Here is a 55,440-nt window from a genome sequence, read left to right as displayed (position 1 = left end):
TTCGCCGCGCCGAGACGGGCGGCGAGCTGGCTGAGCGTGGTGGGGCCGGCTCCGAGCGCGAACAGCAGCCGGTGCCGGAACGGGTGGGCCAGCGCCTTGAACTGGGCCGGCTCGCGGATCTCCAGCGGATCGTCGGTCACCGTCAAAGCGTCTAGTTTTCTTGACGCTTTTGTCAACCGGCTGCTCTACTTCTCACCTATCGCGAGAACGGGGAACCGATGGATCCAGAAGACGTCACCACCGTCGTCGAGCGTGCCGCCCGCCTGGTCGCCGACGAGTACGTCATTCCGGACGTCGCCGACCGGGTCGCCGGCCGCCTGCGCGAGCGACTGCGCGCCGGGGCGTACGCCATGGCCGGCGATCCCGCCACGCTCGGCGCGCTCGTCACCGCCGACCTCCAGTCGGCGAACGGCGACCTGCACCTGCGGCTCAAGCACCACGAGCAGCCGCTGTCCGACAAGGCGGACGACCCGGCCGGGGAGCAGTTCGCGCGCCTCTCCGCGCTCGGCATGGGCGGTGTGACCCGGGTGCAACGGCTGCCCGGCAACGTCGGGCTGCTGGAGATCCAGCCGTACGTGTTCCCGCCCGACCTGGCCGGCGACGCGCTGACCGCCGCGCTGCGGCTGCTCGCCGGCACCGACGCGCTCCTGCTCGACCTGCGGGGCACCGAGGGCGGCAGCCCGGACGGAGTGGCGCTGCTCTGCGGCTGGTTCTTCGCCGAGCCGACGCATCTGCACACCATGCACGAGCGCTCCGGCACCACCCGCCAGTTCTGGAGCGCCGCCTGGCTGCCGGTCCCCCGGTACGCCCCGGACAAGCCGGTCCACGTGCTCACCGGTCCGGCCACGTTCTCCGGCGGCGAGGAGCTGGCGTACGACCTTCAGCAGTTCGGCCGCGCCACAGTGGTCGGCGAGCCGACCCGGGGCGGCGCGCATCCCCGCATCGGGCACCGGCTGCACCCGCACCTGGAACTGACGGTGCCGGTGGCCCGGCCCGTGCACGCGGCGAGCGGCACGAACTGGGAGGGCTGCGGCGTCACCCCGGACGTGGAGACCCCGGCCGGCCGGGCGCACGACGTCGCGTACCGCAGGAGCCTGGAGGCGCTGCTGGCGGCGGACCCGGACCGGCCGACGGCGGACGAGGCGCGGACGGCTCTCGCCGCCCTGGGCTGAGCCGCGCGGGTCAGGACCAGTCCTCCGCCGGGGCCAGGTCCTGCGGCGCGGCGGCCGTGCCGGGCGGCCCGCCGTGCGTCCACGGCGTCTCCTCGGGCGCCGGGAACGCGCCGCCCGGCAGGAAGCCGTCGGACAGGCTGGTCAGGCAGAGCCGCTCGCCCACCTCCGGGACGCTGCCGGGCGGCGCGGTCAGCCCCCGGCCCATCCCGCCGGACAGTTCCAGCACCACCTCGGTCTTGCCGTCGCCACCGGGCGTCACGAACACGATCTTCGCCTTCTGCGCCGGGCGGGCCGGGGAGTACAGCGTCGCGCCCACCGGCATCGGCACCGGCTCGGTGGTGACCACCTGGATGCGGGGGCGCAGCACCGGCCGCCTGCCGGAGTCGTCCACCCGCGCCGGGTCGGCGAGCGTCACCTCGCCGACGAACGCCTCCCCGGACAGCCGGTGCTCGGCCATCACCAGCGGATCGTCGTAGGCGCGTTGCACCGCCCAGGCGGTCGACGCGCGTTCCAGTCGCTGCAACCGCAGCGCCGCCGCCACCGCGCCGTCACGGCGCGGCTGCGGGCCGCCCCCGGCGTCGACGTGCTCGGCGTGCGCGGTGAACGCGTCCCGGTCACCGGCCCACCGGCCGGTCACCCGGGCGCCGGCCGGCAGCGCCCGCAACAGCCCGACGCCGCGCCACATCAGCTCCCAGGTGGGCGCCAGCTGGTCGCGCAGCAGGCCGGCAAGCTCGTCGTACGCTGCCGCGCGGGCCGCCGGGTCGTCCTCGGCCCGGGTGTACGCCTCGATCGCCGGGGCCAGTCTGCGGTTGTCGAAGTCCGGGTCGGTGGCCGGACCGGCCGGCGGGCAGCAGGCCGGGTCCTCGGCGCGGGCCGCCGCCTCGGCGCCGGTCAGCCCGTCCGGCGGGTCGAGCCAGCCGAGCACCGCCGGCAGGTGCAGGTCCTCCACGGTGCTCTGCCCGGTCGCCCAGTGCAGCGTGAGCGCGTCCGTGAGCGCCAGCAGCGCCGACGAGCCGGGCTGCTCGGCGCGCTCGGCGAAGAACGTCAGCCAGCGGCCGAGCAGCGGCACCGACTGGTGCACCGGATAGTCGCCGTCGGTACGGCGGAACCGGGTGGAACGCCCGAACAGCCGCAGGAACGTGATCCCGGCCGGGTTCGGCACCAGCAGTTGCGGCGCGTCGGCGTAGCGGTGGCGGACGTCGCGGCCCCGGTCGACCGGCACCGCCTCGGTCAGGTCGCGGAACTCGTCCAGGTAGGGCAGCACGATCGCGGCCAGCTCGGCGGCGAACGCGAACCGCTGGTCCCGGTTGCGCGGCTGCGGCACCACCAGCAGCCGGGCCTCGTCGGGTGCGGCGCCGACCATCGCAGCGAGCGGGGCGTTCGCCTCACCGGCCAGCGCGAGCGGCACCAGCACCAGCGGCCGCTCGGACAGGTGCAGGTGGCGGACGGTGGCCACCGGCTGGGCCCGCCCGGTGGCGACCGCCTGCGCCCGGGCGAGCGCGCGAAGCGTACTCATGTGGGGTGTCCGGCGAGGGCGTCGGCGCGCAGGCGCGCGGCGGCCCGCAGCAGGGCGGCGGCCTCCGCCTGCTCCGGCTCGGGAGCGGCGACGCCCTCGGCGAGCGCCAGCACGTCGGCGACCTCTTCGACGCCGCCCAGCGCCTCGCGGACCGGCCGGCCCAGCGCGCCGGTCTGCCCGCGCGCCTCGTGCCGGCAGAAGTACGCCAGCTCGCAGGCGGCCAGGCAGTCGGGTGCGTAGCGCGCGGGCACCTGGTGCAGCGCGGCGGCGAGCGTGGCCGGATCGGCCGCCGGGTCCACTGTGAACCCGGCCGGTACGGCGGCGAGCAGCTCCTCGACCCCTGCCATCCGGGCCAGTTGGCGGCGCAGCACCAGCAGTTGCCGGCGCACGTCGAGCAGGCTGGCCACCGGCTTGTTGGCGAAATCGCGCGGGCAGACCAGCACCACCTCGTGCGACACCAGCTCCGGGTCGCGTCCCTCGGCGGCGAGCAGTTCGCGCAGCGCCAGCACATAGACGGCGGACTGGATCGCGGCGGCGGCGACCTTGCCCGGGTCGGCCTGCCCGTCGATCACCGGGAACGACTTGATCTCCACGACGTGGAACCGGCCGGCCAGCCGGGCGGCGACCAGGTCCGGTTCCAGGTGCACCCGGGTGCCGGCCACGTCCAGGCCGAGCAGCGGATGGTCGAACAGCGCCGGACCGTCCCCGCTCGCGGTCAGTGCCGCCCGGGACCGCTCCGGCCGGTCGTCGTCGGCGCCGAGGTCGGTCCAGGTCGCCTCGGCCGGGACCGGTACGCCGAGGCGCTCCGCGACCAGGCGCAGCAACAGTGCTCCACCGTCGGCCTTGACCTGCGCCTCGAACGCGTTGCCCCGGGTGATCGCGAAGCGCGACTGCCCGAAGCGGGCCGGGAAGCCGAGCCGCTCGGCGAGCGCCGGCTTGTCCGCGCCGGCGCTGTCCAGCACCGCGCGGCGGGTGCAGCCGGGGTTGCCGGTCAGCGCGGCGATGGTACGGGCGTTGTGCCGCCGGGGCGGCCCACCACCCCGGATCTGCGCCAGCCGCTCCTCCACCCGATGAAGTGTAGGGACGGGCCCCTTGCCGGCACCGGGAGCCACCCGGTCAGCGGCCGGCGGAGCGGTTCCAGGGCGAGCGGGGCGACTGCGCGCCCGCCACCGGACGACGCCGGCGGCGGTGCCGGCGACCGGGGGTGCAGGGCGGACGCGCGGCGGTGTGCACCGGCGGGGTGACCGGCTGCCGGCCGATCAGCCAGCAGAGGAAACGGGTCACGTCAGCCGACCGGGAGGCGCTGGGCCTCGGCGCGGGAGATGTCGTACTCGGCGCCGCAGAACGTGCACTGCTGCGCGTACCGGGTGCGCACCGGGATCAGCGGCACGAAGAAGAGACTGAACTTGGTGGACCGGCGCGTGATCACCTGGGCGGCCTGATTGCCGCAGTTGCGGCAGACCGCGGTGACGACGCCGGACCGGACGACCTTGGTACGCAGCCCGAAGATGAAGAACATCGTCGCGCATTACCCAGCCGGGGTCCGTGTTAAAAGGGGGCCCCTCCTCTACCGGAGACGTGGAGAAGGGGCCTTCCTCACACCCTCAGGGGAGCCAGACCGGCTGCCAGTCCGGCACCTCGTGGAAGCGGCGCAGCTCGGCCCATCCGGCCATGTTGCCGCTCCAGGCCGCGTACGGCGGGTTGCCCTCGTCGAAGCCGGACTGCACGAACGTCAGCTTCGTCCTGCCGTCGGACTCCGCCAGCTCCCAGGAGGTCACGCCGACCGGTCCCCAGTCGATGGACAGCGCCCGCCCGGGCGTCACGTCGAACACCTTCGCGGCGTCACCGGCCTCGAGGCCGCCCATCGCGTACCGGCCGCCCTCCCAGGGCTCGACACCGACCGGGTAGCCGAACCAGGCGGTGACCTGCTCGGAGTCGGTGAGCGACGTCCACACCTTGTCCAGCGGAGCGTCGATGACCATCTCGCCGCGCAGGTCGGCGGAGGTGAAGTCGGTACGCGGCAGCAGCGGTCGCCCCTCAAGGTGGTCGTTGAGGTTGGCGATCGCCAGCGCCCAGTACGTCTGGAGCACGCCCCGGATGCTGCTGCCGCTCATCGCCTCCGCGTAGTCGAAGTGGCTCTGCCGCAGCGTGAGTATGGTGCCGTCGCCGTCGGGCTCCAGCTCGAACTCGGTGGTGGTCTCCACCCCGTCGAGCGTCCACGCGAAGCGCAGCGTCCGGTCGTCGACGTGCAGCAGCCGCTGGTGTGGCGCATCGCCCTCGGGTGTGTAGCGGCCCCAGAACTCGTACCGCCGGGGCAGCTCGACCTCGGCGTGCTCGGCCAGCCAGACGCGCAGCTCGGCGGGGTCGGTCAGGGCCCGGCGGACGGTCGCCACTCCGGCGGCGAGGCGGGCCCGGATGGTCATCGGCTCAGTCATGCGTGTCGCCTTTCGGGTAGCAGGCCACGGCGAGCTTGAAGGCGTCTCCCTCGGCGCCGCCGTAGCGCGTGAACAGGTCCCGCAGCGTCGTCTGCAGGTCGTGCAGGAACTCCTGCCGCCGCTCGGCGGGCACCCGGATCTCGCCGGAGACGCCGATGGACGGCAGTTCGGGGGCGGTGCGGTCGAGCGCGGCGATGTCGGCCTGGACCTCTTCCATGAGGTCGAGCAGGTAGCCCAGGCTCAGCTCGTCGCGGGCGCGGCGGTTGCCGCCGATGCGGCCGACCAGGCGGAGCGAGAGCCAGTACGACCGGGCGGCGGCCTGGTAGATGCCCTCGGTGATGCCGCGCACCTGCCGCTGGGCCACCTGCTCGGCCAGCCCGGCCGCGACGAGTTGCTTGACGTGGTAGTAGACGCGCTGCGGCGTCTGCTCCAGCCGGGCTGCGACCTCGGTGCAGGTGCGGGGCTCGGCCAGTTGCCGCAGCACTTCGATGCGCTGTGGCTTGAGCAGGATCTCGGCCTGCTCGCGCTGTTCCAGGTACAGGACGTCTCTCATGGCAAAATCAGTTTGTACGTACAAAACTTCCTTGTCAATGACTCCGACGAAAGGCCGCGCCGTCCGCGCGGCCTTTCGTCGTACCTCGTGTCAGGGCGTCCAGTCCGGACGCAGCGGGTACCCGTTCACCCCATCCGGGCCGTTGTGCGTGGCCAGCACGTGGTGCAACTGGATGCCGTTGCGCTCGAACGCCAGCCGGGAGCCGGCCAGGTAGAGCCCCCACACCTTGGCGGTGCCCGGCCCCACCTCGCCGACGCAGAAGTCCCAGTGCTCGACCAGGTTCCGGCACCAGCCGGCGAGCGTCAGCGCGTAGTGCTGCCGCAGGTTCTCCTCGTGGTGCACCTCGAACCCGGCGTCGTGGATCTCGCTGATCAGCCGGCCCGGGCCGGCCAGCTCGCCGTCCGGGAAGACGTACCTGTCGATGAACGCGCCGGAACGGTGCGGCGCCCGGTTGTCGGCCCGGGTGATGCAGTGGTTGAGCAGCCGCCCGCCCGGCTTGAGCCGGGCGCGCAGCGCGCCGAAGTAGGCCGGGTAGTTGCGCACCCCGATGTGCTCGGTCAGCCCGATCGAGGAGATCGCGTCGAACTGCTCGCGCGGCGCGTCCCGGTAGTCCAGGTGACGCACCTCGGCCAGCTCGCTCAGCCCCTCCCGCTCGATCGCCGCCCGCGCCCAGTCGGCCTGCGCCTTCGACAGCGTCACGCCGAGCGCCTTGACGCCGTACTCGCGGGCCGCGTGCCGGACCATGGCGCCCCAGCCGCAGCCGACGTCCAGCAGCCGCATCCCCGGCTTGAGCGCCAGCTTGCCGGCGACCAGGTCGTACTTGGCCCGCTGCGCCTCTTCGAGGGTGTCGCCGGGGCTGCGGTAGACCGCGCAGGTGTACGTCATCGACGGCCCGAGCACCTTCTCGTAGAAGGCGTTCGACACGTCGTAGTGGTGGGAGATCACGCTGCTGTCCCGGGTACGCGAGTGGCGCAGGCCGGTCATCAGCCGCCGCCAGCGCGGCGCCGCCTCCTGCGGCGGGGGCGGCGGCGGGCGCAGCCGTTCCCAGCCCAGCCCTCGGACCAGCGCGAGCGCCTCGCTCATCGCCGGGATCCGCAGCGGCACCTCGTCCTTGAGCACCCGTAGCGCCTCGTACGGGTCGCCCGGGTGCACCCCCTCCAGCCCCAGGTAGCCGCTGACGTAGGCCCGGGCCATGCCCAGGTCGCCCGGCGCGGTGAGCAGGTAGGACAGGCCCCGCTCGGTGCGGATCGCCAGGGTGATCCCGGCGTCGGCCGGGCCCACCGCGCTGCCGTCGTAGCCGGTGACCCGGACGGGCAGGTCGCCGGTGGTGACCGCGCGGACCACGTCCGCGACTGTGGGTCCGGTACGCCGCCCACCCGCCGGCGGGCCGGCGGGGGCGCTCGCCGCCCCCGGTGTTCGGTCGGTCAGACTCATGCTCGGGATACCGCCTTCTCGTACAGTCCGGTGAGTCGGTGGTCCGGGTCGTAGCGGTCCTTCACGGCACGCCAGGTGTCCCCGCCGTAGAGCCGGTCGAACTCGCCCCGGTCGTAGTACGCGTCGGAGTAGAGCGACTTGTGGCCGCCCAACTCCGACACCATGCCCTCGATCTGGCGGTTGACGTCGCCGTCGGCGGCGCCCGCCGCGATGGGGACGCTTCCCCAGAAACCGATGTTCACATACGTTTCGCCCGGTTGGAGCGGATATAGCGGCCACGCCTTCGCCGACCCGGGGCCGGACGGGTCGCGCAGCCGCAGCGGGCACAGCCACACCGGCGTCATGCCCACGTTCGCCGCGAACCAGCGCAGGAACTCGGGTGTGTGGTCCAGCGGGACCTCCACGTCCTGCACCACCCGTTCGCGCGCCGGGCGCCCCCGCCACCTGTCGACCCGGGCGGCCACCTGGTGCCGGTGCTCCAACCGGACGAGCCGGTGGTAGACGTCACTGCGCCGGTAGCGCCGCGGCCACAGCCGCCGCACCACCGGGTGCTGCACCCCGAAAGCCGCCGAGCACCAGAACCAGTCGGTGTCCCAGCGCCAGAGATAGTCGTACGCGGTGAGCGTGTCCCGGGTGCGCCGGCGCAGGGAGCGGTAGTAAATCTCCTGGCCGGTGTAGTCGGACGGCGCACCCTCGGCCTCGTCGGTGAACGCGCCCAGCACGAGGTACGCCTCGCCGGGGCTGAACACCACCCCGTCCATGGCGTCGACCGGCTCACCGCCCCACGCGCCCTTGGCGACCACCTCGCCGATCGCGTCGACCAGCTCCTCCAGCCGGGTGAACCGGATGTTGCGCAGCGCCACGTGCCGGCGGATCGGTTGCAGCTCGATGCGCAGCCGGGTGGCGTAGCCGAGGCTGCCCAGCGAGTTGGGGAAGGCGCGGTGCAGGTCGGCGTGCTCGCCCCGGGGCCGAGTCGTGACGATCTCCCCCGCGCCGGTGAGCACGTCCATCTCCAGCACCGACTCGTGCGGCAGGCCATTGCGGAAGGAGGTGGACTCGATGCCCAGGCCGGTCACCGCGCCGCCCAGCGTGATGGTGCGCAACTGCGGCACGACGAGCGGCATCAGGCCGTGCGGCAGCGTCGCCTCGACCAGATCCTCGTACGTGCACATGCCCTGCACGTCGGCCGTGCGGGCCGCCGGGTCCACGGCGAGCACACCGGTCAGGCCGCTCACGTCGAGCCCTGGCGTCTGCGGCGCGGAGCGGGGCCGGAACAGATTCGAGGTCTGCTTGGCCAGCCGTACAGGCTCCCCGGCGGGCACCGCGGCGTAGGAGCGCCGTAGCGTGTCCACCGCCCGTTCATGATCACGGACAGCGTGCATGAGATCACCTTACGCGAGGGGTACGACAATTCGTGGGATGTCCACGGTGGTCACCGGGTACGCGCGGCACCATCACGCCGTTCGGCTCCACCACCGCCGGGCCGGTCGTCGCCGACGCCGCGCTGGCCGCGACTGTCGCCGACGTGACCGACGAGGAGCCCGCGCGCGCAGCGGTGGCCGGCGCGCGGCGACCGGCATAGCGTGGAGGACATGCCGAAAGCCGTCTGGAACGACCTCGTCGTCGCCGAGAGCGACGACACGGTGCTGGTCGAGGGCAACCACTACTTCCCCCGTACCGCGCTGCGCGAGGATCTGATCCGAGAGTCCGACACCCACACGGTCTGCCCGTGGAAGGGCACGGCCTCCTACTACACGCTGGAACACGGCGGGGCCACCAGCCCGGACGCCGTCTGGTACTACCCCGATCCCAAGCCGGAGGCGGAGATGGTCCGCGACCGGGTGGCGTTCTGGAAGGACGTCCGGGTCGTCGACTGAGTCACCGTGCCGCCGGGGCGACTGGCACCCGGCGGCCCTGGTGGGTCACTATGCCCCCATGGCCGACCCGCACTCCGACCCGTCCGGCACCGTCTACGGCGCCCGCCGCGCCCGTGGTGTCCGTGGCGTCCGGCTGCCCCAGGACCCGCTGATGCGGATCGCGCTGGGCGTCGGTGTGGCGGGCGTACTCCTCGGGGCCTTCTTCGCCACCGGCGTGCTCGGCGGCGGCAGCGGCGACCGGCCGGTGGTGCCGGCGGCGGCAGTGCCCACAGCGGAGCCGAGCGAGCCGAGCGCGGCACCGACGGCGGAGCCCACGCCCACACCGTCGTCGCCCTCGCCGAGCGCGGCACCGACCACCCCGGCCGCGCCGGTGGCCACGCCCAAGGTGCTGCGGGGCGTGCCGTCCGGGCGCTGCCTCGGCGTGACAGGTGACGAGGCCGAGGGCGCGCAGGCCGCGCTCGCCGACTGCACCGGCGGTCCGGAGCAGCAGTGGGTGGTCACGCCGGTCACGAACGACGCCTACCTGCTCGTCAACGCGGCGAGCAGCAAGTGCCTGGACGTCAACGAGGCGAGCACCGACGACGGCGCCGACATCCAGCAGTGGTCCTGCAACGGGCAGGCCAACCAGCAGTGGCGGTTGCAGCCGGCCGGGAACGGCGCGGCGCTGCTGGTCGCCGTGCACAGCGGCAAGTGCGCGCAGGTCGACGACGCGGGCACCGAGGCCGGCCGCGAGCTGGAGCAGGCGCCGTGCAGCGGCGCCGCCGAGCAGCAGTGGACGGCCGGCTGACCGGTCAGCCCCGGTAACTCCAGGCCCGCCGGGCCGGCACCGGCAGCGTGGGCGTCGGCTCCCCGGCGGCACGGCGGTGCAGCAGCAGCGACAGCCCGGCCGCGCCGATCGAGAGCGCGCCCGCCACGTACCAGGCCGCCGCGTAGTCGCCGAGCCGGTCCCGGACCAGGCCCGCGCCGGTGGCCGCGAGCGCGGCGCCGAACTGGTGCGCGGCGAACACCCAGCCGAACACCACGGCGCCGGACGCGCCGAACCACTCCCGGCACAGCGCCACGGTCGGCGGGACGGTCGCCACCCAGTCCAGCCCGTAGAAGACGATGAAGACCAGCATGCTCGGCCGGGCCGAGCCGGCGAACAGGCTCGGCAGCACCAGCAACGACGCCCCGCGCAACGCGTAGTAGGCGCCGAGCAGCAGCCGGGCGTCGACCCGGTCGGTGAGCCAGCCGGAGGCGATCGAGCCGGCGATGTCGAAGAGCCCGACCACGGCGAGCAGCCCGGCGGCGGTGGTCTCCGGCATGCCGTGGTCGTGCGCGGCCGGCACGAAGTGCGTACCGACCAGGCCGTTCGTGGTCGCCCCGCAGATCGCGAACCCGCCGGCGAGCAGCCAGAACGCCCGCGTCCGCGCGGCGGCGGCGAGCGCGCCGACGGCCCGCGCCGCCGCACCGCCCTCCGGCCGGGCCGGCGGCACGACCTCGGTCGCGCCATAGGCAGGCCGCCCCAGGTCCGCCGGATGCTCCCGCAACAACCACACCACAAGGGGTACGACCGCCAGCGCGGCCCCGGCCACGACGAGTGCCGCCGTGCGCCAGCCGTGGTCGCGAACCAGCACCGCCAGCAGCGGGAGGAAGACGAGCTGCCCGGCCGCACCGCCGGCGGTGAGCACACCCGTCACCAGGCCCCGGCGCCTGACGAACCAGCGCCCGGTCACCGTCGCCACGAACGCCAGCGCCATCGAGCCGGTGCCCAGCCCGACGAGCACGCCCCAGCAGAGCATGAGCTGCCAGCTCTCGGTCATCCCCACGGTCAGGCCGCTCCCGGCGGCCACCAGCAGCAGCGCACCGGCCACCACCCGGCGGATGCCGAACCGGTCCATCAGCGCGGCGGCGAACGGCGCGGTGAGGCCGTACAGGAGCAGGTTGACCGAGACGGCGGCGGAGATGGTCGCCAGCGGCCAGCCGAACTCGGCGTGCAGCGGATGCAGCAACACGCCGGGAGTGGCGCGGAAACCGGCCGCCCCGACGAGCGCCACGAAGGCGACGGCGGCGACGAGCCAGGCCGGGTGCAGGCGGGATCGGGTCACCAATCGAGTCTCGGGCCGGGCGGTTCCGCGGGACGAGTGGCCGGAAGGCCATCGTGCGCAATGATCGGGCCATGTCCGTACCGCACCGGATCGCCGTCCTCGCCCTCGACGGCGTGGTGGCGCTCGACCTCGGCACCCCGGCCCAGGTCTTCGGCGCCGCCCGCGCCGACGACAGCGCCCCGCTCTACGCGGTGGCGACCTGCACCCCGGGCGGGTTGCCGGTACGCAGCAGCGCCGGCTTCCAGGTCCTCCCCGACCACGGCCTTGAGCTGCTGGACAGCGCCGGCACCGTGATCGTCCCCGGCGTACACGGCGGTCCGTCGATGCTCGGCGGCACCGTTGCCGCCGAGGTGGCCGACGCGCTGCGGGCCGCGTACGACCGGGGCGCGCGCATCATGTCCATCTGCACCGGCGCGTTCGTGCTCGCCGCCGCCGGCCTGCTCGACGGCCGACCGGCCACCACGCACTGGGCGCACGCGTCACGCTTCCGCCGCCTGCACCCCGGCGTACGGCTCGACCCCGACGTGCTCTTCGTCGACGACGGCCGCGTGCTCACCTCGGCCGGCGTGGCCGCCGGCATCGACCTGTGCCTGCACGTCGTCCGCACCGACCACGGCAGCGCGGTGGCCAACCGGGCGGCCCGCCGCTGCGTGGTGCCGCCGTGGCGCGACGGCGGGCAGGCCCAGTACATCGAGCGGCCGGTCCCCCGCGGCACCGACAACGGCACCGCCGCGACCCGCGAGTGGGCCCGGCAGCGGCTGCACGAGCCGGTGGCGCTGCGCGAGATGGCGGCGCACGCGCGGATGAGCGTCCGCACGTTCACCCGGCACTTCCGTTCCGAGACCGGCCTCAGCCCTGCGCAGTGGCTGCTCCAGCAGCGCACCGAGCACGCCCGGGTGCTGCTGGAGACGACTGATCTCAGCGTCGACCGGATCGCCCGGGACGCGGGATTCGGCACCACCGCAGCGCTGCGCCAGCACTTTCACGCCCGGGTCGGCGTATCCCCCACCGCCTACCGCCGCACGTTCCGCCCGTCTTCCGCACCGCCTTCGCCCGCTTCCGACGATCGTGGAGTTGTGGCGCCTGGAGGGCCGGACGCGCCGGAGTTGTCCACTGCCACAACCGCATGATCGGCGGCCCGGTGGTCAGGCGAGGTGGGGCTGGCGACGCAGGGCGCGGAGCTGGGTGAGGTGCAGCGGCAGGTGCACGCGGAGGTGCAGGTCCAGCACTCTGCCCCACGGCAGCGAGTCGTCCACGTCCAGATCGAAGCCCTCGCGCAGCACCGTGTCCACAGGAGTCTCCGCCGCCGGGCCGAGCCGTTCGGCCAACGCGCACAGCTTCTGGCTCGTGGCCCGGAACAGCGCGGCCAGGCCGTCCAGCCCGCCGCACTCGGAGACCAGCGCGTCCAGCTGCGGCCGGTGAACGGTGTCCAGGTCGTAGTAGGCGAACGGCGAGCCGGCCAGCACCGCCTCGGTCGCCTCGCTCATCAGCTCGTCGTTGGCGGCGAGGTGCGCCACGATCTGCTCCGCGCTCAGATCCCCCTCCGGGGGAGGCCCGAACCCACCCGCGTCGATCTCCGCGAACAACTCGTCGTACGCCTGCCGCAGCGCAGGGGCGTCCACCTCGTCCATGCCCCGCATCCAACCCTCGCCGACACCGCGAGCACCCCGCCTACCACGGCTGGTTCACCCGGACGCGTGAAGGCCGGCACCCCGTTTTGATCAACACGCCGAAAGGGTCATCCCTGAAGGTGAGCGACGTACTTGCCGTCGCCGCGGCCCTCGGCGAGCAACTGGTGGACCGCGGGCACGTCCGCGAGCGAGCCGACCTCGGTTATCGCGATGTCCAGTCGGCCTTCGGCGAGCAGGTCAAGGACCCTGCGCAGGCCGGCGGCGGCGCGGTGCGGCGTCGTCGCCCACAGGCGGCTGATGCTGAAGCCGCCGATGGCGAGATTGCCGCCGATCAGCCGTCCGGCCGGTGGCAGCGCAGCCTGGTCCCCGCCGCCCGCGTTGCCGAACAGGACGAGCCGGCCGCCGGAAGCGGTGACTCCCAGATCAGTCTCGATCATGGCGGTACCCAACGGATCGAGCACGATGTCCACCCCGTCGCCCCCGGTCGCTGCCCGCACCGCCCTGGTCAGGTCCACACTCCGCGCCACCGCCACGTCATATCCGCGCTTGAGCGCCGAGGCGACCTTGTCGGGGCGGCCCACGGTGCCGATGCGCAGCCCTCCGCCGAGCGCCGGCACCAGCTGGGCGACGGCGCTTCCGACGCCTCCGCTGGCCGAATGCACCAGCACGGTGTCGCCCGGACGGAACCGGGCGGCGTCCTTCAGGAGGAGCAGCGCGGTCGTGAGCATGAGCGGGGCCGCCGCCGCAGCCGGCGACGAGACCTGGTCGGGCACCGGCACCACGAACTCGGCCCGCACCAGCGCCACGTCGGCGAGACCACCCCCCGCGGTGAACGCGGCCACCCGCTGACCCGCGGCGAGGCCCGTGACATCGGGACCGATCTCCCGGACCGCCCCGGACACCTCCAGGCCCGGCGCGTACGGCCAGGCGCCGACATAGCCGGCATCACCGCGGCGGGCCATCACGTCGAGGAAGTTGATCCCGGCATACGCCACGTCGATCGTCACCTCACCCGGCCCCGGCCGGGGCTCCTCGATCTCGCGCACCTCCGTACGGTCGACCCCTCGCGACGGCCCGATCATCACCAACGTGCGCATGGCAGCTCCTTCGACGTTCGTCGTATGACGAAGACCGTACTAGTTGTACGATGATTGTCGAATGAAAGGGGTGAGATGCCGAGATCGCAGCGCCGCCGCCCGACGCTCGTCCATCCGGAGCCGAACGAGTTCGACCTGCTGGACATCCTGCACGCACTGTCCGACCCGACCCGGATGACGATCGTGCAGACATTGCGCGCCACACCCGAGCGCGCCTGCGGCACCTTCCCCGTGGACGTCGCGCCCTCCACGCTCACCCACCACTTCCGGGTACTACGCGAGGCCGGAGTCATCCGCCAACGGGAGGACGGCAACCGCCGGTGGACCGCGCTGCGTGGCGAAGACCTTGAAACCCGCTTTCCCAGCCTCCTGGACGCGATCGTGACCGCCTACGAAAGCGGGCTCACGCCGCCCCGATGAGCGCAGTCAGAAGCAGCGAGACATTCACACCGTGTGCGCTCCGGCAATCGCGCACCAGCTCGTTACGTGTTCCAGTGAGGTCGGCGGCCTGCTACTGGGTCAGTGGCGGCCGTGGCGGGCGCGTAGGTAGTCGGAGACGACGTACTCGCCCAGGTCGTCCAGGTCCGGGGTGAACATCCGGCCACCCGAACGTCGCGCCACCGCGTCCACGAACCGGCGCAGTCCCGGGTCGTCACCCAGCATGAACAGGTTGAGCGTCGCGCCGTACCGGGTCAGCCGGTCCACCTCCCGGATCGTCGCCGAGATGGTCTCCGGCAGCGGCGGCCAGTGGAAGTACGCCTCACCGTCCTCCGGGTCCAGGTGCGCTGTGGGCTCGCCGTCGGTGACCACCAGCACCACCGGCTCGGCGCCCGGGTGGCGGCGCAGGTGCCGGCCGGCGATCCGCAGCGCGTGCTGGAGGTTGGTGCCCTGCTGCATGTCCGGTTCCACCGCCGCCAGCTCCTGCTGGGTCAGCGGCATCGCCTCCCGGCCGAAGCCGACGATCTGCAGCGCGTCCTGCGGGAACCGGGTCGCCATCAGGTGCGACAGGGCCAGCGCGGTCTGCTTCATCGGACCCCAGCGGCCCTGCGAGATCATCGAGTACGACAGGTCGACGCAGAGCACCACCGCCGCCGACGCCCGCCGTTCGGTCTCCACCACCTCGAAGTCCTCGACCGCGAGCGGCACCGGCACTCCGGGGCCGGCCCGTCGTACCGCGCGGGTGAGCGTGCGCACCACGTCCAACGGTTGCTCGTCCCCGTACTCCCAGGGGCGGGAGGACCCGCTGACCTCGCCTGCCGCACCGGCGGTGCGGAGGTCGTGCTGGCCGCGCGGGCCGGCGGTCAGGTCGGAGAAGACGCGCCGCAACGCGGTGCTCGCGAGCCGGCGCAGCGCCTTGGGGCTGAGTGTCAGCCCGTCCGCGTCGCGGGTGACCCAGCCCTGACGGCGCAGTTCGCGTTCCAGTTCCCGCAACCGGCGTACGTCGTCGGCGGCGTCGCGGCCCAGCGTGCGGGCGACCGCCTCCACGTCGATCTCGTCGAGCGTGGCGCCGGCCTGGTCCTGGTCGAGGGAGTCCAGCAGCTCGTCGAGTTCGGCGATCTCGTCGAGCGCGCCGGTGGCCTCGCCGTAGCCGAGCGGCTGGTCGCCGCGGACCCGCTCACCGCGCTGCCAGTTCAGGTCCGGCCGCAGCGACCGGAGGTGGGCGTCGAGTTGGGACAGCTCGCCGGACAGCCGGTCACCGAGCGACTGGCGCATCAGCCCGGCGAGTTCCTCGCGCTGCCGGTCCGACAGCGACCGCATCAGCCGCTCACCGGCCGCCGCCCGCCGGGCCAGCACGTCGATCAGCTCGTCGACGTCCCCGGGTCGTTCCGGGAAGAACTCGCCGTGCCGGCGCATGAACTCGGCGAACGCGTCGGTGGTGTCCTCGGAGCGGGCGTGCCGGGCGAGCAGGTCGTTGAGGTCGCGCATCATCTCGGCGAGCTGCCGCTGGACAGCCGGGTCGGCGGCGGCCCGCGCGGCGTCGCGCATCCCGGCGAAGCGCTGCTCCAGCACGTCGTCGCGCAACCCGTCGAGGATCCGCTGGTACGTCTGCCGCGCCTCGGCACTCGCCCAGTCGTACTCGGAGAGTGCCGACACCGCGCGGGCGGTGGAGCGGGGCAGGTTGTCGAGCATGGCCTCGGCGAACCGGGCGTCGTCGCCGTCGCGGCCGCGCAGCTCGTCGCGTTCGGCGGCGAGCGCCTGGTCGAGCAGGGCCCGGGCCCGGGTGACGGCGCCGTCCAGGTCGCCTCGGCGCAGCGCCTCCCGGCGCAGGCGGCGGGCGCGGGCGGCCAGGTCGTCCAGCCCGCCGCGCCCCTGAGGGCCGCGCCGCAGCAGCTCGCGCAGCGACTCGCGCAGGCTGCCGCCGGCCAGCACGTCCGAGCCGACCGCGTCCACCGCGGAGCGCACGTCGTACGGCGGGGCGAGCGGGTCGGGTCCGCCGCGCCACTGCCCGTACCGGAAGCGGTTCCCGCCGGCCACAGTCAGTCCCGGTCCCCGTAGACGGTGCGCCCGGAGTCGGTGACGTCCTTGCCGAGCCGGCGGGTCAGGTGCAGCCCTTCCAGCACGAACTCGATGCCGGCGGCGGCCTCCTCCGGGCTGGGCGCGTCGCCGAGCCCGAGGCGGTCGAGCACCTTGGCGAGCCCCGGTACGGTGCCGACCTGGCGCAGCAGCTCGGCCGAGGAGACCAGCTCGCCGGTCTCGACGGCGCCGCCCTCGGCGACGATCGCGGTGAACCCGGACAGGTCGAGCCCGGCCAGGCGGGCGCGGAACGTCTCGGCGGTGGCGGTACGCAGCAGGTGCGCGAGCACCTCGGTCTCGCGTCCCTCCTCGCCGCTCTCGAACTCGACCTTGCCGCGCAGCGTGGAGGTCACCGACACGGTGTCCCCGATCCGGGCCACCGGCGCCTCCGGACGCGACGCCGATCCGGCGCCGCCCGAAGCCGCAGCACCCGCACCGGCCGAAGCAGAGGCAGAGGCAGAGGCACCGGCCAGCAGACCGGAGCGGCGCAGCGCGGCGGCGGCCACGGTCTCCGCGGCGGCGATGGCGAACCGGGCGGACACGCCGGAACGCGGGTCCACCGACGGGGACTCCCGCACGTCGCGGGCGAACCGGGCCAGCACCTCCAGCACGTGCTCCGGCACGACGGCGACCAGGTCGGCCTCCTGCCGGATCAGCGCCAGCTCCAGGTCGAGGTCGAGCGGGTAGTGGGTACGGATCTCCGCCCCGAACCGGTCCTTGAGCGGGGTGATGATCCGGCCCCGGTTGGTGTAGTCCTCCGGGTTGGCGCTGGCCACCAGCAGCAGGTCCAGCGGCAGCCGCAGCTGGTAGCCGCGCACCTGGATGTCGCGCTCCTCCAGCACGTTGAGCAGCGCCACCTGGATGCGTTCGGCCAGGTCGGGCAGCTCGTTGACGGCGAAGACGCCCCGGTTGGTACGCGGCACGAGCCCGAAGTGGATGGTCTCCGGGTCGCCGAGTGTGCGCCCTTGGGCGAGGCGGATCGGGTCGACGTCGCCGATCAGGTCACCGACGCTGGTGTCCGGCGTGGCGAGCTTCTCGCCGTACCGCATCGAGCGGTGCAGCCAGCCGATCGCCAGGTCGTCGCCGGCCGAGTTGACGAGCGCCCGGGAGGCGGGGGTGAGCGGGTGCATCGGGTGCTCGTTGAGCACCGAGCCGGGGATCACCGGGGTCCACTCGTCCAGCAGCGCGCCGAGCGAGCGGATCAGCCGGGTCTTGCCCTGTCCGCGTTCGCCGAGCAGCACCATGTCGTGCCCGGCGAGCAGCGCGCGCTCGACCTCGGGCAGCACCGTGTCCTCGTAGCCCACGATGCCGGGGAAGCGATCCTCGCCGGAGCTCATCCGGGCGAGGAGGTTGTCTCGGAGTTCCTGTTTGACCGTGCGGTACTGGTGGCCGGTCGCGCGCAGCTCGCCGAGCGTGCTCGGCAGGTCGGCGGGCCGGACCGGGGAAACCTGATTGGGAGCGGTCACCCGATCCACGCTAGCGCGGTCCGGCTCCGGGTGCGCCTGTCGTCGTATCCACGACCACGAACGCACCCGGGGCGCGGCTCACTTCCCGAGGCGGGCGCGGATCATCCGGGGCATCGCGGCCAGCCCGGTCACCGGGCGGAACGCGTGCGCGGCGGCGACCAGGGCGGCGTACTCGTCGTCGGCGAGGTCGATCTCGGCGGCGGCCGCGTTGCGTTCCATCTGCTCGACCCCGGAGGCGCCCGGGATGGCCACCACGTTCGGGTGCCGCAGCACGTACGCGAGCGCGATCTGGCTCGGCGTGGCGTCGTGCGCGTCGGCGACCTCGCGCAGCGTGGCGATCAGCGCGGTGCCGCGTTCCAGGTTCTCCGGCAGGAAGTACGGGTTGGCCCGGCGTACCGCCCCGGCCGGCGGGTTCGCGGCGTCGTAGCGGCCGGACAGGAAGCCCTGTGCCAGCGGGGAGTACGCGATGACGATGCGGCCGGCCTGCTCCGCGTACGGGATGAGGTCTTCCTCGGGGCCGCGGTCGATCATGCTGTAGCGGACCTGGTTGCTCAGCACCCGGCGGCCCAGCGCGGCCTCGGCGAACCGCCAGCGGCGCAGCCCGTAGTTGCTGACGCCGACCTCGCCGACCAGCCCGACGTCCTGCAACGAGCGCATGCCGCGCATGGTGGTGGTGTCGGCGACCACCGGGTTGGCCTGATGCACCTGGTAGAGGTCGATGCCGTCGACGCCGAGCCGGGCGGCGGAGGCGACCGCGCGCTGCTGCACCACCGGGGCGACCGGCAGCAGCGGGAAGATCTTGCTGGCGACCACCACCTTTGCCCGGTCGTCGCCGAGCGCCGCGCCGAGGATGCGCTCGCTGCGGCCGAAGCCGTACAGCTCGGCGGTGTCGAACAGGGTCACGCCCAGGTCGAGCGCGCGCCGGACGATCTCGGCGGCCCGGCGTTCGTACTCGGGGCCGTAGCCCCACTCCTTGGAGCCGAACTGCCAGGTGCCGAGGCCGATCTTGGAGATGGGCTTGGGGGTGTCGAGCCGCACGTAACGCATGAGGCCGAAGGTACCCGCGCCGCTGCGGCCACACTCCCGCGGCGACAGAATGACCTCGTGACCTACCTCGCCAGCGACGACCGTTACCACAAGATGATCTACCGGCGCAGCGGCCGGAGCGGGCTGAAGCTGCCCGTCATCTCCCTCGGCCTGTGGCACAACTTCGGACCGGACCGGCCCTTCGAGCGGCAGCGCGACATCGTCCGCCGCGCCTTCGACCTCGGCATCACCCACTTCGACCTGGCGAACAACTACGGACCGCCGCCCGGCGCGGCGGAGGAGAACTTCGGCCGGCTCCTGGCCACCGACCTGAAGCCGTACCGGGACGAGCTGGTGATCTCCAGTAAGGCGGGCTACCTGATGTGGCCCGGCCCGTACGGCGAGTGGGGCTCGCGCAAGTACCTGATCTCGTCGCTGGACCAGTCGCTGCGCCGCCTCGGACTGGACTGCGTCGACATCTTCTACTCGCACCGGTTCGATCCGGACACGCCGCTGGAGGAGACGATGGGCGCGCTCGACGCGATCGTCCGCTCCGGCAAGGCGCTCTACGTCGGCATCTCCAACTACGACTCGGAGCAGACCGAGCGGGCCGCCGAGATCCTCCGCGACCTGGGCACGCCGCTGCTGATCAACCAGCCGTCGTACTCGATGATGAACCGCTGGACCGAGCGCGACGGGCTGCTGGACACGCTGGAGCGCGTCGGGGCCGGCTGCATCGCGTACAGCCCGCTCGCCCAGGGCCTGCTCACCGACCGTTACCTGGACGGCATCCCGGCCGACTCCCGGGTGCGCACGAGCGTCTTCCTGGACGAGAGCGACCTCGACGACCAGACGATGGGGACGGTCCGGGGTCTCGCCGCGGTGGCCGAGCGGCGCGGGCAGACCCTGGCTCAGCTCGCCCTGGCCTGGGCACTGCGCGACCCGCGCATGACCAGCCTCATCATCGGCGCGAGCAGCGTGACGCAACTGGAGGGCAACGTGGCGGCGCTGGACGACCTCGCCCTGGACGGTGACGACCTGGCCGAGATCAGGAAGGTGCTCGGCTGAGTCACCAGATCCGGCGCCGCCCGACGCGGTGGTTGCGGACCCCACACGGCTGCCCGGGCGGCGGCCCGCCGGCCCGGCTCAGCCGCATCCCGACCACTGCCGCCGCGAGCAGCGCGACGACGAGCGCCGCCGCGCCGACGAGCAACGGCCGGGACAGCGGCCCGTCGTCGGTCACCGCCGCGACCGGCACCGCCGACTCGTCGCCGGTCGCCGCTCCGGCGAGGGTACGCGGAGGCGAGGCGCTCGCCTTCGGCGCTGCCGGTGCCGCGTCCGGCTCACCGCGTGCCGGCCGGAAGATCACGTCCGAGCAGGAGTAGTACGTGTCCTGGGTGTCCGAGTTCTGCCAGATGACGTAGACGATGTGCCGGCCGGTGCGCCCGGCCGGGAGCCGTCCCCGCATCTCGTACGCGCCCGCCCGGATCGGCGGATCGGTTACCCGAAGGAACGGCTTCTCCTCCAGGTCCGCCCAGGTCAGCACGCCCCGGGGCGAGTACGAGCCGGTGGTGACGTAGTACCGGAACGTGCCCCGGTGCGGGATGGTGGTGCGGTAGCGGAACGTGTGCGACGCCCCGGCGGTCAACGTGGTGGCCGGCCAGTCGGCGCGCGGCAGGTCCAGTCCCCGGTACGCGGACAGCCCGCCGCTGCACAGCTCCCCGTCCGGGATGCGTTCCCGGTCCCGCCCATCGATCCGGGCCACCCGGATGTTGTCCCACTCGCGTACCGCCGCTCCGGCGGCTGTCGCGGCCCGGCAGGCGGGCGTCCGCCCCCGGCCACCCTCCGGCCCGCACGCGGCGGCCCGGCTCAGTGGGCTGGTCGGCGCACCGTGTGCCGCGGCCGGCGCGGCGGTCAGCGGCACCGTCGCGGCGACGGCGGCGAGCGCGGCGAGCGCGCGACGTGCGGCCATGTGATCGACCTCCCGCGCACTGGTACGGCCGCGAGCCGCCAAAGGTTCGATCCGCGCCGATCGGCCGGGGCGACGTGACCGAACGGACAACCGGGGCGGCGGGGCGCGTGTGGTGGGCCCTACAGTGACGAAACCCTGTGATCGAGGAGTCTCCCTTGCCCGAGCCGGAACCGTCCCCCGAGCCGACCCGCGCCACCCTGGCGGACGGTCCCGCGACGGGCGACGTCCCCGCCCTCGCGCAGCCGTACCTGCTGGTCCTGCCCACCGTGGAGGGCGCTCCCCCGCCGGTGCCCTGGCCGGGCGCCGAGGGGCAGCCCGGCTGGGCCATTCCGGTCAGCGTGCCGCCCGGCACCCAGGGGTACGCCTTGTTCGTCCCGCTGGTCCCGGCACCCGGCCAGCCGACGCCGGCCGTACCCGTCCAGGCGAGCGCGCCCGCCGCCGAGCGTTCCCCGACCGGCGCGACCGCTGCGGCGCTGGCCACGGCCGAGGGCGGTCCGACGGCGGCGGCCGAAACGCCGTCGGCCATTGGCGACGGCGAGCCTTCTCCGGCGGGCGCCGGCTCGTCGGCTTCAGCCACCGCGGAGGCGGCGGGTGCGGCCACTGCCGCCTCCGCTCAGGCCGGGACCGGCCCGCGCCCCGGCGACGGCGCTCCGCAGACCTCTGCCGACGGTCCGCGGACGCCTGTCGCCTCCCCGGGCGCACAACCCGCCTCCGGGCCGTGGGCCGCGCCGGGTGCGCAACGCGCTCCGGGGACGCCGCCTCCGCCCGGCGGTGGGCCGATGCCCGCGCCGCCGCACCCGGGGTGGGTCGGGCACCCGCAGGCGCCGGTCTGGGCACCGCGCCCGCCGGCGCCGCGGACCTCGTTCCTCGGCGCGTGGTGGCCCGGCCCGAAGGCGGCGACCGGGCGGGCCGTGCCGCTCGCGGTGCTGGCCGCCGCGATCGGCAGCGCGGTCTTCGTGCCGCTGGGCCGCGTCGGCGTCGGCTGGTTCCTGGGGTGGCTCACGCTCACACTCGCGGTGGGGCTGGCGGTCCGGTCCAGGACCACTGATCTGCCGCGCGCCGACAAGCTCATCCGGGCCGGGTGGGCGGTGGCCGCCCTGGCCCTGATCGCCGTACCGGCGTTTCGCAACGCCTGGTGGCAGGTGACGTTCTGTGTGCTCGGCGCGCTCGGCTGCGCCACGCTCGCGATCATCGGCGGCCGGCTGGTGCGCTCGATCCTGTTCGGCCTGGTGGCCACGCCGTTCGCGGCGTTGCGGGGCCTGCCCTGGGTACGCCGGCACGTCACCGCCTCGCCGCAGGAGGCGACGGTGCGCAAGGTGACCGTCTCGGTCGTCGCCACGGTCGTGGTGCTCCTGGTGTTCGGCAGCCTGCTCGCGTCGGCCGACGCGGCGTTCTCCGAGGCGCTCGGCTCGCTCGTTCCCGAGATCAACATCGGTACGGTGTTCGGCTGGCTGTTCCTGGCCGTGGTGGGCGGCCTGATCGCTGTCGCCGCGCTCTACACGCTCGCCGCACCGCCCGACCTGTCCACCATGGACCGTGCCGGTGAGCGCCGTCTCGGCCTGCTGGAGTGGGCCCCGGCCATCGGCGCGCTCACGCTGCTGTTCGCCGGGTTCGTGGTGGTGCAGTTCACCACGCTCTTCGGTGGGCAGCGGCACGTGCAGCGGGTCGCCGGTCTCAGCTACGCCGAGTACGCGCGCAGCGGCTTCTGGCAGCTGCTGTTCGTCACGCTGCTGACCGTGGTGGTACTGGGCGGGGTGAGCCGCTGGGCACGCCGGGAGCAGCCGGTCGAGCGGCTCCTGCTGCGCGTCCTGCTGGGGCTGATCAGCGCGCTGAGCGTGGTGATCGTGGCATCGGCGCTGTCCCGCATGTGGACGTACCAGAAGGTCTACAGCTTCACCGGCGAGCGGATCTTCGTGATGGCCTTCGAGATGCTGCTCGGCACGGTCTTCCTGATGATCCTCGCGGCGGGCGTGAAGTGGCGGGGCCGGTGGATTCCCGGCACCACGCTCGCGCTGGCGGTGGCGATGCTGCTCGGCCTGGCCGTGCTCAACCCCGAGGACTACGTCGCCCGCCGCAACACGCTGCGCTACGAGCAGACCGGCAAGATCGACGCGTGGTACCTGCGGGCGCTGTCCGCCGACGCCACGCCGGCGCTCGCCAAGCTCCCCGATCCGGTACGCCGGTGCACGCTGAGCTGGATCGCCGACGACCTCGCCGAGCCGGACCCCTGGTACGCCTGGAACCTGGGCCGCCAGCGCGCCCGGAAGGCGCTTGAGGAGGTCGGCCCGCAGGCGATCGGCGGCCAGAAGGACTGCCGCCGGGCCGACCAGTTCGACCTGCCGAAGACGCGGCGCCCCCGCTGACCTCGCCGGCCGGGCCGCGGATCACCGCGGCCCGGTCAGGCCGGGCCGCCGCCGAAGCCGATCTCGTTGCCGTCCGGGTCGTGGAAGATCACCTTGCGGACGCCGTTGTCGTAGGTCTCCCGCGTGGCCGGCTCCAGCCCGCGGGCGGCGATCGCCGCGACACGGGAGTCGAAGTCTTCGACGAAGATTGTCTGCATGGCGTGACCGGCGTGGCCGGGCCGCACCTCAATGTAGAGGCAGCGGTGCTCCGCCAGCTCCCACACCGCCTCGTGGTCGTTGGGCAGGAACTGCGGCGGGGCGCCGAGCAGTCGCTCGTACCAGGCCGTCGACACGGCGAGATCACTGATCGGGACGCCGGCGAACAGGTCGACAGTCATCCGGCCAATCTAGCCGCGTCGACGTGCCCGCGCGGGCTCACGCCGTACCGGCGCTTGAACGCCGTACTCAGGGCGAACGAGCTGCCGTAGCCGACCCGGCGGGCCACCGCTCCCACTGTGGCGCCGGGCTCGCGGAGCAGGTCGGCCGCGAGCGCCAGCCGCCAACCCGTCAGATACGACATGGGCGGCTCGCCGACCAGCGCGGTGAAGCGCCGGGCCAACGCCGCCCGCGACAGCCCCACCTCGGCGGCGAGCGACGCCACCGTCCACGGCCGGCCCGGCTCGTGGTGCAGCATCCGCAGCGCGCGGCCGACCACCGGATCGGCGTACGCCAGGTACCAGGCGGGCGCGGCGGCGCCCGGCCGGGCGAACCACTCCCGCAGCGCGGCGATGAGCAGCAGGTCGAGCAGGCGGTCGAGCACCGCCTCCTGGCCGGGGTCGTCCTTGACGATCTCGGCGGCCAGCAGCGGCACCAGCGGCGTGTCCCACGACTCGCGCCGGACCACCGCGAGCGGCGGCAGCGCGTCCAGCAGCCGCCTCCCGACAGTGCCCCGCACCGGGTACGTGCCGGTGAGCAGCACGGTCCGGCCGTCCGGCCCGTTGCCCCAGGTGCGTACGCCCCACCGCGTCATCGCGAACAGCTCGCGCCCGTCCGGCGTGGTGCAGCGCTGGCCCGGATGCACGACCACCTGCGGCGCCGTGGCCGGATCGTCAGCCACCGTGTACGGAGCAGGGCCGCGCACGATCGCCACATCACCGCCGGTCAGCCGAGCGGCGTCGCCCTCCTCCGGCACGATCCACGCGTCACCCCGCACCACGGCGACAAGCGTCAACGGCGCCTCGTCCCGGATCAGCATCGACCAGGGCGGGGTGAGGATCGAGCGCAGCAGGAAGGCGCCCCGCGCCCGGGGACCGTCGAGCAGACCGGAAACGGCGTCCACGAAGACGATTGAACACAGGACCGCGCGTCCTGACCATGTGCCGTCTCACCGCGCGGCGGTTCGATGAGGACATGCGACTCGTACAACAACTGACGCTGGTCGGCGCCACAGTCGGGGCCGGGCTGATGGCGGGCCTGTTCGCCGCGTTCGCGTACGCCGTGATGCCGGCGCTGCGCGGCGCGGACGACCGCACGTTCGTGGACGCCATGCAGCGCGTCAACGTCACCATCTTCAACGGCTGGTTCCTGTTGGCCTTCCTGGGTACGCCGGTGCTGGCCGCGCTCTCGGCGGTGCTGGCGTGGCGGGGTGCGGCCCGGCCGGCACTGCCGTGGATCGTCGCCGGGCTCGCCCTGTACCTGGTGATGTTCGTCGTCACCGTGGCGGTTAACGTGCCGTTGAACGACGCGCTCGCGGCGGCCGAAGCGGCCGATGTGGCTGCGGCACGCGAGCGCTTCGAGTCCGCCTGGGTCACCTGGAACGTGGTCCGGACGCTGGCGAGCACGGCCGGTTTCGGCGCGTTGTGCTGGGCGCTGGTGCTCGCGGGCCGGGTGGTCGGTTGAGTGGTTTCCAGCCGGTTGAGGGCGTTCCATCGGCCGGGTTGGCCGGGCTCGCCGCGGCTTCGGCAGGCGAGCCCCAGCCGACCGGGCCCGTCGCTATGGCTGCCGGTCTTCGATCAGCGGCAGGCAGTTGTCCCGGACCGCCCACAGGAGTGCAGCAACCCGAAGCCCTGGTCTCGGCAACCGCAGGCAATGGCGCGTCTGGCGGCCGGCGAGCGTGACGCGGCGGAGCCACCCTTCCAGGCCCAGCCCCGGGGATCGGGGCATCAGGACATCGGCGGGCGGGATCTCGGGGTGTCGTGGAGCGCGGAGAACTCCACGATCACCCCGGTGATCTCACCCGCCACGCGATCACCCTGAGCCGGGAGGACTAGCTCAGGGAAGCTTCTGAACAATCAGCCGCCGACCGCCGCCGACAAAGGCCACCTCTTTACCGTCGGGTGACACACTGGGCGATAACGCAGCACCCTCCCGGTGTCCGACGACGATCCCGCCGAACTCAACGCCACAACCGTCTGCTCCGTAGCACCGACAGCAGCCGGGCGGTCCAAGCCGGCCGCGGCAGCTTCCTTCTCCGACAAAGCCGGCAGGTCCGGCGTCACCTCCACCTCGGCACGCACCACCCCCGCCCGGTAGTCGTTGACCGTGGACAGCGGCTGCGCCTGGCGACACGCCTCCACCTCAGGCGACGTCAACGCGCACGCAGGCAGAGAAACCAACTGGAGGCGGGAATCCCAGTCCGCGCCGTAAGCATGCCGAAACGCCGAGTAGTCGAGCTCAAGTCCAACCCGACCCGCCTCACTTCGGCCATCCGCCCGCGCCACCTTCACCGCCAGCGGAAAACCAGCCCACCGCGCCGCAGCCCGATCCAACACCCGCACCGCCACCCGAGGCGGGACAGCCGCACCACCAGCCGCCTTCGCCGACGCCGCAGCGGGAGCGATGGCAACCGGCAGCCCGCCGACCTTCGCGCGGGCAGGAAGCCGCCGCGACCCATCAGCCGACAGCGGTAGATTCACCAGCGCTGCCCCTGCAGACGGCCACGACACCTGCGCCGGCTTGGACTTCTCCATCGCGGGCAGCGCAGCCTTCTTCGACTTCACCGCCGACACCGGCACCGAACGATCCCGCGCCACCCCATCCGCCGCAGGCTTCGGCGTTGGCTTCGCCTGCGCTGGCACAACCGGCAACAACGACAAGCCCACCGCCACCGCGGTCGGCAACGCTCCACGCCATACCAGCCAACCCAGCCGCGCGATCAACCGCGACGAAACCAACCCACCCACCACGCCCCCGAATCCACGAGCCAAGTGATCGAGGACGCTAAGATCACCACCCCTCCGCGTCAAGGCCCGAACACAACTGGTGAGGATGACGTGCCCAGAATCGGACAGATGCAGTTGTCGATCTCACCAAGGGTGAGCGAGAGAAAGACTCAGATCCGGCGCTACCGTTGTGGCTACGCCAAGGCCGCTGCCGTCCGTCATGGCGTAGCTGCGGCGTTGCGGGGAGAGCCAGATGCCGGTGTGCTGCTCGTCCTGCTGCAGACGCACGCAGAGACTGTGCGGGCCGCAGCCAGAGCCAAACCTGAGCGCTGAGCCAACTTCTCCGGCAGCGCGCAAAATCAGGTTGAAATACCCTTTTCCGGTGGAAGAATTAGGCGCAGAAACAACATTCCACGTATATCAGCTCAATAGGCACCTTCGCGGCGTGATCACGCCCCACATTTTCGCTCTTGCAAGCCTTTGGGCCACGGCCACATAAAACACCAGGTAGGACGCGGCCCGGACGCGGTTGTCGATCTTGCTGTCCGGGTGAGAGCGTGGGGCGCAACTGTGAGTAAATCTTTGACCAAGAGATCCAAAAAAAGCGACATCTCTCGATGAGAGATGTCGCCTGACCTGCACAAACACAAGGTGGAGCCGAGGGGACTCGAACCCCTGACCCCCACACTGCCAGTGTGGTGCGCTACCAGCTGCGCCACGGCCCCTTGCGGTCGTCCCGGTCGCCCGGGCACGGAGAGAACTATACACACGCCGTCCGGCATGGTCATCTCGCGGGGTCCCCCGCACCCGGGTCAGTTCAGCGCCACGTCCGGCGGGAAGTGGGCCACCGCCGCCATCATGCCGCCCTGCCGGCGCAGCACCATCGGCCAGAGATCATCCGGCCGGTCGACGAAGGCGTCGCCGGGCAGCGCGTCGAGCACGAACCAGGAGCCCTCCTCGATCTCGCGCTCCACCTGACCGGCACCCCAGCCGGAGTAGCCGGCGAACACCCGGATCCCGCCGATGGCCTCGCGCAGCTTCTCCGGGTCGGCCGAGAGGTCGATCGTGCCGACCGCGCCGGAGACGCGGTGGAAGCCCTTGACCGGCCGGACCGGGTGCCGCATCCGGGCCAGGCAGATGGCCGAGTCGGGCTGCACCGGGCCGCCCTCGAACAGCACGGCCGGGTCGCCGGCCAGGTCGCTCCAGTCGCCGAGCACGTCGGCCACCGAGACCTCGGTGGCCCGGTTCAGCACCACCCCGAGGGCGCCGCCGGGTTCGTGGGCGACGAGCAGCACGACCGTACGGTCGAAGTTCGGATCCTTGAGCCCTGGTGCCGCGACCAGCAGTCGTCCGGTCATCGTCTCCATGGCCCGGCCACCGATCGCCTGCCCCTCACCCTGCATGTCCGACACCCGTCAGCCGTGCGCCCGTACGGGCCCGCGGCCGTCGACCGTCCACCCTGTCAACGCCATGTCACGCACCATAGCCTGCGTCCGGCCCGCTGGTTAAGGTCTGACGGCGGGTGATCGCGACGGATCGAGGGAGGGCCGGATGGCGGCGCAGGCCGAACTGGCGGTGATCGGCGGGTCGGGTCTCTACGCCCTGCTCGACGGCGCGGAGCACGTGGTGGACACCCCGTACGGCGCACCGTCGGGCCCGATCACGGTCGCCGAGGTGGGCGGCCGGCGGGTGGCGTTCCTGCCCCGCCACGGGCGCGATCACAGGTACCCGCCGCACCTGATCCCGTACCGGGCGAACCTGTGGGCGCTGCGGTCGCTCGGCGTACGCCAGGTGCTGGCGCCCTGCGCGGTCGGCGGGCTGCGGCCGGAGCTGGGTCCGGGGACGTTCGTGGTGCCGGACCAGTTGATCGACCGCACCAGCGGGCGCGTGCAGACCTACTACGACCGGGGCGCGGTGCACGTGTCGTTCGCCGACCCGTACTGCCCGGCCGGGCGGCGCACGCTGCTGGACACGGCGGCCGGGCGCGGCGTGCCGGCGGTGGACGGCGGAACGGTGGTCGTGGTCGAGGGTCCGCGCTTCTCGACCCGGGCGGAGTCGCGCTGGTTCGCCTCGATGGGCGGCACGATCGTCAACATGACCGGCCACCCGGAGGCGGTCCTGGCCCGCGAGCTGGCGCTCTGCTACACGTCGATCGCGCTGGTCACGGACCTGGACGCGGGCGTCGAGGCGGGCGAGTCGGTCACCCACGAGGAGGTGTTCCGGGTCTTCGCGGAGAACACGGACCGGCTGCGTGGGCTGCTGCTGGACGCCGTCGCGGCACTGCCCGCCGAGCGGGACTGCCGGTGCGGGAGCGCGCTGGACGGGATCAAGCTGCCGTTCCCGCTACCCTGAGCACGGGAAGCGCCCGAAAAGTCGGCTTCGGCCCGATAGATTCGGCTGGTCGGGAGACTGGGCACCGGGCCGGCTCCGGCATCCGCGTGCGGAACGGAGGCGGCCGGCCATGGCGACGGTGCGGGAGGCGACCTACGACCTGCTGCGCGCGCTCGGCCTGACCACCGTCTTCGGCAACCCCGGCTCGACCGAGGAGCCGTTCCTCGCCGACTTCCCGGACGACTTCCACTACGTGCACGCGCTCCAGGAGGCGTCGGCGGTCGCCATGGCCGACGGCTACGCCCAGGGCACCGGCCGGCCCGCGCACGTCAACCTGCACACCGCGCCGGGCACCGGCAACGGCATGGGCAACCTGGTCACCGCCTGGCACAACCGGACCCCGCTGATCGTCAGCGCCGGCCAGCAGACCCGCGAGATGCTGCTGATCGAGCCGCGCCTGGCCAGCCCTCGGGCGGTCGAGCTGGCCCAGCCGTACGTCAAGTGGGCCCACGAGCCGGCCCGCGCGCAGGACATCCCGGCGGCCTTCATGCGGGCGTACGCCTCGGCGGTGCAGCCACCGGCCGGGCCGGTGTTCCTCTCGCTGCCGATGGACGACTGGGACCGTCCGGCCGACCCGCCGCCGCAGGTGCGTACCGTCGCCACCCGGATCGCGGCGGACCCGGACCGGCTGCGGGGCTTCGCCGACGTGCTGGCCGCCGCCCGCGCCCCGGCGCTGGTGCTCGGCGCGGCGGTGGACCGGTCGGACGCCTGGCCCGAGGCGGTGGCGCTGGCCGAGCACCTGGCCGCCCCGGTCTGGGCCGCCCCGGCGCCGGAGCGGGCGGTGTTCCCCGAGCGCCACCCGCACTTCCGGGGCGTGCTGCCGTACGCGATCGGGCCGCTGTCGGAGACGCTGCGCGGCCACGACGTGGTGCTCGTGGTGGGCGCCCCGGTGTTCCGCTACTACCCGTACGTGCCGGGCGACTACCTGCCCGGCGACACGCGGCTGCTGCACGTCACCGACGATCCGGACGAGGCGGCCCGCGCGCCGGTCGGGGAGAGCCTGCTCGGCGACGCCGGGTTGACCATGGCCGCGCTGCGCGAGCTGCTGCCGGCGGCCGGCCGGGCGGCACCGTCAGCGCGCCAGCGGCCGGCCCCGCCCGAGCCGGCCGACCCGCCGAGCGCCGACGCGCTGTTCGCCGCGCTGGCTGACGCGTGGCCGGCGGACGGGGTGCTGGTGCAGGAGTCGCCGTCCAACCTGGCCGCGCTGCGCCGCCGGCTGCCGATCGAGCGGCCGCGCTCGTACCTGACGATGGCCAGCGGCGGACTCGGGTTCGGCCTGCCGGCGGCGGTCGGCATGGCGCTCGCCGAACGCGACACCGGGCGTGGCCGCCCGGTGGTCGCGGTGGTCGGCGACGGCTCGTTCCACTACTCGGTGCAGACGCTGTGGACGGCGGCGCGGCTGCGGCTGCCGCTCGCCGTCGTGGTGCCGGTGAACCAGCAGTACGCGATCCTCAAGGCGTTCGCCGACCTGAAGCACACCCCGGGCGTGCCCGCGCTGGACCTGCCCGGGCTCGACGTGACGGCGGTGGCGCACGGCTACGGCTGCGCCGGTGAGGCGACCACGCTGGACGGGCTCGGTGCGGCGCTGGGCGCCGCGCTGGCCGCGGACCGGCCGACGGTGCTGCCGGTGGCGATCAGCACCGAGGTGCCGCGGATCCTGTGAGCCTCAGCCGGGCCGGACGGTCAGCGGGGCGCCGCTGCCGGCGTCGAGCACGACGCGCCCGCCCACCGGCGCGGTGAGCGTGACGCTGACCGGCTTCAGCATGAGCGCCAGGGTGCAGGGGCCCGTGGGCGGGACCACGGCACCGCCGATCACCACCGCGTCCGGGCGTTCCAGCACCAGCGGGGTGGGCGGACCGTCGCAGGCGCCGACGCCGAGCACGTAGTCGATGCGGTTGCCCTCGACCGCCCGTAGCTGCTGCGCGGACACCAGACCCGCCGGGAGCGGCTTACCGGGCACCGCGCCGCCGGGGGCCCGGCCGGTCACGCGAGGTGCGACAGCCACCCGCGCCACGGGTACGGCCAGCTCGTCCACAGTGAACAGCCAGGCGGGCACCTCGGCGCGGCCCCGGCTGGTCCACACCGGCGCGCTGCCCAGCCGCAGCTCGGTCACGGTGAGCGGGAGGCACGGGTTCGGCGCCGACGTGGAGACCGGGTCGTTCGGGCCCGGCCGGCCGGTCGGTGCCGGATCGGGTGCGGCCGGGCGCCCGTCGCAGGGCGGCGGGTCGCCCTGGTCCAGTTGCGCGTACGCGTCGGCGGCGCTGACCAGCGGCACCCGCAGCGTGCCGTCGGGGAACCGGATCGTGCCGTCCTTCGGCACGTCAGCCGGGATCGGGATCTGGTCTCGGAACCAGCCGGCCCCGAACGCCACCTTCGTCTCGTCGGTGAAGCCCGGGTCGCCGGCCAGCACTGTGGCGTCCTGGAGCGGCACGTACCCGTCGCGCCAGCCCGGCCCGGGCCGCCAGCCCGCTGCGACCTCCTGCGCCCGCTCGGTGAACGCGGACCGCTGGTCCGGGCCGGCCGACGGGGCCACCCCCGGATCGGCGCCGGGCGAGGCGCAGGCGGAGAGGGCCAGCAACGGGATCCCGAGCAGGGCGAGCACGCGACGCATACCGCTTGGACGCGTGCCCGTCCCGGCCGGTTCCCCGGGCTCGGTCCTCGTCGCCGACGGTGGCCGGCGCCCGCCCAAGGGCGCGCAGGTCGCCGGAGGCTGCCTCACCCTCGGCTGTCCCGATCGCATCGAGCGCCTCAGACGGCTGTGCGCCCCGGTCCGAGTGGACCGGGGCGCACAGGCCGTGTCGTGGAGGTGCCGGGAATCGAACCCGGGTCCTTCGCCGGTTTGTCAGGGCTTCTCCGAGCGCAGCTCGCTATGCCTCTACTCGGCCCCACCGCTCACGCGAGCAAGTTGGTGTGACGGGCCCAGTCGCTGATTAATCTCGCCGCACGGACCCCGCGACCGGGTCCGGTTGGCCAGCCTTCTAGCTGATGCCGGCTAACTGGGTCGAAGGCGCTCCCAGGCCGACAGACTTGCTACTCGCCTCAGGCGGCGAGAGCGAAGTCAGCGCGATTGTTCTTGGCGCTTATTGGTTTCCGACGACCGATTCTCGAGACGACGTCGGCTTCCTCGGCTCGCTTCCCCTGTCGCTGCGTACGAAGTCGAAACCAGTCACCCCCTCGTAGCGCTGCCCCTGTCGGCAGCACACCAAGCCTAACGCCTGGCGCAACCGGTTTCATCCCGAGGCCCACTTGACGCGGGATACCGGACGAACCGGACGTATCACTCAGCCATGCCCTTGCCTCGCCGGCCCACCGCCCGGGCGATCTCCCGGTCGGCGTCCCGCTTGGCGAGGTCCTGGCGCTTGTCGTACGACTTCTTACCCCGGGCCAGGCCGATCTCCACCTTGGCCCAGCCGTCGGAGAAGTAGACCTGCAACGGCACCAGCGTCAGGCCGCTCTCCTTGAGCTTGCCCAGCAGCCGGTCGATCTCCAGCCGGTTGAGCAGCAACTTGCGGGTGCGCCGGGGCTCGTGGTTGGTCCAGGTGCCCTGGGCGTACTCCGGGATGTGCATGGCGTGCAGGTAGATCTCGCCGTCGCGCTCCTGGGCGAACGCGTCCACGAGCGACGCCCGCCCGGCCCGCAGCGACTTCACCTCGGTGCCGGTGAGCGCCATGCCCGCCTCGTACGTGTCGAGGATGGCGTAGTCGTGGCGTGCCTTCTTGTTGGAGGCGACCACCTTGCGACCCTTTTCCCGTGGCATCGGCGCCACCCCCTTCCTGATCGACTCACCGGCCACCGGCCGGCGAGCGGAGATCATGCTACCGGAACCACAAGGGCCCTCCCGCGCCGTTTATTCCGGCGCGGGAGGGCCCTTGGCAGAGCCGTACGGGCGACTAGACCCGCAGGTAGAAGCGGAGCGTGACCCAGGCGGTGACCGCGCTGACCACGCCACCGACGGCTGCCATCAGCGGGAAGGTCAGGAAGATCTCGGACCAGGAGATCGGGGTGATCAGGCCCTCCAGGGAGGCCATCGAGCTGCCGGCCGCCACCACCTTCACCCCGATCAACGCGAGCAGGCCGAGGATGGAACCGAACAGACCGGCCACCACCGCCTCCAGCACGAACGGCGCCTGGATGAACCAGTTCGACGCGCCGACCAGCTTCATGACCGCCACCTCACGCCGCTTGCTGTACGCGGCGACCTGGATGGTGTTCGCGACGAGCAGCAGGGCGGCGATGGCCATCACGGTGGCGATCGCGAGCGCTCCGTTCTGGAAGCCGCTCAGCACGCCGAAGACCTTGTCGAGCAGCTTGCTCTGGTCGACGATCGTGTCGATGCCCTCGGTGGCCTTGTACTTGTCGTAGATCGCCTTGTACTGCTCCGGGTCGTTCAGCTTGACCCGGTACGACTCGGGAAGCTGATCCGGCTTGACGGCGCTGACCAGGTCCGGGGCGTCGGCGTACATCTGCTGGAAGCGCTCGTACGCCTGCTCCTTGTTGACGTACGTCGAGTCCTTGACCAGCGGGTCCTGACCGAGCTGCTGGCCCAGCGCGTCGACCTGTTCCTTGGTGGCATCGGTCTTCAGGAAGATCGAGACCTCGACGTTCTCGTAGTAGAGGTCCTTCATGTCGCCGACCTTCTGGTAAAGAAGGCCGCTGCCGCCCAGCATGAACAGCGACACCGCCAATGTGATGATCATGGCGATGGTCATCGTGACGTTGCGCCACAGCCCGACCAGTACTTCGGACAGGACGTACTTCATCCGCATCGGGATATCCTCCGGCTCTCCGGCGTGAGGTTTCGTCGTCAGGGTCTACGGAACGTCGTCCGGCTCAGCCGTAGACGCCGCGGGCCTGGTCGCGCACGATGCGGCCACTCTCGATCTCGATGACCCGGCGCCGCATCTGGTTCACGATGTTGGAGTCGTGCGTGACCATCACGACCGTCGTACCGGTGCGGTTGATCCGGTCCAGCAGGCGCATGATCTCGATCGAGGTGTCCGGGTCCAGGTTTCCGGTCGGCTCGTCCGCCAGCAGGATCAGCGGCCGGTTGACGAACGCCCGTGCCACCGCGACACGCTGCTGCTCACCACCGGACAGCTCGTGCGGGTAGCGGTGCTCCTTGCCGCCGAGACCGACCAGCTCCAGCACCTCCGGCACAACCCGGCGGGCGACCGCCTTCGTCTTACCGATCACCTCCAGCGCGAACGCCACGTTCTCGTACGCGGTGCGGTTCGGCAGCAACCGGAAGTCCTGGAAGACGCAGCCGATGGAACGCCGGAAGTGGGGTCGCTTCCAGGAACGCATCGAGGTGACGTCCTTGCCGTTGACGACGACCCGACCCTTGTTGGGTGTGACCTCGTGCAGCAGCAACTTGATGATGGTGGACTTGCCGGAGCCGGATGGACCGATGAAGAAGACGAACTCGCCCTTCTCGATCGAGACGGACACGTTGTCGAGCGAAGGCCGGGACGCCTTCGGGTACGTCTTCGTCACTTGCTCAAGCTGAATCACGGGTCGGTAGTCTACGCGGTGTAACCGCAGAGCCAAGCCCCACGCCCCGCCGAAGCGGTGCGCGTCATCGATTTACCCGGTCAACACGAGATCGATGACGCGCTGCGTCCGACCGTGATCACGCACCGTCAGCGGCGAGTTGTTGCTGCTGCTGCTTCCGCCAGCGGATTCCCGCCTCGATGAAGCTGTCCAGCTCACCGTCGAAGACCGAGGACGGATTGCCCGTCTCCTGCTCGGTACGCAGATCCTTCACCATCTGATACGGGTGCAGGACGTACGAGCGCATCTGGTCGCCCCAGGAGCTGGTGCTGCCGGTCTTCAGGCCGGCCAGCTTCGCCTCCTCCTCCTGCCGCTTGCGCTCCAGCAGCCGGGCCTGGAGCACTCGCATCGCGGAGGCCTTGTTCTGCAGCTGGGACTTCTCGTTCTGGCAGGTCACCACGATCCCGGTGGGGATGTGGGTCAGCCGCACCGCCGAGTCGGTGGTGTTGACGCTCTGCCCACCCGGCCCGGACGACCGGTAGACGTCCACCCGGACCTCGTTCTCCGGGATGTCGATGTGGTCGGTCTGCTCGGTGACCGGCAGGACCTCGACACCGGCGAAGCTGGTCTGCCGGCGGCCCTGGTTGTCGAACGGGCTGATCCGCACCAGCCGGTGCGTGCCGGACTCCACGCTCAGCGTGCCGTAGGCGTAGGGCACCTTCACCGTGAACGTGGCCGACTTCAGGCCCGCCTCCTCGGCGTAGGAGGTCTCGTAGACCTCAGTCGGGTAGCCGTGCCGCTCGGCCCAGCGCAGGTACATCCGCAGCAGCATCTCGGCGAAGTCGGCGGCGTCCACTCCACCGGCGCCGGCCCGGATCGCGACGAGCGCCTCCCGCGAGTCGTACTCGCCGGAGAGCAGCGTGCGGACCTCCATCTCCTGGATGGCCTTGGTCAGCCCGGCGATCTCCGACTCGACCTCGGTCAGCACGCCCGGGTCGGACTCGGCCTGGGCGAGCTCCAGCAGCACGCCGGCGTCGTCGAGCTGGGAGCGCAGGTCACCGAGCTTGGTGATCTCGCCGTTGACGTACGAGAGCTGCGACGTCACCTGCTGCGCCTTGGCCTGGTCGTCCCAGAGGTCGGGCGCGGAGGCCTCCTGCTCCAGCCGGGCCTTCTGCTCGCGCAGCTTGCCGAGGTCGAGCACGGCCTCGATGTTGCGCAGCGTGGAGTCGAGTTCCTTGAGCTGTTCGGCGTAATCGGCAGCGGTCACGACAGACAAGACTACCGGCGCGTGCGAGGAGTGAGCTTGCGAGCCCCGCAGTCACGCGCAGAAAGTCGGCGCTGCGCATGCGAGGAATGAGCTTGCGAGCCCCGCGTCACGTGCGAAAAGTCAGCCGCCCGGTGCCGCGAGTTTGCCGCAGGTGTCAGCCGACCGGTGCCGTCTTCAGCCAGGACAGCGCCGCCTTGTGGTAGGCGACGGCGAACTCCAACGCGCTGGCGTCGTAGCTGTCGCCTTCCTTCCTGGCGTTCTTGACCTGCTCGCGCACCGCCGCCAGCGCCTCGGTGTGGTACTCGTTCGCCGTGGCGTACAGGTTCTTGAGCTGGCTCGCCGAGTGCAGGCCGCCGAACGCGATCCGTAGCGCTATCGGGTTACGGATGGTGTCCTTGCCGGGATTCTCCGCCAGCCAGCGGGAGAATGTCCGTTTGCCGGCCGCCGTCAGCGCATACGGCTGGCTCATCCGCGGCCCGGGCTTGCCGAGTCGCACCAGACCCTTCTCGGCCAGGACCGGCAGCTCCCGGTAGACCTGACTGCGGGTCATCGACCAGTACGGCGCCAGACGGCGCTCAGCGGCGGCCATCAACTGGCCGCCAGTCATCGGTCCGTCGTGCAGCAGGCCGAGCAGGGCTGCTGCCGTCGGGTTGACTCCGGATTCCGCCATGCCCTCTAAGCTGCCACTTTGTCGGCTCTGGCGTCCAGGATTTGCTCATTTCGGCACCTGATGACCGGTCCGATGTGCACTGTCGGATGAGGAAGAGGGCCCGCCCCGGACGGAACGGGCCCTCTGAAGGCGTCTCAGCCCATGTGCGGGTAGGCGTGATCGGTCGCCGGGACGAACGTCTCCTTGATCGTCCGGGGCGACATCCAGCGGACCAGGTTGTGCCAGGAACCCGCCTTGTCGTTGGTGCCGCTGGCCCGGGCGCCGCCGAACGGCTGCTGCCCGACCACCGCGCCGGTCGGCTTGTCGTTGATGTAGAAGTTGCCCGCGGCGTACCGCATCTTCTCCGCCACCTGGTCGATCACCCGGCGGTCGGTCGCGAAGATCGAGCCGGTCAGCGCGTACGGCGCGATCGACTCGGCCTGGGCGACCACCTCGTCGAAGCGGGCGTCGTCGAAGACGTGCACGCCGAGGATCGGCCCGAAGTACTCGGTGGTGAACGTCTCGTGCGCGGCGTCGGAGCACTCGAAGAGCGTCGGGCGGACGAAGTAGCCGACCGAGTCGTCGGCGGTGCCGCCGGCGAGGATCCGGCAGGAGTCGTCGCCCTTGATCAGCTCCAGCGCTGCGGTGTGCCGGCCGAACGCCTTGTCGTCGATCACCGCGCCGCCGAAGTTGCTGAAGTCGGCCACGTCGCCGTAGGTCAGCGAGTCGGCGGTGGCGGCGAGGCGGTCGCGCAGCCCACCCTCCCAGATCGACCGCGGGACGTACGCCCGGGAGGCGGCCGAGCACTTCTGGCCCTGGTACTCGTAGGCGCCCCGGATCAGCGCGGTGTGCAGCGCGTCCACGTCGGCGCTGGTGTGCGCGACCACGAAGTCCTTGCCGCCGGTCTCGCCGACCAGCCGGGGGTAGCCCCGGTAGCGGGCGATGTTGTCGCCGACGGTCTTCCACAGGTGCTGGAACACCTTCGTCGAGCCGGTGAAGTGGATGCCGGCCAGGTCCGGGTCGGCCAGCACGACCTCGGAGACCTCCTCGCCGCGCCCGGTGACCATGTTGATCACACCGGGCGGCAGGCCGGCGGCCTCGAACAGGCGCATGGTGAAGTGCGCCGCGAACTGCTGCGTCGGGGACGGCTTCCAGACCACCGTGTTGCCGAGCATGGCCGGCGCGGACGGCAGGTTGCCGGCGATCGCGGTGAAGTTGAACGGGGTGATCGCGTAGACGAACCCCTCCAGCGGCCGGTGGTCGAGGCGGTTCCAGACCCCGGGCGAGGACAGCGGCTGCTCGGCCAGGAGCCGGCCGGCGAAGTGCACGTTGAACCGAAGGAAGTCGATCAGCTCGCAGGCCGAGTCGATCTCGGCCTGGACCGGAGTCTTGGACTGGCCGAGCATGGTGGCCGCGTTGAGCGTGTCCCGCCAGGGGCCGGCCAGCAGGTCGGCGGCGCGCAGGAAGATGGCGGCCCGCTCCTCGAACGGCAGCGCGCGCCACATCGGCGCGGCGTCCTTGGCGGCCTGGACCGCGGCGCGGGCGTCGTCGTGGGTGGCGTGCCCGGTGACGCCGAGGAGGTGCGCGTGCTTGTGCGGCTGCACCACGTCGATCGACGCGCCGCCGGCCATCCGCCGCTCACCGGCGATCGTCATCGGCAGCTCGATCCGCTCGGCGGCCAGATCGGCCAGCCTCCGCTGGAGACGCTCCCGGTCGGCGCTGCCGGGCTCGTAGGTGTGTACCGGCTCGTTGAGGGGCTCGGGTACGGAGAACACGGCGTCCATCACAGGCTCCTGGCGATCTCGACGGCGACGGCGAAACCGGACCCGCGGGCGCCGGCCGGCGGCCGGACGCCGGACACCGCGGGGTGAGGCGGCGGCGGGACCCGGCCCCGATTCTGTCACGAGATGCGCCCGCGGGCCGCGTCTCCCAGGCACACCGGACAACCCCGCTGTCTTCGGACCTTCGGCCGCCGCCCACCCGCGACCGATGAAACATCGGAGTACGGGATGACACGTCGTTGATCCTTCGGCGCGCTCTGTTCCGGCGCCTGCCACGCCCGGCCCGCCCGAGGAGCGGCGGCACACCGCGTACGCTGGATGACCGGTGACCTGCCCGGCCCGGCGCGGGAAGATCCGGCGACCGTCGAAGGGAAGACGATGAGCAACCAGCCCGGCATCCCCACGGCCGCCGAGACGGATCAGCCCGAGGCCGTCGAGCCGTCGGTCGGCGCGGCGAGCACGGACGAGGCCGTCGCGGCCGGGCGTCCGGAGTTCGCCCCGGGCGCCCTCGTGCTCGCCCTGGTCTCGACCGGATGGCTGGCCGCCATGCTCTGGTCCACCCGGGAGGCGATCCACTCGACAGCCGCCGGCGTCACCGCGATCAGCCTTTCCGCGTACGCGTTGCCGGGCGTCATCACCGCGGCGCTTGTCACCGGCGCCACCGTCGCCCTGCTCGCGACCAACCGGCTGGGCCGCGCCACGCTCCGTTTCCTGGCCGCCGTCGGCGCCGGCCTCCTGGTCGGGCTCGTCGCCGCCGTGGCGATCAACCTGACGTACGCGGACAACGCCACCACGAACACCATCGCCGGCACCACGGCGGCAGCCGCGATCATCGGCGGGGCGATGGCCGGCGCGCGCCAGGCCCGGGTGGTGGGGGCGATCACGCTCGCGACGCTCACCGCGCAGATCTTCGTGGTGCTGTTCAGCCGTGCCCGCGACCCCCTCTCCGACCTGTTCGGCGCCGGGGAGACGCAGCAGTCGGTGCTGGACGCCGCGAAGTGGGTCTCGCGTACCGAGTCGCTGCTCGCCGGGCTGCTCGCCGGCCTGGCCGCGTACCTCTATCTGACCTGGTCCCGCCGCCGGGCGGAGCGTCGCGACGGCGCGGCGTCGCCGCTGCGCTGGCCGGCGTACCTGGTTGCCGGCGCCGGCGCGGGCCTGCTCCTCCTGCTCACCGAGGTGATCATCCGGATCGGCGGGCGCGGGCTGCTCGACCTGGCCGCCGCGCTCAGCGAGGCCGACGAGGTGGCGCAGACCGCGCTGGGCACCTCGCGGGTGGACAACGGCATCTGGGTGCTCTTCGTGGGCGCGCTGACCACGCTCATCGTCTTCGGCCGCACGCTCGGCCCGCGGCCGGTGGACGACGACGAGGACGAGGACGAGCCGGCGGCCTGAACCGCCGTCAGCCGGCCGCGCGCAGCAGCAGGTCCAGTTCGGTCACGTCGTACCACTCCAGTTCGTGGTCCTCGGCGCTGTCGACGGTGAACTGCGCGTCCGGGTCGCCGGCCTGGGCCTCCACCACCATGTCGACGGCCGCGGCCACGTCCTCGACCGCGTCCGCGCCGTCCACGTGCAGCGCGGCGACCGACTTGACGGGCACCGGTCCGGCCGGCTGGACCACACTCGATCCCAGCTCGCCGCCGACCCGCCCGACCGCCCGGGCCGGCAGGTCGGCCGAGACCACCACCCGCCGCCGGGGCGCGGCGGGATCGTGCCGGAGCAGGAGCAGCGCTTCCTGGGCGGCGCGGGTGAACGCGACGTACTCCAGTTCCTCCTCGTCGCCCTCGGCGTACCACTCGCGCAGCTCCGGGGTCACGGCGTGCGCCGCCTCGGCGCTCAGCCCCTCCTCGCGCAGCCGGGCGAGCATGGGGACGGTCGCCGGCAGGTACACCCGGACAAGATCGTCGGTCACGGCTCACTCCCACACTCAGGCCGATCGTCGGCGGGCGCCGACTCCGGGCGCCGATCATGCCGTACGCCGAGACCGTCATACACCCGGCACCGGCGCGGGGTGAAGTCTCCCGCCGGTGTGTCTCCCGAACGGGCACCCGGCGGTGTCACCCGGTGATGGCAAACTGAAGCAAACGAAACCAACCCCGGGAGTCACCGTGGAATCGAGGTTCCTGCTGCTGTCCGACGTCGCCGCCGAGCTGAACGTCTCGGACTCGCAGGTCTACCACATGGTCCGCAGCGGCGAGCTGCCCGCGATCAAGATCGGTGGCCGGGGCCAGTGGCGGGTCGAGCGCGCCCGGCTGGAGGAATACATCGAGCGCAAGTACGCCGAGACCGCCGAGTGGGTACGCGGCAACCCGCTCGGCGAGCGCGACGAGGAGTGACCGCCCGCCGACCGTGCGCCATTGACGCCGGTCGTACGAGTCCGAGAAGATGAGAGCCTGTCGGAGGCAAACGGAAGCAAACGCAAGGATTCGAGATGGTCGACACCCGCCGTCCCCACGCACCCCGCCCGCCGGTCCGTCTCCGGCCCGCCCCGCCGCTCGATCCGCCGTGCACCGACGAGGAGCCGCTCTGGAGTCCCGCCGGTCAGCTCATGCTCGACCTGGCCGATCCGCGGCACCGTGCCGCCGCGCGCCCGCCCGGCCGCGCCCCTGACCCGGCACCAGCGTGGCCACGCTGGTCGGGCACACCCGCATCAGCCCTCGCCTCCGCCACGCCCGAGGGAACGCGGGCGGCGCACCGGTTCGTGCGCACCTTCCTGGAGATCGTGAACGGCTTCCGGCCACCCGGCCAGCTCCGGCCGCTCTGCGTGCCCGAGGCGGCCGGTCCGGTGTCGGTCGAGCTGACCCGCGCCGCCCGCCGGGTGACGCCGGTCCGCCGCCGTACCGCCCGGCCGGCGCTGCTGCTGCGGCGCCTGCGGGTCTGCGAGCCCCGCCCGGGCGCGGTCGAGGCCACCGCCGTGTTCGCCGGCGTCGGGGGCGCGAGCTGGGCGGTAGCGGTACGCCTGGAACGCCGCCGAGGCGCCTGGCTGTGCCTCGTCCTGGACGTCCTCTGAGCACTCGTTCTCTCGACGTCGTGGCGCCCCCCTCGACGCGCCGCGCCCTCACCTGCGCCGATCTTGCACTTGCCGCCCTCCGATACCGGCATGAATCGGTCACGACGGGGGCCACAAGTGCAAGATCGCGGAACAGGAAGGCGGGAGGGCGACGGGGACGGCGACGGGCCCCGGCCGGGAGGCCGGGGCCCGTCGGGGCGTTTCGGTCAGTTGCCGCCGTTGGGGGAGCCGTGGCAGCGCTTGTACTTGCGGCCCGAGCCACACGGGCAGGGCGCGTTACGAGACGGGCCCTCGCCGCCGTCGACCTGGCCCGGCGTTGCCCGCCGGGCGGTGCTCGCGGCGACCGCCTGGCCGCTCGCCCCGGCCGGCGCACGGCGCGGCGTGGTGGCGGCCGGGCGCTCCGAGGACTGCTGGCCGATGCCGAGCGCCGGAGCCTGCTGCTCGGGCCGCTCGATCACCGGGGCGCCCCGGCCGGCCTCGCCGTCCACCGACGGTGCGGAGTATTGCAGGCCCTGCTGCTGCGGCGCGCGGTTGAGACCCTTGGCCCGGATCTCCACCGGCTTCTCCAGCAGTGCCACCTCCTCAGCCTCCGGCTCCGCCTCCTCGACCTGCACCTCCAGGTTGTAGAGGAAGCCGACCGTCTCCTCCTTGATGCCGTCCATCATGGAGGCGAACATGTCGAAGCCCTCGCGCTGGTACTCGATGACCGGGTCGCGCTGGGCGTACGCCCGCAGGCTGATGCCCTCCTGGAGGTAGTCCATCTCGTAGAGGTGCTCGCGCCACTTACGGTCGATCACCTGGAGCAGGACCATGCGCTCGAGCTGGCGCACCGCCTCCTCGCCGAGGTTCTCCTCACGCCTGTCGTACGCGGCGTGCGCGTCCTCCTTGAGGCGGGCGAGCAGGAAGTCCTGGTCGATGCCGGAGCGGGAGCCGACCTCCTCCTCCAGCTCCTCGACGGTGACGCCGACCGGGTAGAGCTGCTTCAGGCTCGACCAGAGCTGGTCGAGATCCCAGTCCTCGGCGTAGCCGTCGCTCGTCGCCCCGACCACGTACGCGGTCACGACGTCGTCGATCATGTTGCGGACCTGCTCGGACAGGTCCTCGCCGTTGAGCACCCGGAGGCGCTCGGCGTAGATCACCTGGCGCTGCTTGTTCAGCACCTCGTCGTACTTGAGGACGTTCTTGCGGATCTCGGCGTTCTGGCCCTCGATCTGGGCCTGGGCGCTCCTGATCTGGCGGGTGACCATCTTCGACTCGATGGGCACGTCCTCCGGGATGTTGAAGCGGTCCATCACCGCCTCGACCGCGCCGGCCCGGAAGCGCTTCATCAGCTCGTCCTGCAGCGACAGGTAGAAGCGGGACTCGCCCGGGTCACCCTGCCGGCCGGCGCGACCGCGCAGCTGGTTGTCGATCCGGCGGGACTCGTGCCGCTCGGTGCCCAGCACGTAGAGCCCACCGGCGGCGGCCACCTCCTCCGCCTCGGTGTCGCACGCCTGCTTCCAGGTCGGAAGGATCTCCTCCAGCGCCTTGGCGTACTCCTCCGGCTGCTCGACCGGGTCGAGCCCGCGCTGGCGCAGCTCGTTCGCGGCGAGGAACTCGGGGTTGCCGCCGAGCAGGATGTCAGTACCACGGCCGGCCATGTTGGTCGCGACGGTGACCGCGCCCTTGCGCCCGGCCTGGGCGACGATCTCCGCCTCCTTGGCGTGGAACTTCGCGTTCAGCACCGAGTGCGGGATGCCGCGGCGGCGCAGCATGTGCGACAGGATCTCGGAGTTCTCCACCGAGACGGTGCCGACCAGCACCGGCTGGCCCTGCTGGTGCCGTTCGGCGATGTCCTCGACGACGGCGTTGAACTTGGCCTTCTCGGTCTTGTAGATGACGTCGGGCCGGTCGAGCCGGACCATCGGCCGGTGCGTCGGGATGGTCACGACGCCGACCTTGTAGACCTTGTTGAACTCGCCCGCCTCGGTCTGGGCGGTACCGGTCATGCCGGAGAGCTTCTCGTAGAGGCGGAAGTAGTTCTGGAGGGTGATGGTGGCCAGGGTCTGGTTCTCCTGCTTGATCTCCACCCCCTCCTTGGCCTCGATCGCCTGGTGCATGCCCTCGTTGTAGCGGCGGCCGTGCAGGATGCGGCCGGTGAACTCGTCGACGATCAGGACCTCACCGTCGTTGACGATGTAGTCCTTGTCGCGCTTGTAGAGCTCCTTGGCCTTGATCGCGTTGTTGAGGTAGCCGACGAGCGGGGTGTTCACCGACTCGTAGAGGTTGTCGATGCCGAGGCGGTCCTCCACCTTGGCCACGCCGCGCTCGGTGATCGCGATGGTCCGCTTGGCGTAGTCGACCTCGTAGTCGCCCTCGCCGTCGGTGCCGGGCTGGAGCCGGGCCACCACGGTGGCGAACTCCTGGTACCACCGGGCGGAGTGCTCGGCCGGACCGGAGATGATCAGCGGGGTACGCGCCTCGTCGATCAGGATCGAGTCGACCTCGTCGACCACGGCGAAGAAGTGGCCGCGCTGGACCAGTTCCTCCTTCGACCAGGCCATGTTGTCGCGCAGGTAGTCGAAGCCGAACTCGTTGTTCGTGCCGTAGGTGATGTCGCACTCGTAGGCCGCGCGGTGCTCGGTGGCGGGCCGGTTGGGCAGCACCACGCCGACGCGCAGGCCGAGGAACTCGTGGACGCGGCCCATCCAGGCGGCGTCGCGCTCGGCCAGGTAGTCGTTCACCGTGATCACGTGCACGCCCTTGCCGCCGAGCGCGTTCAGGTAGACCGGCATGACCGAGGTGAGCGTCTTGCCCTCACCGGTCTTCATCTCGGCGATGTTGCCGAAGTGCAGCGCCGCGCCACCCATCACCTGGACGTCGTAGGGGCGCTGGCCGAGCACCCGCGAGGCGGCTTCCCGGCACACCGCGAACGCCTCGGGCAGCAGGTCGTCGAGGGTCTCGCCGTCCTCGAGCCGCTCCTTGAACTGGTCGGTCATGCCGCGCAGCTCGTCGTCGCTGAGGTCGACGTAGTCGTCCTCGATCGAGTTGACGGCGGCAGCGATGGCCTTCAGCCGACGCACCATGCGGCCCTCGCCGGCGCGAAGGAACTTTTCCAGAATCGACACGGATCAACGCTCCCCTAGACGGTCTCGAACCATCGTAGGCGCTCCGACGCGACGATGGTCACTGGTGGCGGCGGTCCGGGCTCCGGAACCCGACATAACGCCGCGACCGTGCGCCACCGGCCGCTAATCGGGTTACGCCGTGCGCGAACGATCCGGCACGATGGCTCGAATGGAGCCTGTGGAGATCATCGAGGACGGCCTGCTGCTGCGCCCGTGGCGCGCGGAGGACGCAGACGCGGTGCACCGCGCCTGCCAGGATCCGGACATCCAGCGCTGGACCACCGTACCTCGCCCGTACCTGCCGGAGCACGCGACCGAGTCCGTCACCACGACCAGCGCCACCGCCTGGGCCGAGGGCACCGGGGCGCAGTTCGCGGTCTGCGACGCCGGCACCGGTGAGCTGCTCGCTTCGATCGGCCTGGACTCCATCGACCGCACGCTGGATTCGGCGGAGGTGGGCTACTGGACCGCGCCGTGGGCCCGGGGCCGGGGCGTCGCGGTCCGCGCCACCCGCGCGCTGGCCCGCTGGGCGTTCGACGCCCTCAAGCTACGCCGGCTCATCTGGCAGGCCGAGATCGGCAACCACGCCTCCCGGCTGGTCGCGCTGCGCGCCGGCTTCCGGATCGACGGTGAGCTGCGGCTGGCCCATCCCAGCCCCGGCGGCCGTCCGGAGGGCTGGATCGGCTCGCTGCTCCCCGGCGAGGTCGCCGCGGCGGGTGAGCCGATCCCCTACGGCCCGGACACGCTCCAGGCCCGCCGAGCGGCCGTCTTCGGCCGGCCGCAGCCGGTCCTGTTCGCCACCGCCGGGGACACCGAACTGCGGCTGCGCGCGCCGGAGGAACGCGACCTGCCCGAGGTGACGCGTACCTGCCAGGACGAGCAGACCGTCCGCTGGACCACGGTGCCGCACCCGTACCGGTCGGAGCACGCCGAGGGCTACCTGCGCGACCTGGTCCGCCCGGCCTGGGCGCGGGGCACCGCCGTGATGTTCGCCGTGGCCGACCCGGACGACCGCTACGTCGCCTCGGTCGACCTGCGCCTGCTGCCGGGCGATCCGCTGGTCGCCGACGTGGGCTACATGACCGCGCCGCACGCCCGCGGCCGGGGTTACCTGCCGGCCGCGCTTGCCGCCGTGTGCGCCTGGGGCTTCACCACGCTCGGCCTGGCCCGGGTCGAGTGGCGGGCGAACGTGGGCAACACCGCCTCCCGGCGGGCCGCCGAGAAGGCCGGCTTCACCGTCGAGGGCACGCTGCGCGACGGCATCCAGCACCGCGGCGAGCGGCAGGACGTGTGGATCGGCGGCCTGCTGCCGGGCGACCTGACGTGACGCCGGAGACGATCGAGGGGTACGGCGTACGACTTCGGACGTGCCACCTCGGCGACGTGCCAGACATGGTGGCCGGGTGCGGCGACCCGGAGATCCGCCGGTTCATGCCCCAGCTGCCCGATCCGTACGACGCCGACGCCGCCAGGTGGTGGATCACCGAGGGAGCCCCTGCCGCATGGGCGGCGGGCGGTGCCGCGTACACGATCGCCGACCCGGCGTCCGACCGGCTGCTCGGCAGCATCGGGCTGACCCGGCTCAGCGCGGAGCGGGCGATCTGCGAAATCGGCTACTGGGTGGGACGGTGGGCCCAGGGGCGGGGGGTGGCCACAGCGGCGACCCGCTTGCTGAGCGAGCGGGCGTTCGCCGCCGGGACGGCCCGGCTGGAACTGCTCACCCGCGCCGACAACGTGGCGAGCCAGCACATCGCGCTCGCCTGCGGCTACCGGCACGAGGGGGTACGCCGGGCCGCGGGCGCGGACGGCGACGGCAGACGCCAGGACCTGATCGCCTGGGCGCGGCTGGCCGACGACCCGCCCGGCCCGGTCGCCCGGCTGCTGCCCGACCTGCCGGACGGCCGGCTCACCGACGGTGTGGTGACGCTGCGCCCGGTGGAGCCGGCGGACACCGACGCACTGTACCGGCTGCACACGCTGCCGGAGGTGGTGGCGAACCGGGTGCCGCCGGTGTCGCCGGAGCGGGCGGCGCTCGCGCGCCGCTGCCGGCTGGCGGCGAGCCGCTGGCTGGCGGGCGAGGCCGCCGACCTGGCGATCCTCGACGCGGCCACCGGCGTTGTCGTCGGCGGCTGCGCGCTGTTCTACGACGAGCCGGCCACCGGGCAGGCCATGCTCGGCTACAGCCTGCTGCCCGAGGCGCGCGGGCGCGGGCTGGCGGCCCGCACGGTCCGGCTGGTCTCCGCATGGGCGTTCGGCATCGGGGTGGCCCGGCTCTGGGCCGGCACCCGGCCGGACAACATCGCCTCGCAGCGGGTCCTGGAACGTGCCGGCTTCCGGCGGGAAGGGCTGCTTCGCGGCCGGCTGCCCGGCCCGGAGGGCACCCGCGTCGACTCGGTGGTCTACGGCCGGCTGTCCACCGACGAGAGCTGAGGACGGGCCCCGCGCGGGGGCCCGTCCTGACCGGTCAAGGGGTCACGTGTCGAGCTGGATGATCCCGTAGTCGTACGCGTGCCGCCGGTAGACCACACTCGGGCGGCCGGACTCCTTGTCCTGGAACAGGTAGAAGTCGTGGCCGACCAGTTCCATCTGGAACAACGCGTCGTCGACGGTCATCGGGTCGGCGGGGTGGACCTTGGCCCGGGCGATGTGCCACGGCTGGTCGTCGTTTTCGGCGTAGCGGTCCTCGTCGGGGCGCTCGGCGACGGCGGTGGCGGCGCCGCGGCCGTCGCTCGCCGCCAGGCCGGGCCCGTCGAGGTCGGCCACCGGCAGCCCGGCGGTCGCGGCGGCCACTGAGATCGGCGGCCGTCCCCGGTGCACCCGGCGGCGGTCCGCGGCGCGGCGGAAGCGCGTGTCCAGCTTGGCGATGGCGGCGTCGAGCGCGCTGTAGAAGTCGTTCGTGCAGGCCTCGGCCCGGATCACCGGGCCGCGCGTCACGCACGTGATCTCCACCCGCTGGCAGGTGTCCGCCTGGCGTGGATTGCGCTCGTGGAACAACTCGACGTCCACGCGAATGAGCTTCTGGTCGTAGCGTTCGATCTTTGCGAGCTTCTCGGCTACGTGTACCCGGTAATGGTCCGGCACTTCGACGTTACGGCCCTTGACCACGATGTCCACGTGACCTCCCTTGTTCGGACGGTCGTTCGGTCCGGATCATCCGGTCGACGCACCCGGGAGGGCCCCGCTCGGCGTCGACCGGTGTTGTTCGGCTACGCCTCCTTCCAGTGCCGGGGAAGGTTGGCATCCTCACTACCCCCGACAACGAAACGCTAACTCCTGTTCGGCCACCCGTCACCCCTGGTCGCCGAAGGCGGTCGCGGAATTTAACACCTCATACACCATGGGGTGAAACGGATGCACGAAGCGTCACCGACGGTGCCGCTTTTGCGTTGCGGCGAGCACCGCCGCGGCCTTTGGCGTCATTCCCGCGCGGCGCAACATCCGGCTCACCGCCGCCAGCGTGGCGCCGGTGGTGACGATGTCGTCGAGCAGCACCACAGTGTCCGCCGGCCGCTGCCCGCCCGGCGGGCGGCGCAGCCGGAACGCTGCTTCGGCCGCGGCGGCCCGTCCGGCGCTGTCCAGCGCCACCGAGTCGATCCGGGGCAGCGCCCGCAGCGGGCGCAGCACGCGTACCGGCCAACCGGCCGCGCGCAGCCGGGCCGCCGCCGGCCGGACCAGCCGGTCGAGATGGTCGCCGTAGCGGGCCCGGGCCGCGCGGGCGGTGTCCGGGACCGCCACGAGCGTCACCGGGCCGGGCGGCCCCACCGCCGCCGCGACCACCTCGGCCAGCAGCGCCCCCAGCGGCCGGGCCAGCCCGTGCCGACCCCGTTCCTTGTACGCCAGCAGCCCTTCGCGCAGCGCACCGCCGTACGGGCCGAGCGCGACGCAGGGCGGAAGGCCGGACGGGGCCGGATCGGGCCGGGCCGGTGCGGGACGCAGCGACTCCAGCTCGCGCACGCAGCCGGGGCAGAAGCCGTGCCGCAGCCGCACCGACGTCGCGCCGCAGCCGGCGCACCCGGCGGGCAGCACCAGGTCGGTCAGGTCCGACCAGAGCCCGCCCAGGTCACGCACGGGCGGTCAGTAGAGGAAGAACGGCGCGGTCGGGTTGGTCGCCCGGCTACCCGCCGGAACCTCGAGCACCTGCTCCCGCCTGACGTAGTCGAACGGGTTGTTCCGCCAGGCCGCGCCGTCCGTCTCGAACATGAACGAGAACGCGGCCAGGCCGCGGTCGCCGCCGCCCGGATACCCGGCGAGCTGGGTCACCGGGGCGCCGATCTCCACCGCCAGCGGCGTCTCCCAGGCGCCGTCGACGCTGAGCTGGTGGATCGCCGAGCGCCGGTCCACCTCGTTGCCGGCCAACGCCAGCTCGTTCTCCGCCACCCAGTCCACCACCGTCACGCCGGTGAGCAGCGTGGTCACCCGGCGGGGCTGGCCGAGGCTGACCACGCCACCGTCGATGCTCACCGCGGCGACGAAGACCACGCCGGCGGAGACCAACGCGATCCGGTGGCCGTCGAGGGAACCTGCCACAGCCGTCACCGGCCCGGGAACGGACAGCGGGATCTCGCTCATCCGGCCCGCGCCGTCGAACCGGTAGAGCCGGCCGTCGGCCGCCACCAGACCGGCCGGGCGGGCCATGCTCAGCGACCGCAGCCAGGTGGGGCGGCTCATCGCGCGGAACGTACGGTCGCCGGGGCTGAACACCGCGACCGGCGCCGGACCGGTACCCACCTTGAGTCGCCTGCCGTTGTCCGGCCCGGTCACCACGAGCGCGGCGAGCACCTGGTCGTCCGCGCGGGCGAGCGAGGCGGAGACCACGTTGCGGTTCTCCTCGGGCGGCAGCGGCGCGGCGGCCCGCGACTCGTTACCGAACGCCAGGGGACGCACCGCGCCGTCGTGGACGGCGAACCGCACCGGATCCGCGCCGCGTGGATAGGCGGCGACCGAGGCGCGCTCGCGCCGCAGGTCGACGGTGAGCCGCTTCTGGTTCTGGATCTTCAGGTCGACCCGGCCGTCCAGGTCCGACAGTGACCACGCCAACTGGGTGCCGAGCCGGGTCAGCCGCTGCTCGTTGGCGCCCGGCATGTTGAGGTTGATCTCCCAGTGGCCGTCCGCGCCGGTCGCGTTGTTGATCAGCTGGGTGCCGTCGGGCAACCCGGTCACGGCGGGGGCGAGCCAGTCCGACGGGCGGTCGGCCAGCCACTTCATCACCTCGGTGATGCGCCGCTCAGTCGGCGCTGTCGAGAGCAGGTAGCGCTGGTCCGGCACCAGCCGGGTCAGGTCGGTGTTCCAGAAGTAGACGGTGCGGGGACGGTAGTACTCGCGCATCGCCGAGTCACTGGCCAGCAGCACGTTCGGCAGCTCGGTGATCAGCAGGCCGGTGCCGGGGTCGGCCCGTCGCAACTCGAAGACGTACTGCGTCTCACTCGCCACCGGCGGGCCGAGCGTGCCGTCGGCGCGCAGCACGCCCACCTGCTGCACCTTGAGCGTCACGGTGCTGGTGCCCTGGTTGTTCGGCGGCGTGCTCTCCGGCTTCTCCCGCAGCCGCACCACCGTCAGCTCGATCTCGCTGGTCTGCGGCTTGCCCGGAAGCAGGTCGCGGGCCTCCTCGGCGAGGAACTTCCGGGCCCGCGCGTACGCCTGGTCGCGTTCCCCGGCCGTGGCGGCCCGCAGGTAGTTCTCGATGAACGGCACCGGCTCGCTGCTGTCGGCCGGTTCGGGCGGCCGGGCCGGGCTGCCGTTGAACACCCCGGACTCGGCGGCCGGCACCGAGCCGTTCACCTGCACGTCTGTCTCGTCCGGGATGCCGCATCCGGCGAGCGCGGCCGGCAGCAGCGCGCCGGTCAGCAACAGAGCCAGGACGCGGCGGTTCACGGCCGTGCCTCCGCGTGGTCGCCACCGGCCGGTCCGGCGGTCAGTGACGGGACGCCGCCGGTCCCCACTGCGGGCGGGCCGCCGTCGCGGGGGCCACCGAACGGCACCGTGGCGTCGGCCGGGACCAGCCGCAGCGGGGAGGTGGTGAGCCGGTCCCCGGCGCGGGCCGGCAGGGTGAGCCGGAACTGCGCGCCCTGCCCCGGCGCTCCCCACGCCTCCAGCCATCCGCCGTGCAGGCGGGCGTCCTCCAGGCTGATCGACAGGCCCAGCCCGGTGCCGCCGGTCTGCCGGGCCCGCGACGGGTCGGCCCGCCAGAAGCGGTTGAACACCAGCTTCTCCTCCCCCGGCTTGAGGCCGACGCCGTGGTCCCGCACGGTGATCGCCACCGCGCTCTGGTCCTGGCCCAGGGTGATCCGTACCGGCTTGGCCTCGCCGTGCTCGACCGCGTTGCCGACCAGGTTGCGCAGCACCCGCTCGACGCGGCGCGGGTCGACCTCGGCGATCACCGGAGTGTCCGGCAGGTCCAGCTCGATGGTCACGCCGACCCGCTCGGCCAGACCGGCCAGCCGCTCGGTCACCCGGTGCGCCACCGGCACCAGGTCGGTCGGCTCGCTGTCCAACACCGCGAACCCGGCGTCGAACCGGCTGATCTCCAGCAGGTCGGTGAGCAGTTCCTCGAACCGGTCCAGCTCGGCCTGGAGCAGCTCGGCACTGCGGGCGACCGCCGGATCGAACTCGTCGCGCTCGGCGAAGATCAGGTCGGCGGCCATCCGGACCGTGGTCAGCGGCGTCCGCAGCTCGTGCGAGACGTCGGAGGTGAACCGGCGTTGCAGGCGGGACATCTCCTCCAGCCGGAGGATCTGCCGTTGCAGGTTCGTCGCCATCTGGTTGAACGAGGCCGCCAGCAGGGCGAGGTCGTCCTCGCCGGAGACCACCATGCGCTGGTCGAGCAGCCCGGCGGAGAGCCGTTGCGCGGTGCGCGCGGCCACCCGTACCGGCGTCACCACCAGGCGGGTGACCAGGGCGGCCAGCAGGCCGAGCAGGAGCACCAGCGCGACGCCGGTGGCGACCACGGTGGCCCGGGCGTCGGCCGCCGTCGCGTCCTGCCGCGCCAGCGGTACGAGGTAGTAGAGCTCGACCTGCCCGAACTTGGTCGGCACCGGGGAGCCGTAGACGAGGTATTTCGTGCGCTCGCCGCCGAGCGAGCCGGTACGGATCTGGTGGGCGACCTTGCCGGAGGCGACGGCGGCCCGCAACTCGTCGCCGATCACCGCGTCCACGGGCACCTCGGGCGTGGTACGCGGTTCGATGAACTCGGCGAAGCTGTCGGCGGTGATCGCCACCACCACGCCGCTGGTCTGGGTGGGGTCTCCGCCGGCCAGGTAGTTGACGGTGCCGTCGATCGTGTTCTGGAGCTGCGCCTCCTGCGGCTGGCTGTAGAGGTTGAACTGCTTGGCCGCGTACTCGCTGCCGTTGCTCAGCCGCAGTCGCACGTCGGTCTCGGCGTTCTCCAGCAGAATGCTGGTGATCTTGTCGGCGATCAGGTAGGCGAAACCGCCCACCAGCAGGCTCGACGCCACGAGCGTGATGGTGACCACACGAACCTGGAGCGACCGCCGCCACGCCTGGTGCACCCCGGCCGCCAGCCGGGCGGCCCGGCCGGTCAGGGCGAGCCAGAGCGCCCGCACGGCGGGTAGCCGGCGGGGCGCGGCGGGTGGCGGGGTCAACACAGTGCTGACCAGGCTATCCGGTGCCCGCCTTGTAGCCCACGCCTCGCACCGTGAGGATGATTTCGGGTCGCTCCGGATCCGGCTCGATCTTGGCGCGCAGCCGCTGCACGTGCACGTTGACCAGGCGGGTGTCGGCCGCGTGGCGGTAGCCCCAGACCTGCTCCAGCAGCACCTCGCGGGTGAAGACCTGGCGCGGCTTGCGGGCGAGCGCGACCAGCAGGTCGAACTCCAGCGGCGTCAGCTTCACCTCCTCGCCGTCGCGGCTGACCGTGTGGGCCGGCACGTCGATGGTGATCTGGTTGCCGGGCGGGCCGATGGTCAGCATCTCCGGCGCCACGTCCTCGCCCCGGCGCAGCCGGGCCCGCATCCGGGCCACCAGCTCCTTGGGCTTGAACGGCTTGACCACGTAGTCGTCGGCGCCGGACTCCAGCCCGAGCACCACGTCGACGGTGTCGCTCTTGGCGGTCAGCATCACGATCGGCACGCCGGACTCGCCCCGGATGGCGCGGGCCACGTCGATGCCGCTCATGCCCGGCAGCATCAGGTCGAGCAGGACTATGTCGGGTCGGTTGTCGCGGAAGGCGGCCAGCGCCCGTTCGCCGTCCGCGACGAAGGACGGCACGAAGCCCTCGCTGCGCAGCACGATGCCGAGCATCTCGGCGAGGGCGGGGTCGTCGTCGACCACGAGTACCCGGGCTCTCATGGGGTTTATCGTTCCATCCCCGTTCGTCTGGAGTGTTCGGCGTCTCCACGGCACCGTAGCGCCGAGCGGCCCCGCGCACCACAGCAGTCGGCGTGGCCGCCCAGCGTGGCGTGCCGGGTGGTCGGGTCCACCGGATGCGGACCCGCCGTGCAACCATGATCCCCCGGGCGTCGCCCCGCCCGCCACCTCCGCTCCCCCGCCCAGGAGTACGCGTGCCCGACGCCGGCCCGACCGCGGTGCTGCCGCGCCGTCCGCTGACCGTCGGCGAGCTGCTCGACGCGGCCGTGCTGCTGCTGCGCGACCAGGCCCGGGTGCTCGTTCCGCTCGCGCTCCTGCTGGCCCTCGCCGAACAGGCGGTGCTCCACCCGCTGCGGATGCTGGTGGCAGCCGACCCACCGTCCTGGTGGCCGGCGGAGATCGGCGACTCGCTCCCCGGGTACTGGCTGCTGCTGGCGGCCGGCGCCGGCAGCGAAGCCGCGATCATCGCGCTGCTCGGCGCCCCGGCCGCGCGCGGCGCCGGCGCGGCACTGCTGGGCCGCCGCCCCGCGCCGTCGGAGCTGCTGCGCGGCGCCCGGCTGGGCGCGGCGCTGCCGGCCGCCGTCCTGGTCGGGCTGACCGTCACCGCCGCCGCGCTGACCGGGCCGGGCTGGTTCCTGGCGTACGCGCTGCTCGGCCTGGTGGTGCCGGTGCTGGTGCTGGACGGGACGCCGGCGCACCGGGCGCCCTGGCGGGCGGTACGCCTCGCCGGCCGGGTCGGCACGCGGGCCGCCGCGATCCGGCTGCTGGGCTATCTGGGCTGGTGGCTGATCCGGCTCGGCATCGGGCTGGGCGTCTACCACGGGCTGGGCATGCTGGGTCTGTTCGACGTCTCGGCCTGGGCGCTGCCGGTGACGATCGCCGCCTTCACCGCAGTGAACGCGCTGGCGTACTCGGCGCTCGGCTGCCTGGACGCCGTACTGCACCTGGAGACCCGGATCCGCACCGAAGGGCTGGACATCCGGATCTCCCGCGCGCCGGCCGGCGTGCCCGAGACCGCCCTGCTGGCGGCGTACCGGTGAGCCGGTGGTGGACCGAGACGGTGGCGGCCCTCGGTGACGTGGTGCCACTGCCGCTGGCCGCGCTGATCCTGCTGGGTGTCGCGCTGCTGGTGGCGCTGGCCTGGTACTTCTTCCCCGCCTGGGTGCCCCGCCGGCTGCCCCGGTTCAGGTTCCCCCGGCTACGGTGGCCGCGCCTGCCCCGGCTCAGGTGGCCCAGGTTCCGGCGTCCTCGCCGGTCCCGCGACGACGACCCGCCGGCCGTGCGCCTGCCCGCGCCCCGGCTGCCGGAACCAGCCGGGCCGGGGCTGGCCGACCGGCTGGCGGCCGAGGGCCGGTACGCCGAGGCGGTCCGGGAGCGGCTGCGCGAGATGGTCCGGCTCCTGGTCGTCCGGCAGGTGGTGGAGCCCCGCCCCGGGCTGACAGTCGTCGAGCTGACCGAGGCGGCGGCCCGAGCCCGGCCGCAGGTCCGGCCCACGCTGCACGCGGCCGGGGCGATCTTCTCCGACCTCTGGTACGCCCAGCGTCCCGCCACCGCCGCACACGACCGGCGGATGTGTGAACTCGCCGCCGACCTGAGTCGCGAGCTGAGCGGGGAGGAGCCGCGGTGACCGCCACCGTCGTACCGGAGAGCGCGACGGCCACGGCCACCGCGCCGCCGCGCCGGCGCCTGTACCGGTTGCTCGTCCCGCTCGGGCTCGCCGTGCTGCTGATCGTGACCACGCTCGTGCTGCGCGCGGTCGACCGGCCCGACGCGGACGAGCCCGGTTTCCTGTCCCCGGTCGCCACCGACGACGACGGCGCCAGCCGGCTCGCCGAGGCCCTGCGTACGCAGGGCGTGCCGGTGCGCCGGGAGACGGATCTGACGGCGGCGCTGCGTGCCGCCCGGACCGGGCCGAGCACGCTGTTCGTGCCCGCGCCAGGGCTCGTGCACCCGGACCTGCTCGACGGCCTGACCACGCTGCCGCGCGGTAGCCGGCTGGTGCTGGTCGAGCCCTCCCGGCGGGTGCTCGTCGAGCTGGGCACCCCGATCGAGCCGGCCGGCGGGCGCTGGGCCGCGCGGGCGGTGCCGCCGGACGCGGACGGCAAGCCGTGCCGGCTGCCCGAGGCGGTCCGGGCCGGCGTCGCCGCGATCGACCTCCAGCGTTACGCCGGGCCGGCCGAGGTCGACCACTGCTACGGCGGCGCGCTGCTGCGCGCCCCCGGCCGGGTCGAGGTGGTGACGGCCGGCGCCAGTGACCCGTTCCGCAACGACCGGATCGGCGAGTGGAGCAACGAGGCGCTCGCCACCGGCCTGCTCGGCGGGGACCGGCCGCTGATCTGGCTCGACCTGCCCGGGCCGGTGCCGGCGCCGACCGGCCCGAGCTGGTCCGCGGAACCGTTCACCGAGCAGCCCGCCCCGGCCGGCAGCGGCCGCTCGAAACGGCCCGACCTGCCCGACCGCGCCGACCGGCCGTGGGAGAACCCGCTCTGGGGCGCCTTCCCGCAGTGGTTCTGGGCCGCCCTGGTGCAGCTCGCCCTGGCCGGGCTGCTCGTGGTGCTGTGGCGGGCCCGCCGGCACGGGCCGCCGGTGTCGGAGCCGCTGCCGGTGACCGTCCGGTCCGCCGAGACGGTGCGCGGCCGGGCGCGGCTCTACCGCCGGGCGGGCGCCCGGGACACCGTCGCCGGGACGTTGCGCGCCGCCGCGCTGGACCGGCTGGTGACCCGGCTCAACCTGCCCCCGGACACGTCCGACCACGAGGTGGCCGCCCGGGTCGCCGAGAGCGCCGGCGCCGACCCGGAACGGGTGGCCGACCTGCTCCACGGCCCGACCCCGGCCAACGACCGCGAGCTGCTGGAGCTGGCCCGCGAACTGGACGCCCTGACCCGTACCCTGGCCCCGCATCCGAGCGAAGGAGACCCCCGGTGACCGGACCCGTCACGACCACCGCCCCGTCCGGTGCCCGCGCCGCCCTGCACCGCCTGCGGGCCGAGGTGGCGAAGGCCGTCGTCGGGCAGGACGCCGTGGTCACCGGCCTGGTGATCGCGTTGCTCTGCCGGGGGCACGTGCTGCTGGAGGGCGTACCGGGGGTGGCCAAGACGCTGCTGGTGCGGACCCTGGCCGCCGCGCTCGACCTGGACGCCAAG

Annotated in this window: 56 protein-coding genes, 1 tRNA gene and 1 other RNA gene (2 of these 58 cut by a window edge); 21 read left to right on the top strand and 37 right to left on the bottom strand. The window is 72.9% G+C overall.

What is annotated here, in order from left to right; all coding sequences use genetic code 11:
• On the bottom strand, nt 1-140 hold the beginning of the coding sequence (locus tag ACFYON_RS03075) for a helix-turn-helix domain-containing protein (RefSeq protein ID WP_354865208.1). Its footprint begins 358 nt before the window's first position; 140 of the gene's 498 nt are visible here — the first part of the coding sequence; it begins with the start codon at nt 138-140; the stop codon falls past the left edge of the window.
• 78 nt (nt 141-218) lie between these two features.
• Between ACFYON_RS03075 and ACFYON_RS03070 the strand changes: the two genes are divergently transcribed.
• Nucleotides 219-1,172, top strand: coding sequence for a S41 family peptidase (locus ACFYON_RS03070; RefSeq protein ID WP_354865206.1), 954 nt, complete (start codon nt 219-221; stop codon nt 1,170-1,172).
• Between the two features lie 10 nt (nt 1,173-1,182).
• On the opposite strand, the gene ACFYON_RS03065 is transcribed toward ACFYON_RS03070, so the two are convergent.
• The 8 genes from ACFYON_RS03065 to ACFYON_RS03030 form a co-directional block, all read right to left on the bottom strand.
• Nucleotides 1,183-2,688 carry a hypothetical protein gene (locus ACFYON_RS03065; RefSeq protein ID WP_387320513.1) on the bottom strand — a complete coding sequence of 502 codons (1,506 nt, stop codon included), beginning with the start codon at nt 2,686-2,688 and terminating at the stop codon, nt 1,183-1,185.
• Nucleotides 2,685-3,755, bottom strand: coding sequence for a hypothetical protein (locus ACFYON_RS03060; RefSeq protein ID WP_354865202.1), 1,071 nt, complete (start codon nt 3,753-3,755; stop codon nt 2,685-2,687). The genes ACFYON_RS03065 and ACFYON_RS03060 overlap by 4 nt, the downstream gene beginning before the upstream one ends.
• A gap of 49 nt (nt 3,756-3,804) precedes the next feature.
• A complete protein-coding gene (locus ACFYON_RS03055) occupies nt 3,805-3,972 on the bottom strand; it encodes a hypothetical protein (RefSeq protein WP_354865200.1) in 168 nt (55 codons plus the stop codon).
• A gap of 1 nt (nt 3,973) precedes the next feature.
• On the bottom strand, nt 3,974-4,207 hold the full coding sequence (locus tag ACFYON_RS03050) for a zinc-ribbon domain-containing protein (protein ID WP_355096129.1): 234 nt from the start codon (nt 4,205-4,207) through the stop codon (nt 3,974-3,976).
• Between the two features lie 85 nt (nt 4,208-4,292).
• Nucleotides 4,293-5,123, bottom strand: coding sequence for an SRPBCC family protein (locus tag ACFYON_RS03045; RefSeq protein ID WP_355096131.1), 831 nt, complete (start codon nt 5,121-5,123; stop codon nt 4,293-4,295).
• Nucleotides 5,116-5,676 (bottom strand): helix-turn-helix domain-containing protein, encoded by a 561-nt coding sequence (locus ACFYON_RS03040; protein ID WP_387320511.1) that lies wholly within the window; start codon nt 5,674-5,676, stop codon nt 5,116-5,118. The genes ACFYON_RS03045 and ACFYON_RS03040 overlap by 8 nt, the downstream gene beginning before the upstream one ends.
• Before the next feature lie 90 nt (nt 5,677-5,766).
• Nucleotides 5,767-7,110: a class I SAM-dependent methyltransferase gene (locus ACFYON_RS03035; RefSeq protein WP_355096132.1), complete on the bottom strand. Its 1,344-nt coding sequence runs from the start codon at nt 7,108-7,110 to the stop codon at nt 5,767-5,769.
• A complete protein-coding gene (locus ACFYON_RS03030) occupies nt 7,107-8,492 on the bottom strand; it encodes an FAD-binding oxidoreductase (RefSeq protein WP_355096134.1) in 1,386 nt (461 codons plus the stop codon). The genes ACFYON_RS03035 and ACFYON_RS03030 overlap by 4 nt, the downstream gene beginning before the upstream one ends.
• A gap of 32 nt (nt 8,493-8,524) precedes the next feature.
• Between ACFYON_RS03030 and ACFYON_RS03025 the strand changes: the two genes are divergently transcribed.
• From ACFYON_RS03025 to ACFYON_RS03015, 3 genes are read left to right on the top strand one after another with little or no spacing between them, the layout of a single operon-like run.
• Nucleotides 8,525-8,692 (top strand): hypothetical protein, encoded by a 168-nt coding sequence (locus ACFYON_RS03025; protein WP_355096136.1) that lies wholly within the window; start codon nt 8,525-8,527, stop codon nt 8,690-8,692.
• 10 nt (nt 8,693-8,702) lie between these two features.
• A complete protein-coding gene (locus ACFYON_RS03020; RefSeq protein WP_354865186.1) occupies nt 8,703-8,987 on the top strand; it encodes a DUF427 domain-containing protein in 285 nt (94 codons plus the stop codon).
• A gap of 58 nt (nt 8,988-9,045) precedes the next feature.
• Nucleotides 9,046-9,774 (top strand): RICIN domain-containing protein, encoded by a 729-nt coding sequence (locus tag ACFYON_RS03015; RefSeq protein ID WP_357706617.1) that lies wholly within the window; start codon nt 9,046-9,048, stop codon nt 9,772-9,774.
• Between the two features lie 4 nt (nt 9,775-9,778).
• Here ACFYON_RS03015 and ACFYON_RS03010 read toward each other — a convergent pair whose 3' ends face one another.
• On the bottom strand, nt 9,779-11,074 hold the full coding sequence (locus ACFYON_RS03010) for an MFS transporter (protein WP_354865182.1): 1,296 nt from the start codon (nt 11,072-11,074) through the stop codon (nt 9,779-9,781).
• Nucleotides 11,075-11,145: 71 nt separating this feature from the next.
• Between ACFYON_RS03010 and ACFYON_RS03005 the strand changes: the two genes are divergently transcribed.
• The gene (locus tag ACFYON_RS03005; protein WP_355095225.1) at nt 11,146-12,204 is read left to right on the top strand and encodes a helix-turn-helix domain-containing protein; all 1,059 of its coding nucleotides are present in this window, start codon (nt 11,146-11,148) and stop codon (nt 12,202-12,204) included.
• A gap of 15 nt (nt 12,205-12,219) precedes the next feature.
• Here the strand turns inward: ACFYON_RS03005 and ACFYON_RS03000 are convergent, their stop codons facing one another.
• Both ACFYON_RS03000 and ACFYON_RS02995 read right to left on the bottom strand, forming a co-directional pair.
• Nucleotides 12,220-12,714 carry a hypothetical protein gene (locus ACFYON_RS03000; protein ID WP_387187301.1) on the bottom strand — a complete coding sequence of 165 codons (495 nt, stop codon included), beginning with the start codon at nt 12,712-12,714 and terminating at the stop codon, nt 12,220-12,222.
• A gap of 98 nt (nt 12,715-12,812) precedes the next feature.
• Nucleotides 12,813-13,802 (bottom strand): zinc-binding dehydrogenase, encoded by a 990-nt coding sequence (locus ACFYON_RS02995; RefSeq protein ID WP_357706614.1) that lies wholly within the window; start codon nt 13,800-13,802, stop codon nt 12,813-12,815.
• Between the two features lie 75 nt (nt 13,803-13,877).
• On the opposite strand from ACFYON_RS02995, the gene ACFYON_RS02990 reads away from it, so the two are divergent.
• Nucleotides 13,878-14,222: a metalloregulator ArsR/SmtB family transcription factor gene (locus tag ACFYON_RS02990; protein WP_354865176.1), complete on the top strand. Its 345-nt coding sequence runs from the start codon at nt 13,878-13,880 to the stop codon at nt 14,220-14,222.
• Nucleotides 14,223-14,321: 99 nt separating this feature from the next.
• On the opposite strand, the gene ACFYON_RS02985 is transcribed toward ACFYON_RS02990, so the two are convergent.
• The 3 genes from ACFYON_RS02985 to ACFYON_RS02975 form a co-directional block, all read right to left on the bottom strand.
• Nucleotides 14,322-16,277 (bottom strand): VWA domain-containing protein, encoded by a 1,956-nt coding sequence (locus tag ACFYON_RS02985; protein WP_387320509.1) that lies wholly within the window; start codon nt 16,275-16,277, stop codon nt 14,322-14,324.
• A gap of 2 nt (nt 16,278-16,279) precedes the next feature.
• Nucleotides 16,280-17,791, bottom strand: a complete 1,512-nt coding sequence (locus ACFYON_RS02980; RefSeq protein ID WP_354865172.1) for a magnesium chelatase — start codon at nt 17,789-17,791, stop codon at nt 16,280-16,282.
• Nucleotides 17,792-17,860: 69 nt separating this feature from the next.
• The gene (locus ACFYON_RS02975; RefSeq protein WP_354865170.1) at nt 17,861-18,829 is read right to left on the bottom strand and encodes an aldo/keto reductase; all 969 of its coding nucleotides are present in this window, start codon (nt 18,827-18,829) and stop codon (nt 17,861-17,863) included.
• Nucleotides 18,830-18,886: 57 nt separating this feature from the next.
• Between ACFYON_RS02975 and mgrA the strand changes: the two genes are divergently transcribed.
• Nucleotides 18,887-19,876, top strand: coding sequence for an L-glyceraldehyde 3-phosphate reductase (gene mgrA, locus ACFYON_RS02970; RefSeq protein ID WP_387320507.1), 990 nt, complete (start codon nt 18,887-18,889; stop codon nt 19,874-19,876).
• A 1-nt stretch (nt 19,877) separates the two neighbouring features.
• On the opposite strand, the gene ACFYON_RS02965 is transcribed toward mgrA, so the two are convergent.
• On the bottom strand, nt 19,878-20,780 hold the full coding sequence (locus ACFYON_RS02965; protein WP_354865166.1) for a lytic polysaccharide monooxygenase: 903 nt from the start codon (nt 20,778-20,780) through the stop codon (nt 19,878-19,880).
• Nucleotides 20,781-20,935: 155 nt separating this feature from the next.
• Between ACFYON_RS02965 and ACFYON_RS02960 the strand changes: the two genes are divergently transcribed.
• Nucleotides 20,936-23,143: a DUF4153 domain-containing protein gene (locus tag ACFYON_RS02960; RefSeq protein ID WP_387320504.1), complete on the top strand. Its 2,208-nt coding sequence runs from the start codon at nt 20,936-20,938 to the stop codon at nt 23,141-23,143.
• Nucleotides 23,144-23,178: 35 nt separating this feature from the next.
• Here the strand turns inward: ACFYON_RS02960 and ACFYON_RS02955 are convergent, their stop codons facing one another.
• Nucleotides 23,179-23,520: a VOC family protein gene (locus ACFYON_RS02955; RefSeq protein WP_355096070.1), complete on the bottom strand. Its 342-nt coding sequence runs from the start codon at nt 23,518-23,520 to the stop codon at nt 23,179-23,181.
• Nucleotides 23,517-24,461: an AraC family transcriptional regulator gene (locus ACFYON_RS02950; RefSeq protein WP_387320502.1), complete on the bottom strand. Its 945-nt coding sequence runs from the start codon at nt 24,459-24,461 to the stop codon at nt 23,517-23,519. The genes ACFYON_RS02955 and ACFYON_RS02950 overlap by 4 nt, the downstream gene beginning before the upstream one ends.
• A gap of 71 nt (nt 24,462-24,532) precedes the next feature.
• On the opposite strand from ACFYON_RS02950, the gene ACFYON_RS02945 reads away from it, so the two are divergent.
• The gene (locus tag ACFYON_RS02945) at nt 24,533-25,021 is read left to right on the top strand and encodes an anthrone oxygenase family protein (RefSeq protein ID WP_354865158.1); all 489 of its coding nucleotides are present in this window, start codon (nt 24,533-24,535) and stop codon (nt 25,019-25,021) included.
• Between the two features lie 392 nt (nt 25,022-25,413).
• On the opposite strand, the gene ACFYON_RS02940 is transcribed toward ACFYON_RS02945, so the two are convergent.
• A complete protein-coding gene (locus ACFYON_RS02940; RefSeq protein ID WP_354865156.1) occupies nt 25,414-26,091 on the bottom strand; it encodes a hypothetical protein in 678 nt (225 codons plus the stop codon).
• Here ACFYON_RS02940 and ACFYON_RS02935 point away from each other — a divergent pair.
• Complete coding sequence (locus tag ACFYON_RS02935) at nt 26,078-26,332, top strand: hypothetical protein (RefSeq protein ID WP_387320500.1); 255 nt, start codon at nt 26,078-26,080, stop codon at nt 26,330-26,332. The two genes, ACFYON_RS02940 and ACFYON_RS02935, sit on opposite strands and share 14 nt — an antisense overlap.
• 95 nt (nt 26,333-26,427) lie before the next feature.
• Here the strand turns inward: ACFYON_RS02935 and ACFYON_RS02930 are convergent, their stop codons facing one another.
• The 3 genes from ACFYON_RS02930 to ACFYON_RS02920 form a co-directional block, all read right to left on the bottom strand.
• Nucleotides 26,428-26,571 carry a hypothetical protein gene (locus ACFYON_RS02930; RefSeq protein WP_354865152.1) on the bottom strand — a complete coding sequence of 48 codons (144 nt, stop codon included), beginning with the start codon at nt 26,569-26,571 and terminating at the stop codon, nt 26,428-26,430.
• A gap of 364 nt (nt 26,572-26,935) precedes the next feature.
• Nucleotides 26,936-27,008: transfer RNA gene (locus ACFYON_RS02925), tRNA-Ala, on the bottom strand.
• An 87-nt stretch (nt 27,009-27,095) separates the two neighbouring features.
• Nucleotides 27,096-27,686 carry a YqgE/AlgH family protein gene (locus ACFYON_RS02920; RefSeq protein ID WP_354865294.1) on the bottom strand — a complete coding sequence of 197 codons (591 nt, stop codon included), beginning with the start codon at nt 27,684-27,686 and terminating at the stop codon, nt 27,096-27,098.
• Nucleotides 27,687-27,834: 148 nt separating this feature from the next.
• Here ACFYON_RS02920 and ACFYON_RS02915 point away from each other — a divergent pair, with 148 nt between their 5' ends.
• Nucleotides 27,835-28,635 carry an S-methyl-5'-thioadenosine phosphorylase gene (locus ACFYON_RS02915; RefSeq protein WP_357706600.1) on the top strand — a complete coding sequence of 267 codons (801 nt, stop codon included), beginning with the start codon at nt 27,835-27,837 and terminating at the stop codon, nt 28,633-28,635.
• Nucleotides 28,636-28,744: 109 nt separating this feature from the next.
• Nucleotides 28,745-30,337: a benzoylformate decarboxylase gene (gene mdlC / locus ACFYON_RS02910; protein ID WP_357706597.1), complete on the top strand. Its 1,593-nt coding sequence runs from the start codon at nt 28,745-28,747 to the stop codon at nt 30,335-30,337.
• A 3-nt stretch (nt 30,338-30,340) separates the two neighbouring features.
• Here the strand turns inward: mdlC and ACFYON_RS02905 are convergent, their stop codons facing one another.
• From ACFYON_RS02905 to pruA, 8 genes are all read right to left on the bottom strand, one after another.
• The gene (locus tag ACFYON_RS02905; protein ID WP_357706595.1) at nt 30,341-31,285 is read right to left on the bottom strand and encodes a hypothetical protein; all 945 of its coding nucleotides are present in this window, start codon (nt 31,283-31,285) and stop codon (nt 30,341-30,343) included.
• Between the two features lie 187 nt (nt 31,286-31,472).
• Nucleotides 31,473-31,848: a transfer-messenger RNA gene (gene ssrA, locus ACFYON_RS02900) on the bottom strand.
• 103 nt (nt 31,849-31,951) lie between these two features.
• Nucleotides 31,952-32,431, bottom strand: coding sequence for an SsrA-binding protein SmpB (smpB, locus tag ACFYON_RS02895; protein ID WP_013284227.1), 480 nt, complete (start codon nt 32,429-32,431; stop codon nt 31,952-31,954).
• A gap of 133 nt (nt 32,432-32,564) precedes the next feature.
• Nucleotides 32,565-33,440 (bottom strand): permease-like cell division protein FtsX, encoded by an 876-nt coding sequence (ftsX, locus tag ACFYON_RS02890; protein ID WP_387257479.1) that lies wholly within the window; start codon nt 33,438-33,440, stop codon nt 32,565-32,567.
• 64 nt (nt 33,441-33,504) lie between these two features.
• On the bottom strand, nt 33,505-34,185 hold the full coding sequence (gene ftsE / locus ACFYON_RS02885; RefSeq protein WP_013284225.1) for a cell division ATP-binding protein FtsE: 681 nt from the start codon (nt 34,183-34,185) through the stop codon (nt 33,505-33,507).
• Nucleotides 34,186-34,303: 118 nt separating this feature from the next.
• On the bottom strand, nt 34,304-35,431 hold the full coding sequence (prfB, locus tag ACFYON_RS02880; RefSeq protein WP_357706591.1) for a peptide chain release factor 2: 1,128 nt from the start codon (nt 35,429-35,431) through the stop codon (nt 34,304-34,306).
• Nucleotides 35,432-35,585: 154 nt separating this feature from the next.
• Complete coding sequence (locus ACFYON_RS02875; RefSeq protein ID WP_357706588.1) at nt 35,586-36,101, bottom strand: PadR family transcriptional regulator; 516 nt, start codon at nt 36,099-36,101, stop codon at nt 35,586-35,588.
• Nucleotides 36,102-36,235: 134 nt separating this feature from the next.
• On the bottom strand, nt 36,236-37,864 hold the full coding sequence (gene pruA / locus ACFYON_RS02870) for an L-glutamate gamma-semialdehyde dehydrogenase (RefSeq protein ID WP_355094671.1): 1,629 nt from the start codon (nt 37,862-37,864) through the stop codon (nt 36,236-36,238).
• Nucleotides 37,865-38,239: 375 nt separating this feature from the next.
• Here pruA and ACFYON_RS02865 point away from each other — a divergent pair, with 375 nt between their 5' ends.
• Nucleotides 38,240-39,253: a hypothetical protein gene (locus ACFYON_RS02865; protein WP_354865292.1), complete on the top strand. Its 1,014-nt coding sequence runs from the start codon at nt 38,240-38,242 to the stop codon at nt 39,251-39,253.
• Between the two features lie 7 nt (nt 39,254-39,260).
• Here the strand turns inward: ACFYON_RS02865 and ACFYON_RS02860 are convergent, their stop codons facing one another.
• Nucleotides 39,261-39,770, bottom strand: coding sequence for a DUF6912 family protein (locus ACFYON_RS02860; RefSeq protein WP_354865135.1), 510 nt, complete (start codon nt 39,768-39,770; stop codon nt 39,261-39,263).
• Nucleotides 39,771-39,966: 196 nt separating this feature from the next.
• Between ACFYON_RS02860 and ACFYON_RS02855 the strand changes: the two genes are divergently transcribed.
• Together ACFYON_RS02855 and ACFYON_RS02850 are read left to right on the top strand one after the other, a co-directional pair.
• Nucleotides 39,967-40,194: a helix-turn-helix domain-containing protein gene (locus ACFYON_RS02855; RefSeq protein WP_013474124.1), complete on the top strand. Its 228-nt coding sequence runs from the start codon at nt 39,967-39,969 to the stop codon at nt 40,192-40,194.
• 95 nt (nt 40,195-40,289) lie between these two features.
• Complete coding sequence (locus ACFYON_RS02850) at nt 40,290-40,868, top strand: Rv3235 family protein (RefSeq protein WP_387320498.1); 579 nt, start codon at nt 40,290-40,292, stop codon at nt 40,866-40,868.
• 206 nt (nt 40,869-41,074) lie between these two features.
• Here the strand turns inward: ACFYON_RS02850 and secA are convergent, their stop codons facing one another.
• The gene (secA, locus tag ACFYON_RS02845) at nt 41,075-43,975 is read right to left on the bottom strand and encodes a preprotein translocase subunit SecA (protein WP_354865131.1); all 2,901 of its coding nucleotides are present in this window, start codon (nt 43,973-43,975) and stop codon (nt 41,075-41,077) included.
• 169 nt (nt 43,976-44,144) lie between these two features.
• On the opposite strand from secA, the gene ACFYON_RS02840 reads away from it, so the two are divergent.
• Both ACFYON_RS02840 and ACFYON_RS02835 read left to right on the top strand, forming a co-directional pair.
• Nucleotides 44,145-45,302 (top strand): GNAT family N-acetyltransferase, encoded by a 1,158-nt coding sequence (locus ACFYON_RS02840; protein ID WP_354865129.1) that lies wholly within the window; start codon nt 44,145-44,147, stop codon nt 45,300-45,302.
• Nucleotides 45,299-46,405, top strand: a complete 1,107-nt coding sequence (locus ACFYON_RS02835; protein ID WP_354865127.1) for a GNAT family N-acetyltransferase — start codon at nt 45,299-45,301, stop codon at nt 46,403-46,405. Before ACFYON_RS02840 ends, ACFYON_RS02835 begins: the two co-directional genes overlap by 4 nt.
• A 42-nt stretch (nt 46,406-46,447) precedes the next feature.
• Here the strand turns inward: ACFYON_RS02835 and hpf are convergent, their stop codons facing one another.
• The 5 genes from hpf to mtrA form a co-directional block, all read right to left on the bottom strand.
• Nucleotides 46,448-47,089 (bottom strand): ribosome hibernation-promoting factor, HPF/YfiA family, encoded by a 642-nt coding sequence (gene hpf / locus ACFYON_RS02830; RefSeq protein ID WP_354865125.1) that lies wholly within the window; start codon nt 47,087-47,089, stop codon nt 46,448-46,450.
• Between the two features lie 249 nt (nt 47,090-47,338).
• Nucleotides 47,339-48,043 carry a ComF family protein gene (locus tag ACFYON_RS02825; protein ID WP_354865123.1) on the bottom strand — a complete coding sequence of 235 codons (705 nt, stop codon included), beginning with the start codon at nt 48,041-48,043 and terminating at the stop codon, nt 47,339-47,341.
• A gap of 6 nt (nt 48,044-48,049) precedes the next feature.
• Nucleotides 48,050-49,846 carry an LpqB family beta-propeller domain-containing protein gene (locus tag ACFYON_RS02820; RefSeq protein ID WP_357706576.1) on the bottom strand — a complete coding sequence of 599 codons (1,797 nt, stop codon included), beginning with the start codon at nt 49,844-49,846 and terminating at the stop codon, nt 48,050-48,052.
• Nucleotides 49,843-51,576: an MtrAB system histidine kinase MtrB gene (gene mtrB, locus ACFYON_RS02815; protein ID WP_354865119.1), complete on the bottom strand. Its 1,734-nt coding sequence runs from the start codon at nt 51,574-51,576 to the stop codon at nt 49,843-49,845. Before mtrB ends, ACFYON_RS02820 begins: the two co-directional genes overlap by 4 nt.
• A 13-nt stretch (nt 51,577-51,589) precedes the next feature.
• Nucleotides 51,590-52,279: an MtrAB system response regulator MtrA gene (gene mtrA, locus ACFYON_RS02810; protein WP_013284210.1), complete on the bottom strand. Its 690-nt coding sequence runs from the start codon at nt 52,277-52,279 to the stop codon at nt 51,590-51,592.
• 212 nt (nt 52,280-52,491) lie between these two features.
• Between mtrA and ACFYON_RS02805 the strand changes: the two genes are divergently transcribed.
• The 4 genes in view from ACFYON_RS02805 to ACFYON_RS02790 are tightly spaced (each overlapping or abutting the next) and all read left to right on the top strand, a layout consistent with a single transcriptional unit that may run on beyond the window.
• The gene (locus ACFYON_RS02805; protein ID WP_387320495.1) at nt 52,492-53,337 is read left to right on the top strand and encodes a hypothetical protein; all 846 of its coding nucleotides are present in this window, start codon (nt 52,492-52,494) and stop codon (nt 53,335-53,337) included.
• Nucleotides 53,334-53,924 (top strand): DUF4129 domain-containing protein, encoded by a 591-nt coding sequence (locus tag ACFYON_RS02800; protein ID WP_355095349.1) that lies wholly within the window; start codon nt 53,334-53,336, stop codon nt 53,922-53,924. Before ACFYON_RS02805 ends, ACFYON_RS02800 begins: the two co-directional genes overlap by 4 nt.
• Entirely contained in the window at nt 53,921-55,222 is a 1,302-nt protein-coding gene (locus tag ACFYON_RS02795; protein ID WP_355095347.1) for a DUF4350 domain-containing protein, read from the top strand. The genes ACFYON_RS02800 and ACFYON_RS02795 overlap by 4 nt, the downstream gene beginning before the upstream one ends.
• Nucleotides 55,219-55,440: the start of a MoxR family ATPase gene (locus tag ACFYON_RS02790; protein WP_354865111.1), read on the top strand. Its footprint extends 756 nt past the window's final position; the window shows 222 of its 978 coding nt (coding positions 1-222); its start codon is at nt 55,219-55,221; its stop codon lies beyond the right edge, outside the window. Before ACFYON_RS02795 ends, ACFYON_RS02790 begins: the two co-directional genes overlap by 4 nt.

The sequence above is a fragment of the Micromonospora sp. NPDC005686 genome (genome assembly GCF_042871665.1).
GTDB lineage: Bacteria > Actinomycetota > Actinomycetes > Mycobacteriales > Micromonosporaceae > Micromonospora.
This window is presented reverse-complemented; position numbering and strand designations above follow the sequence as displayed.

Bases quoted from the DNA above. Each gene is read 5' to 3' on its own strand.
- ACFYON_RS02940 (WP_354865156.1), bottom strand. From the start codon at position 26,091: ATGGAGAAGTCCAAGCCGGCGCAGGTGTCGTGGCCGTCTGCAGGGGCA.
- ACFYON_RS03000 (WP_387187301.1), bottom strand. From the start codon at position 12,714: ATGCGGGGCATGGACGAGGTGGACGCCCCTGCGCTGCGGCAGGCGTAC.
- ACFYON_RS03065 (WP_387320513.1), bottom strand. From the start codon at position 2,688: ATGAGTACGCTTCGCGCGCTCGCCCGGGCGCAGGCGGTCGCCACCGGG.
- ACFYON_RS02965 (WP_354865166.1), bottom strand. From the start codon at position 20,780: ATGGCCGCACGTCGCGCGCTCGCCGCGCTCGCCGCCGTCGCCGCGACG.
- ACFYON_RS03015 (WP_357706617.1), top strand. From the start codon at position 9,046: ATGGCCGACCCGCACTCCGACCCGTCCGGCACCGTCTACGGCGCCCGC.
- ftsX (WP_387257479.1), bottom strand. From the start codon at position 33,440: ATGCGGATGAAGTACGTCCTGTCCGAAGTACTGGTCGGGCTGTGGCGC.
- mtrA (WP_013284210.1), bottom strand. From the start codon at position 52,279: ATGAGAGCCCGGGTACTCGTGGTCGACGACGACCCCGCCCTCGCCGAG.
- ACFYON_RS03040 (WP_387320511.1), bottom strand. From the start codon at position 5,676: ATGAGAGACGTCCTGTACCTGGAACAGCGCGAGCAGGCCGAGATCCTG.
- ACFYON_RS02840 (WP_354865129.1), top strand. From the start codon at position 44,145: ATGGAGCCTGTGGAGATCATCGAGGACGGCCTGCTGCTGCGCCCGTGG.
- ACFYON_RS02865 (WP_354865292.1), top strand. From the start codon at position 38,240: ATGAGCAACCAGCCCGGCATCCCCACGGCCGCCGAGACGGATCAGCCC.
- ACFYON_RS03030 (WP_355096134.1), bottom strand. From the start codon at position 8,492: ATGCACGCTGTCCGTGATCATGAACGGGCGGTGGACACGCTACGGCGC.
- ACFYON_RS02875 (WP_357706588.1), bottom strand. From the start codon at position 36,101: ATGGCGGAATCCGGAGTCAACCCGACGGCAGCAGCCCTGCTCGGCCTG.
- ACFYON_RS03020 (WP_354865186.1), top strand. From the start codon at position 8,703: ATGCCGAAAGCCGTCTGGAACGACCTCGTCGTCGCCGAGAGCGACGAC.
- ACFYON_RS02975 (WP_354865170.1), bottom strand. From the start codon at position 18,829: ATGCGTTACGTGCGGCTCGACACCCCCAAGCCCATCTCCAAGATCGGC.
- ACFYON_RS02955 (WP_355096070.1), bottom strand. From the start codon at position 23,520: ATGACTGTCGACCTGTTCGCCGGCGTCCCGATCAGTGATCTCGCCGTG.
- smpB (WP_013284227.1), bottom strand. From the start codon at position 32,431: ATGCCACGGGAAAAGGGTCGCAAGGTGGTCGCCTCCAACAAGAAGGCA.
- ACFYON_RS02850 (WP_387320498.1), top strand. From the start codon at position 40,290: ATGGTCGACACCCGCCGTCCCCACGCACCCCGCCCGCCGGTCCGTCTC.
- ACFYON_RS02905 (WP_357706595.1), bottom strand. From the start codon at position 31,285: ATGCGTCGCGTGCTCGCCCTGCTCGGGATCCCGTTGCTGGCCCTCTCC.
- pruA (WP_355094671.1), bottom strand. From the start codon at position 37,864: ATGGACGCCGTGTTCTCCGTACCCGAGCCCCTCAACGAGCCGGTACAC.
- ACFYON_RS02915 (WP_357706600.1), top strand. From the start codon at position 27,835: ATGGCGGCGCAGGCCGAACTGGCGGTGATCGGCGGGTCGGGTCTCTAC.
- ACFYON_RS03045 (WP_355096131.1), bottom strand. From the start codon at position 5,123: ATGACTGAGCCGATGACCATCCGGGCCCGCCTCGCCGCCGGAGTGGCG.
- ACFYON_RS03035 (WP_355096132.1), bottom strand. From the start codon at position 7,110: ATGAGTCTGACCGACCGAACACCGGGGGCGGCGAGCGCCCCCGCCGGC.
- ACFYON_RS03050 (WP_355096129.1), bottom strand. From the start codon at position 4,207: ATGTTCTTCATCTTCGGGCTGCGTACCAAGGTCGTCCGGTCCGGCGTC.
- ACFYON_RS03005 (WP_355095225.1), top strand. From the start codon at position 11,146: ATGTCCGTACCGCACCGGATCGCCGTCCTCGCCCTCGACGGCGTGGTG.
- ACFYON_RS03070 (WP_354865206.1), top strand. From the start codon at position 219: ATGGATCCAGAAGACGTCACCACCGTCGTCGAGCGTGCCGCCCGCCTG.
- ACFYON_RS02945 (WP_354865158.1), top strand. From the start codon at position 24,533: ATGCGACTCGTACAACAACTGACGCTGGTCGGCGCCACAGTCGGGGCC.
- ACFYON_RS02995 (WP_357706614.1), bottom strand. From the start codon at position 13,802: ATGCGCACGTTGGTGATGATCGGGCCGTCGCGAGGGGTCGACCGTACG.
- mdlC (WP_357706597.1), top strand. From the start codon at position 28,745: ATGGCGACGGTGCGGGAGGCGACCTACGACCTGCTGCGCGCGCTCGGC.
- ACFYON_RS02920 (WP_354865294.1), bottom strand. From the start codon at position 27,686: ATGCAGGGTGAGGGGCAGGCGATCGGTGGCCGGGCCATGGAGACGATG.
- ACFYON_RS02990 (WP_354865176.1), top strand. From the start codon at position 13,878: ATGCCGAGATCGCAGCGCCGCCGCCCGACGCTCGTCCATCCGGAGCCG.